Here is a 57671-nt window from a genome sequence, read left to right as displayed (position 1 = left end):
TAGAAGTTATGCCCCATTAGATGTTATCAAATTGCATACTCCACAAGATTTAGTTATGACCGTAATCCATCCACAAATTGAGGTGAAAACTTCGGATGCGCGATCTGTTATCAAACAAAATGTAACCTTAAAACAGGCAATTCAGCAATGGGGAAATGTTGGAGGATTGGTATCCGGGCTCTTTACAGAGGATTATGATCTTATCGGTCGTAGTTTAGAAGATGTTATTGTAGAACCTATGCGCTCTATTCTGATTCCTGAATTTAAAAATGTAAAAAACGCTGCTATTGCCCAAGGTGCTTTAGGGTGTGGAATTTCAGGATCTGGACCTTCTATCTTCGCATTGAGTAAAGGCATGGAGACAGCAAAAAACGTAGCAGAAGCAATCAGAAAAGTATATACTAAAACTGGACTTGATTTTGATATTCACGTTTCTAAAATCAATAGTAAAGGAATAAAAATAATTGATTAACATGAAGGAAATTAAAAAAATAGCAACCGGTTCTCCTTGGGAAGACATTGTAGGATATTCGAGAGCTTTAAAAATTGGTAGTACTATCGAAGTTTCTGGTACTACGGCTCCAGGAGCTAATGAATATGAACAAACTGTAGCTATTATTGAATCTGTGAAAAAAGTTTTAAATCAACTAGATGCCAATCTTAGTCATGTGATTCGTACCAGAATATATTGCACAGATATCTCTAAATGGGAAGAAATTGGTAAAGCTCACGGAGAATACTTTAAGGAAATAAAACCAGTAACTGCAATGGTAGAAGTTTCAAAATTAATAGATCCAAATATCCTGGTAGAAATAGAGTTTTCTGCTATAGTTCCAAAATAATAAATCAGAATACAAATGCAATACTATAGCTTACATAATAAAGCTCCTAAAGTTTCTTTTTCTGAAGCTGTCATCAAAGGTTTAGCCCCAGATAAAGGATTATATTTCCCGGAAAGTATAACTTCCCTTCCTAAATCTTTCTTTGACAACATAGAAAATCTGGATACTATAGAAATTGGTTTTCAAACAATAAAACAATTTGTGGGCGATGAGATTCCTGAGACCGAGTTAAGAGATATTCTTACCGATGTTTTAAGTTTTGATTTTCCTGTAATCGACATTACAAAGAATATTGGAACCCTAGAACTTTTTCACGGTCCTACTATGGCTTTTAAAGATGTTGGAGCTCGGTTTATGGCTCGATGTTTAGGTTATTTCAATCGAAACAATGATGATAAAGTTACTGTGCTTGTTGCTACTTCTGGAGATACTGGAGGTGCAGTCGCACAAGGTTTTTTAGGGGTAAAAGGTGTAGATGTTGTAATTCTATATCCTTCCGGAAAAGTTAGCGATATTCAGGAACGACAGCTTACCACACTAGGTCAAAACATTACTGCTCTAGAAATAGATGGCGTGTTCGATGATTGTCAGGATATGGTAAAAAAGGCTTTCCTGGATGAAAGTATTACGAATCATATGCAATTAACATCAGCTAACTCTATTAATATTGCAAGATGGTTACCTCAATTATTTTACTTTGTTTTTGCGTATAAACAACTAAAAAGCAAAGGAAAAGAAATTGTTTTTTCAGTTCCTAGTGGAAATTTCGGGAATATTTGTGCGGGTATTGTTGCACACAAACTAGGACTTCCTGTAAAACATTTCGTAGCTGCTACTAATGTAAATGATACTGTAGTTCGATATATGAAAACAGCGAATTATGAGCCAAAACCATCAAAAGCAACTATATCAAATGCTATGGATGTTGGAAATCCAAGTAATTTTATTAGAATTCAACAATTGTTTGATAATAAATTCGAATCTTTAAAGGATAATTTTTCTGCATATAGTTTTGATGATGCTGCTACTAGAGATGCTATGAAAGAAATATATAATCAAAATAAATATATTGCAGATCCACACGGAGCTGTTGGTTATTTAGGATTAAAAGAGTATGACCTAAAGGATAATGAATATGGTGTTTTTCTAGAAACCGCACATCCAGTTAAGTTCCTGGATATTGTCGAGACAACCTTAGATATCAAAATCCCAATACCTGCACAGATTCAAAAAGTAATGAATAAGCCAAAGGTACGTATTAAGACCAATGATTATAAAAAATTAAAGGAGTTCTTACTTAAATAAAAGAACTCCTTTAAAAAATGTATTTATACTATTTTATTTAGAAAGAGATTTCATCACTTTATAAACAATATCTGAAGTAGAGGCTAGATATTTAAAATTTACTGTTGTATACTTATCAGCGGCCTGATGAACATATGGTGAATTATCTCCATTCATTAATTCTGCTGTAATGGTGATGGTTTCATATCCTAATGTAGAGAAAACCCTCGTTTCCGGAGTTGAAACTCTTCTTTTAAACACTGGAACACCTGATTCTAATCGGTATGCAGATTCTAAACTAATATTAGAAGCTAATAACTCTATAGCTCTATCTTCATCATTATCCCATCCTACATAATCCACTCTATGCATAGAGTTTATATTATATTTATCATCCTGTAATTTTTTAACAAACATTCTACAACCAATCATATTAGTTTCTTGTTGATCAAAAAACACAATCATAAAATTAATACTTCTATTCGCTAATTTGGTTAATTTCTCAGCAACATAAATAGTTAAGGCCATTCCGGTTGCATTATGAACCGCTCCAGGACTACCTTCAGCTGTATCGTAATGAGCACCTAACACGATAAACTCATCACTTCCGTTAGTTGCAGGAATCTCTGCATAAACATTCGCTCCACTATATTGATTTCCTTTTTTGTCCTGTACGTTGTACGTATTACGTTTAGGTTTAAGACCCATTTCTTTAAGGGAATTAAATAAGTAATCTGCTGTGGTTTTACGTTCAGACTTACTGGCGCGACTTGATAGCTTTTTTTTTCCCTTAATTGGGATGTGTCCGGTAAGTTTACCAACAATCTCTTTCTGTATATTAATTATCTCAGCCTCAGTTTGATCATCTAATGATTGAGCAATTGAAATCTGAATGCAAAAAATAAAGAGTAATAATGTTTTAAACTTATATAATTTCATTTTTAAATTTTTGTATTCTTAATTTTCCTTCTTTCCTTTCACAAATTTATAAAAAACAATAAATAGTTTTACAATTAGTATTTTTAATGCTTAAAATAATTATTTCAATATGACTTTTTCAAAAACCATACCATTTTTTATTATCATCTTACTGGTATGTATACAATGCAAAAAAGAAGATCCATCAATCAATCTCTTATCCGCTCCTGATAATTGGAGAAAAGAAACGATAAAATTTCCGTTATCCTTCGCGCCATCTTTAAGCTATAAAGGTACTGAATATGTTCGATTTGCTCCAGGATGGGGTAAACAAGATTCTAAGGAGTATTTTTCTTATGCTTTTCTTTGGTATCTTGATGAAGACCCAAAATTATCAACTAGCACTTTAGAATCAGAATTAGAAATCTATTTTAACGGTTTAGTACAAGCAGTTTCTGAACCAAATTCTCCATCTTTAGATAATATTCCAAAAGCCAAAGCTTTTTTCGAACAGATTGATAATAAATCCTATGCTGGTAAGGTATTAACCTATGATCCATTTACCACTAAAAAAGAAGTAAATCTAAATATTATAGCTACATATACACCTTGTAAAAACAAGGATAAGCATATGGTTGTTTTTAGAATCTCGCCGCAACAAATTGATCATGCTGTCTGGAATAAGTTAAATAAATTAAGTATAAATATGAATTGCGAATTAAAAAATTAGTTGACACTAAATAAAGAAAACACTATTCGTGTAAATCAAAAAATATGAAGGGCAAATACCCTTCATATTGACCTTATTTGTAGATACCGGCTTCCATTAACGTTACCATTAACACTAACTTTATGTTTTTAGCACCATCTATATTGGTCCATTTTTCTGATAAAGAATGAGCGTCTCTACCTTTTCCTCCTCTACTTAAGGTAGTAGCCGGAATACCTTTAGCGATTGGAATGTTACTATTAGTTGAACCTGTTTTTAATTTTGGTTTTATTCCTAAGAAAGTACTAGCAGCAAGTGCTCTTTGAATTAAGGAAGTATGAATTGGCAATTGACCTGATGGACGATCTCCAATTGGTACCAAATCCATTGATATTTTATCCTTAACTCCTGAAGCGTTATAAGATCTTACTGCTTCTCGCATGCTAATTTTAAAAATAGTATCTATTTTTATTAAACGTTTTGGGTCTAGTGAACGCATATCTACTTCCATCCAAGATTCAAAAGGCACTGAATTTACTGAGGTTCCTCCTCCTATTCTTCCTATATTGAAAGATGTCTTTAGTCCATCTTTATCTGTATATTTTGTTGCTTCTTTAACAAACAAAGATATTGCTTCACCCATTGCATGATGTGGATTAGCTAAGCCAAATGATCCCCAAGAGTGTCCTCCTTTACCTTTGAAAACAGCTTTATATCTTTTTGACCCTAATGCACCATTAATAATCCTGCCACTACTACCTCCATCAATTGATATCCAGGAACCAATTTTAATATCCGAAGCATCACTAAATAAATGCTTTACACCTCTAAGATCACCTAATCCTTCTTCCCCGACTGTTCCTACAAAAACGACATTTTCTTGTGTTTCTACTTCTGCTTTATTCATTGCTTTTAACACTGTAAGAACCATTGCCATCCCTCTTGTATTATCTCCTATTCCCGGGGCTACATAAGTATTCCCTTCTCTTTTTACAGTTACATTAGTTTCTTCCTGAAAAACAGTATCCATATGAGCATCCAAAACGATAGTTTTATTTCCTTTTTTCCCTTTACGTAATGCTAGCACATTTCCCTCTGTATCTATCCAGGCACTATCCACACCGATAGTTTCTAGCATTTCTCTAAACTTCTTTGCCCTTTTCGTTTCTTTAAATGGTGGTGCAGGAATTTCGGTAAGCAAAATCATATCTGCTATGGTTTGTTCTTCAAAATCATCAATCGCATCCATCGCCAACTGAACCGATTTATTCTTACTTAACTTATCAGCTTCTTTTACGTATTGTTTTAAAGGAATATTCTCATTTTGAGCATGAACGCTTATGTGAAAAGTTATAACTACTGCTATCGAATTTATTAAGTATTTCATTATCATTTGTGTACAATTATTATTTTATGAAAGGATTTAATTTTTATTTGCTTAACTTCCTATTACTAAATAATCAGAGTTATCCTTAGTAATCTTATACATTTTATTTTTTGACATAACAGCTTCTATTTCCACTTATTTCACATTAAAAACATACTTTTTATTATTGGTTGTATTATAAATTTCTAAATAACCACCCCATCTATTAGTAACTGTTTCAATTGTTGAAACTATTAACTTTCAACTTGTTGAAATCTTAGCTTTTGAAATAAGAATACAAGAAATAATATAATTTATTGACAATAGAAAATGAGCCCGATTGATATATCGAGTGCAATACAGGCTCATTTATAGAATACAAAGGCTAACTCTAAATAAATATGCATACTATTTAAAAAAAGTATTTAATCTAATTCCTAAAAATGTTTCTTCTACCTACTTCTGAAGTATACATCCCGTTACTCGAATGACCAACGCCAGGAACAATTTCTATTTTCTGGTTTTGTTCTATTACAGTGCCATAGAAATCAATTAGGTGACCAAAATAATTGATCGCTCTTTCGAATCTATCCCTACCTTGTAATACTGCATTACAAGAATCATCGAACCCTTCAAAGTTAGGATCATTATCATTTTGACCAATTAAATAGGTTACCTTTCGTTGTGCGAGTCTATCCCGTATTACATCTTCTCCTCCAATATTTCTTAAATAAGATGGTAAATCATCAAGACCATATCTATATTCATTATATTCAGGACAATTACTAGTAGGAACTGCATAAATACTCTCTGTACCAAGAACTTTTCTTTTATCATCCATATATACATAAGATCCTGGGTTATTTGTGACAAACTGAATATCAATCCCTTGAGCAATCAATTCATCGGGATACGGAGAACTTGCAGAATATCTATTAACGAATTGCGCTCCTGCAGAATGTCCTGTCAATACAATAGTTTCTAGATTAGGATATTCTGAGATATTTTCTAAAATAGCATCCATAACGGTATAAGATGATGCTCGCTCAGGTCTAGGATTTGTATCTTCGTCCCTTGAAGTAAATCCTATTCGCCATCCTATAGAACTCCAGTATAAATGTTCTTCGTCTAATGCGAAGTTATTAATATCTTCCTCTTCTAAAAATTGAGGTGCAATTATTAAAAATGAATCTAATTGGTCGCTTTCTAATCTAGCAGCTTCCAAAATATTTTCATATTGCCCTCTTGCATTTCTTCCTGAACCATGTAAAGCGATTATAGCTCTTTTTATATTTTCATCACTAGTGTCTGTTATATCTTCACTATCTGAGAAATAGGGTATTTTTAGAGAAGTATTCTCTACTGTGATTGAAAATTTTTTATCTCCAATAAAATCTAAAGGGTCATTAGGATCAATTTCTACTGGTGTTACAGCCGGATTTAAACTAATCGTAATCGAACTCCTCATATTAGAGGCATCACCTATAGTAAGACCCTCCGTAGGTTGTAAATTAAACATTACAAATCTATTTTGTAATGCATCTTGATTATTAATTACTCTCTGTAGTAAATTTACACGAGCAATTGCAGTCCCCCTTTTAATTGTCAAAAAATCAGATTGTGGTAATAAAAAATCTTCTCCTTCTATAGCAGCATTTTCACTAGGAAAACTAACTGTATAAGGTATCATTATGTCTTGATTTCTTTTAGGGCCTTGATACCGCAGCTCTACTACTATAGGCTGAGAAGAAGAACGATCTATTTCAATAGTTTCAAAATTAAAAAAAGCATTTCCACCCTCTTCAATAACAGCATTATTACTATCATCACTACTACAACTAATTAACAGCAGTAGTAGTATCATCATACTATTATATTTAAATTTTATCATTATATTTTTGTTTTAAATTCACATCAAAACTTAATTTTGATGTTATAATAATTTTTTATCAAAAGATAAAAGGCTCAATATTCTTTAAAACAGGTACTGAGTCTTTATACAATATTAGTTGGTCATATATGTAATTATCAATTGTGCTCCTTCCTGTGGATTGTCAATGTCATAAGTTTCTGCTTCACGTCCAACATTATTTTCAGTAGCTCCTGCAGATACTCCAGATGCTTGAAAAATAAAATTCATACTATTACCATTAGCCCAATCTCCGCGTGTAATAATTTCATTTATAATTGCAGAAATATCTACAGTTGTTCTATCAGCAATAGGTGTTTCCGTTCCTACCCATTCTGGAATATTCCATACGGAATTAGCTGTAGTTAATGATCTAGCGGATAGATTTCCTATATCTTCTGTATAAGGAGATGCGTTACCGATGTTCTCACCAAAAATGGTCATTTCTGTTGGATTAGCACCTTCTGTTTGATCTGCTACAAATACAATTTTAGCTTCTTGTATTATTACTCCCATTGGAATAACTATATTATTAAAACGCAGACCTATTTTCTGTAAGCCGACATCAGGAGTACTAAACGTATCAAACTCTCCCAGTTCTAGATCTCCACTATCTAATAACATTCGTCCATCTTCGGCTTCCTCAACATCATCATTAATATCATTAATAGGGATCGCTATAGTCACTACACTATTATCAACTATAAAGTCATTTGTACTGATAGCTATTTGACCGTTAACTTCTACCATAATAAGTCCAGTCTCAGATCCATCCGGTACTGATGTTGTTATGCTGGTAGCTGTACTTTGTGTTACAACTGCGGATACACCATTGAAACTAACAATATTATCTTCTGGAGTTGTACTAAAATTAGCTCCCGATATAATTACTTCAATTCCTGGAGTTCCAACCTCTGGAGTAAATGCTTCGATTGATGGTACTGTTATAAAATCATTTTCGCTTGTAGCTAATAAATTCTCAATTTCTACTGCTATCTTACCAGTACTTGCATCTAGAGGTACACTAACGATCAGTTCTGTTGTAGTTGCAGATATTACAGTAGCTAATACTCCATTAAAACTTACATTATTAATATTAGGATCTGTATTAAAATTTGTTCCAAGAATAGTAATCTCGTCATTAGCAATTCCTCTTTCTGGATTAAAAGAAATAATTTCTGGGGCTATATTGAATACTTCAATCATGCCTATCAATCCCATAACTTCTACAGTTAATGGCCCAGTTGTTGCTCCTTCTGGAACGATAACTATTATTTCATTATTAGAGATAGATACAATTTCTGAAACTGTCCCATTAAACGCAACAATATTATCCGAAATAGTTTCTCCAAAATTTTCCCCACGTATGATTACAGTTTCACCAACTGCTGCACCGATTACACTAACTTCAGTTATTTGTGGTGCGTCTACAATACTAAAAACAGGGCCCTCCACATCTATTATCTTTCCTACAGAAATTGGACCTGTAATTGCTCCTTCTGGGACGGTAACTATTAATTCTGTTTTAGTCGCTGATGAAACAGAGGCACGTATACCATTAAAGCTTACCCTATTATTTGATGGGACCGGACTAAAGTTAACACCTATGATAGTTACTGTAGATCCTATATCACCGAATGATGGTTCAATACTATTAATAACCTGATTTTCTTGCGGTTCTGGAATAATTCTAAAATCATCATCACAAGAAATTATTGCTAACGATAGCATCATCGTTATCAAAATCAATATGGATGATATTTTTGAAAATATAAATTGTTTTCTCATTTTTTTTAATTTAAGTATTCGTACTATTAATCAAAAAGTTCTATCCCGGTATATACACCAGCATTTGATCAAAATAGATGTCTTCGGAACCTCCATCTACGGCTACTTCAATAGTTAGTGTATACGCCGAAATATTAGTAAGAAAACCAGAGTCTATTAAATTCCATCTATCCAATCCATTATTTATAAATAAACCATCTACATCTAATAATACTAAAGTTTCTGAACTTCCATCTGGTCTTTCTATAAGAGCTGTAATACGGAGAAAATCATCATCTTCTCGATTATTACCTCCAATAGGAAAATATTGAATTTGAATACCTGTTGTAAGGTTCTGAGTTACATCAATTGGCACTCTATCAAACTCTATTCTAACGGTTCCATCGGTATCTTCTATTTGATATGCTTGATTTCCATCCAAAAACGAACCTCCGGTTGGTCCTCCATCATTACTTACGCCGATTTGTTCGGATGTAAATCCTGGACTGCTTACTGTGGTATTAGGATTAGAGAAAAAAGATCTAAAACCAATTTCATCGTCTACACCCGCACCAGTTGCAGTATGCATTACATGCCTTTCACCCGGATTATTTATCAATTCTCCTACAGCTACGGCATCGTCTCTCGTATAGCGATCATCCGTACCAAATGGTTCTTCAAAAGAAGTACCTCTTAATTTCTGTGGAGGTGGTATAAACAGAGATAAATTAAAAAAGATAGCTTGGTTAAAAGCAGAATTATCAAACAATTCTGGTCCTGAATCTCCTCCTTCATTAGTGTTGTCGTCACTATTGAAAACTGTTGGAGCTCCATTAAAAACTCCATTGGTAGTGGTAATTGTTGCTACAAACCTTAGCGGAATTGCAATATCAAGTTCTTCTCTTGTTAAATTTAATGCATTTAATATGTCAATTCCTGAAAAGCTTAAAGTATTCGGAAAAGAAGTGATTGTTATAAACTTGTCAACCGTTATATCTCCATAACTCATACTTAAATCGTAAGAAATAATATTAGCATTAGGGTCTTCTACTCCCTCAGTAAATTCAATAGTTTCAAACTCTAAAAGATTTAATCTGAATGATTCTGGTATTTCTTCCCATACAACCAATCCTCCTCTTATAAAATTATCCTCCAAAACATCCGTAGTATCGTCACAAGAGATAACTAGGATCAACAGAAGTATATATATATATTTCATAATATTTTTAAATTATTAGTTAATAAAACCTGCAGGGTTTGTATCCCAAAACACCTGATTAATAATAGGTCTTTGATTTATCTGAGTATTATTAATTACTGCATCACTGGGATAAGAAAATAATCTTGGAAATGGTGAATTAGCATCAAAAACAGGAGCGCTAAAAACCGATGGAAAACCTGTTCTTCTGTATCCATTATAGGATTCTGTAGAGTTTCCATAGGAAGCTAAATAGTATTCAGTTAATATGATATCTAATTTGCGATTATCGTCTGCCGCAGCGAATTCGCTCATTACCTCAGTCACATAATCATCTACATTACTTTGGTTAGACGCGAAAGGCGAACTTGTAGCAATTCCCCCCGAAAAATTTAGAACTTTATTCATGGATTTTCTAATTCCCGATTCTAGTAATACAGCTGCATCATCATTAGTTCCTAAACTTATTGCTGCTTCTGCTCTTAAGAAATCCACAAATGAGGAAAGTAATATTGGTAAGATTCCGGCTCCAGACTGATTCTGAGTATCTATGGCAAAGTTTGGTGCACTTGGATTATCTTCATCAAACGCACCTCCTACAGGATACAATCCATATGTAGCTCTAAAGATAGCATCCGCTCCTCTAGATCTTGTATCCCCATGATCTCTTCCATAATAGGCATTTCCTAAAAAACAAAAATCAAAATTCGCTTCTCCTACGCATCCTAACAAAGTATCGGAAGGATTAGCACCGTTTTGTCGATATACATAGTATCTGATTCTAGGGTCCGAAATGGTTTTGTCATTTAATAATAGATTAAGAAATGAATTTCCTAAAAATTGATCAAACCCTCCTGGAGTATATCCTGCATTAAAATCTGGATGTCGACTATTAGGATCTACTTGATTAGTTCCATATTGAAATTGAAAATCTTCTGATGGGTTAATAAAATCATCCTCTGCTAACAACAAATTTATTTTATCGATATCACCAATATTTACCAACATTTTGAATTGTAACGATTTTGATAAACGTATCCAAGCTCGTTTTCGATCTTCGATATTTGATATAGTTCCATAGAACAAATCATTTAGTGGTAAAACAGTTGCATTCTGTATGTCGACAATTGCGTTATCCAACCGGTCTAAAACAGCATTATAGATTGATTGATCGTCATCAACAGCTGGATTCAAAACAAGTTCATCAGTTCGTATTGCTTCAGAGAATGGGATATCGCCAAGATAATCTACCATGGTTACAGTAGCGTACGAAGCTAAAATGTTATACATTCCTCTATGAAATAATAAATCATCATCATTGGCTGCTAAATTTTCAATAATTGTTGCATCCTGTAAAAATGCATAATAATTAGTGTATTCACCGTTTAAAGAATTATCGCTTGCTACATCACCATAGGTTTCATTAAGCACTGTATACCTCATTACTTCATCCGTGGTCCTATTCAGGTCTTGTAATAAATCTGCAGTTTCTTTTTGGACATTATTTAAAATAAAATTTGGATCTGCTTGATCTGGTGTTAATAGGTTTGGATTTTCCTGAAGATTTTCTCCAAAATCGCCTAATTCACAAGATGCTAATAGTACAAAGCACAATCCGTATATTATGTTTTTCATCATGTTATGTTTTATCATTAAAAATTAATGCCTACTGAGAAAGAATATCTTTTTGTAGTAGGAGTTGTAAAACCTCTAGTTTCTGGATCGAAATTGAGACCACTAGGAAATCCTGGGGCATAGAAAAATAAATTTCTACCACTTAATCTGAAATCCATACTATCAAAAGGAAGGTTTTGAATAGCTTTTTTATCTAGCTTATAAGATAAAGCTACTTCTCTAATCCTAAATACTGAAGCATCGAATACAGCATTCTCATTAGGATCATAAAAGTTATTAAACACTGCATTATTCCCTGTAACTTGTATTGTGTTGGGTATCGTATTTCCATTAACATCTAGTAATGGTTCTCCTGACCCTGAAGATATATCCCCTAAAACTCCTGGAATTACAAAACTACCTTCTCTATTTCTAGTATCTGTAGTAACTCCTCTTTCTAGTAAGGTTTCAAGAAATGCTTCTCTACGTTCTCCTCCATGAGTGTACTCAAATTGAGTAGATAAAACAAAATTTTTGTAACTAAACGTATGAATTGATGTTGCTCTAAAATCTGGAGTTACATTTCCTATCACTTCATCTTGTAAGCCTACGTCATCACTTGCTATTATGATTCCTGTCGCTGGGTTTATGAGTGCATTTCCGTCTGAATCTCGAACAACATAACTACCTAAAAAAGAACCTAATTCTTCTCCAATAATAAGATCTAAATTTCCATCTTCTCCCTCTAATCGATTAGCTCCGTTTGCTAGCTCTACAACGGTAGTTTTAAAAGTGGTAAAAATATTTCTAATATTCCATTTAAAATTAGAATTCTTAAAAAATTGAACACCTAGATCAATTTCTAAGCCTTCTGTATCTAATCTACCTGCATTAATGAAAGTGCTGTCAAAACCAGTGCCAGGTGCTATATTGGTTTCAAAAATTTGATTTTCAGAAACTCTAGAAAATACTGAGGCTTGTAAACTTACAGTATTCCTGAAAAAATTACCTTCTACTCCTATTTCAAATTCTTTGTGTAGCTCTGGTTTCAGGTCAGGATTTGCTAAAGTTCCAAAGAAAGAATTGGTTACAATCAAATCATTATCAAAATCACTAAATTCCCTTGGATCAGACGATAAACTATTTCTAGTATTGAATGGTTCAGGAAAACCTGCAGATGTCGCATATGCTCCTCTTAATTTTAGATAATTAACAAAACCACTCTTCATATTAAATGCGGAGGTTGGAATAAATGATATCGAAACACCCGGATAAAATAAATTTTGATTATCCTTTTCTACAGTGGATCCTTGATCTAATCTACCTGATAAACCAAGATATAAGTAACTGTTGTAATCAAATTGAAACTGACCAAATACACCTAAAAGATTTTCTTTGATTTCATCATAATCCCCTTGTCCAGGTGTTCGAAAATTATTAGGTCGTAAAACCCCAAAGACAATTTGATCGGTATAATCAGAATCTAAAGATCTAAACGTTTCGTATCTAGAATTAATTCCGATCTGAGAGTCAAAGCCAATATTATCAGATAATTTATAATTTGATTCGAAAATCAATGTATTATCCACATCAAATTCTGTATTTGCAGTATATTCTAATTCGCCTAAAGTAGCTACAGCTCCTAATCCACCTCTATTTCTAAAATCATTAGTATCTGCTGATTCAAATTGAAACCCTCCTCTATATTTTAAATTATGATTTTTATTAAGTTTATAGCTTAAGTTAATTGTTGTGTTTATTCTTTGTACAACCCTTTCTCTACCTGTATTATTAAGTGTCCATAATGGGTTTAGGCGATCGCTTCTATAATACACGTTGGCTCCTGTAATAGGATCTTGAAATGGTAAATTTTGTATATCTAAACTTCTAGGAATAACATATAAACTTTCCAGAATATCTTGCTGTGCTGCATCATCAGAATCTTCAGATGTATATGAATCTCGTACTCTTGTACTATATGATATAGAAGTTGATAATCTTAATCTATCTGTTAATTGTGAAGTGCCTCCAATACTAATGTTAAACCTTTTGAATTCATTATTACCTAAAATACCTTCTTCTGATGTATATCCCATAGAAAAATTTAAAGAAGTATTCTCACCAGTAGCATCCAGATTTAAAGAGGTTATTTGACCAATACCAGTTCTAAAGAAATCATTTACATTATTACGAGCGGCTACATAGGGTACTTCTTGATTTGCAAATTCGGGGAAACTTGGGTTTCCTGAAAGTGGATGCGGTACGAAATCAATATCTGTAAAACGTGCTCCATTACTACCTACATTACCTATAGTTCCCGCATCAGTAACTAAATTATTACCTACACCATACGTGTTTTGGAAATCAGGTAAATTAGCAACCATATTGGTATATGTGGTTTGAACAACCGTAGCTTTAAAGCTTTTTTCTCCTATGGATGCGCTTCCTGATTTGGTTTCTATAATCACGACACCATTACGACCTTGACTTCCATATAGCACTGCAGCATTTAATCCTTTTAAAACGGTTATACCTTTGATTGAATTAGGATCTATGTCTAATAAATTTCCTGAAAAAGGAACATTATCAATAACTATCAAAGCATTATTTCCTTGCGTCAATGATAAGCTTCCTCGTATAGTTATCTCTGTTGATGCTCCGCTACTTCCGCTACTGGGTGTTATTTGAACACCCGATATTTTCCCCTGTAAAGTTCTAGAAATATCAACTTCTGGTCTACTATCAGTTTCTTCTGTATCGATTTGAGCAATTGCAAAACCCAAAGCTTTCCTTGACTTTTTAATCCCCTGTGCAGTAACTACAATCTCTTCTAAACTATTAACATCTTCTATCATAGTTACATCTATTGTCTTAGAAGAATCTACTCTAATTTCTTGCGTTTGAAAGCCAACATAAGAAAAAACCAATACATCTCCTGTATTTGCAGCTACTTGATATTTACCATCAAAATCTGTAAGTGCTCCTTTGTTTGTGCCTTTTACAATTATATTTACTCCTGGTAATGGCTGATTATCTTCTGAGATAACTGTTCCTATTATTGAAGATTGTTGTATAATTGGAGATCTTATACGATTGGATTTTCGTGTCTTTTCTTTTTCATAAGTTTCTTCTAAATTATCTAAGAGTTTTCTAATTTCTAGAATAGATGCTTTTGAGTTTTTAGGAAATAATACGATACTTTTTTTATAGATTTTAAAATCAATATCAGTTCCACGAAACAGTTTTTTCAACACAGTCCTGATTTTCTCATTTGCTACTGTAACCGACACTTTTTTAGAAACATCGATTAAACTGTTATTATAAAAGAAGTTGAACTCACTTTTAAATTCTATTTCGTCAAGTGCCATTTTTAATTTGACCTCATTTACAGAAATAGAAATATTTTGAGAATAAGAACTGAATGAAAACATCTTCGAAATAGCAATACATAGCAAGAGCGAATAGATTTTCATAATTCTTATAAGGTCTTTCCCGGATAGGAAACTACCGGATAGATTTTTTTTCATAATTTTGTTTGATTTTAATTATTCAAATTTTGTGAGACTAATTAAATGATCTTGAAAGAGGATGTTGCCGCATCCTCTTTTTTAATCATATTTTCTACTATTGTAATTCTAACATGATTTTATTATTTATTTGTTTATAACTAATTGAAGATGAGATCTTAAGAATTTCTAATACTTCTTCTAAAGTAAGGTTATCGAATTCTCCCGTATATTTATATTGCAATAGATTATCTGATCTTATTAAAAACTCTTTATTGTATTTTCTACTCAAATCTAAGACTACCTGTTTTAAAGGAGTTTGATTAAAAACTAACTTACCTTGTTTCCAGGCTATTATATTTTTAGAATTCACACTATCCACCTTTATACTACTTTTTAGCTTGTCATACACGGCTCTTTGAGAAGGTTCTAATACTACAGGAGTGGTATATTCTTGTTTCAAAACCTCAACTTTTCCTGTAACTAAAGTAGTTTCTACTTTTTCTTCATCGGGATATGACTTTATGTTAAAAGAAGTACCTAAAACTTTTATTTTTATATTTTCTGTTTCGACAATAAATGGTTTTGTTGTATTCCTTTTAACGTCGAAAAAAGCTTCTCCAATTAAGGTTACCTTTCTAATATTATCTTTAAATTTTTTAGGATATGTCAGATAGCTTTCTGCATTTAAAATAACCTTAGAACCATCAGGTAAATTTATTGTTTTTTGATCTCCAGAGAGCGTTGCAATACTCTTTATATCACTACTAAAAAAATCCACGGTGGATACAATTAAGTTATTAGTTAAAGATGCTCTAAAGGTATATCCCGCTATACACAAAACCAGAAAAGAAGCCGCTACTGCAACATATTTATACTTTATCCTTCTTTTATTTTTTCTAATATAAAATTTCTGGTAAGCTAGATTTTTATTTATACCCTCTTCATTATTTAAAGTGGTCGATATATATTGAGCTTTAAGTTTATTATATTTTTTCTGGTTGGCAGTACTCTCTTTAATCCACTTTAGTATAGACATTCTATCTTCAGGATGAGTCTCTCCTTTTATAAATTTTATAAGTTCGTTTTCTTTCATTAATTATCGCCTTATACTTATAAAGACGTATAAAAAAGAAAGTACCCCTAGTGAATTATTATAAAAATTAGAAAAAAGATAAAAATTCTTTAAGATGAACTCTCATATGTCTAATTGCCTTAGACATGTGATTTTCTACAGTTTTTAATGAAATATCAAGTTCATCTGATATTTCTCTGTTTTTTTTACCCTCGACCCTACTTTTAATGAAAACATTTTTGCATTTCTCTGGAAGTAACTGAATTGCAACTTGAATTTTTTCGGCTAATTCCTTCTCTATTAAGGAAGAAGCATCTACATCACTAAGAGCTTCGTGATTAATATATGATTCTAATTGTAGTATTTTATTAGAACTATTTAATTTATATTTTTTTGATCTTAAGTAATCTAAACAAAGATTTTTTGTCATTTTAAATAAATAACCATTTACATTGCTGTTGATATCTTTTCTTTTATTCCAAGTTTTCAAAAATACATCTTGTACTATTTCTTCGGCGTCTTCTATATTAGAAATATATCCTTTGGTTATATTTAATAATTTGGTATAGTAAAGCTCAAAAAGAATCTTGAAAGAATCTTCATTGCCTTCATTTAGATTCTTAATGAAAAAGCTATTCTGTATTTTTTTTTCGTTTTCCAATTACAAAAAATTCATTCTAAAGATAAAAATTTTCTTCTTTAAATCACCACAAGAATTAAAAACCTAACTAAACAACTGATTATATGCGTATTAATCTTAAATCACAAAGAACTTACAGTAAATAATTTGTGAATTTTCAAAATTTCAAAAAGTTAGTATTAACTTTAAAATCGAACAACTATTTTTAAAATAGTATGAAATAATCATTATGCAAAAAATTTATGCCTTATTAGTTTTCATTGTAATAAGTGGATGTGTAACGGATAAGAAAACGAATACTGCTACTAAGAATACAGTAATCCTAGAAACTCCTATTCCCAAACTAGAAGTAAAAGATACTAGCATTAACGGTAAGGAAATTAAAAATCAAGAGATCAAAGATTCTGTTGTGGGTATCAATGAAGTAAATGAGATACAAGAGGTAATTAAAGTTACTGAAAATAGCGATGAGAAAATAACTCCTATAAAAGATCCTGTTAAGGAAAATATTGAGGCAAAAGAAATAGAAAAAATCAGACCAGATCATTCTGATTGGAATCTATTATCTAAAAAATATGTTTCTGCATCTGGAAAAGTAAACTACACCGGTTTTAAAGCTAACATTTCCAAAATAGAAAATTATTTATTACATCTCCAGAATACTGCCCCAAAAAAGGACTGGAATAAAAATGAAAAATTAGCATATTGGTTTAACTTGTATAATGCTTCGACAATCCAATTAGTTGCGAGTGCATATCCCTTAAAAAGTATCAAGAATATTAATCACGGAAAACCATGGGATAAGAAATTTATAAAGTCTGGGAGTAAGATATACTCCTTAAATGAAATAGAAAATACGATTGTTCGTCCTAATTTTAATGAACCAAGATTACACGTTGCTTTTAATTGTGCAGCAGTATCGTGTCCTAAGTTGTTAAATGAAGCCTTTACTTCTACTAAGCTTAATAGTCAATTAAACAAGTTATCTAAAACCTGGATCAATGACCCAACCAAAAATAAGATTACTGAAAATAGTATAGAAATCAGTAAAATATTTGAATGGTATGCTGTTGATTTTAAGAAAGGTGTTATTCCTTTTATTAATCAATACGCTGCGATAAAAGTTAGTGATTCGTTAGAGGTTAAGTATTTAGAATATGATTGGAATCTGAACGATTAATTTGATTTATAAGGATTAGCATTCTTAGACCAAGTTAACATAGTACTATCTTGTACTTTCATAGTATTAGCTGGTACATTCTGATAGTAAGGACTCCCTTTATCAAAACCTCTAGAAAAAAATTGTACTTCTCCATTACTCATAATATGAATCGTACTATAACCAAAAAAGGCAGCTGGTCCTTTGCTTCCACCATTTCCTGCAATGATCTGATAAGTACCTGCGCCGTTTGGTTGCATACGCTGGTAATCATGAACATGAGCAGATAGCATAGCTACAACTTCATTTTTGTGAAGTTCCGACCAAAGCGCTGGACCTTCAGGAAACCCCTTATGTCCGGTTTCTGGTTTACCGTCCACATAATAAGGCTTATGCCCTAAAACAAAAATATGGTCTATATCTGGATTCTTTTTGTATTGCTTAATTTGTTCAACAATCCATTGTATAGGTATTAGGCCTTCAAATCCATAAGGATTTTCCTTAGTTGGTGGATTATAAGTATCTGTATTCATTACTACAAAACCTACATTATTACGAGCAAAAGAAAAAGTCATCTGATTCACTAAACTATCCTTCCCCGTGATATGGTTCCGATCAGCTGGCATATATGGTTTCATGTATTTCATCCAAACAGGAGTAGAACCCGCTAGAGGGTATTCTTTATCATCATTGGTATTATAAAATAACATTTCATGATTTCCAGGAACAGCAACAAGCTCTATTCCAGAACCACTAATGGTACTAAAGGCTTTGTCTTCATATAATTTTACCCAAGCCTTTAATTGTGCATCTAAATTGATCGTATCTGATTCTGCAAGTACTAAATCGCCTAAAAAGAAAAACAAAGAGGGTTTTTGTTCCAGACTGGTCACATCTTCAAATATCCTTTTTAATACCGAAAGATTAGCGGTAGAAGCATTGGTAGCACTATCGTTATGCCAATCTCCGTATTGGACTCTATTACAACCTACAAAAGAAAAACTGAATAGTACAGAATCTTTTACAGCTTCAACATTTTCTAAAGTAATTGGCTTTTCTTTGGTACGTTTATCACAGCTATTAAAAGTAATAATAACGACTAGTAATGCTAAAACAACACATATTTTGGATTTTATCATCTTATAAAGGTTTTAAGTAGTATAAAACTAATAAGATTAGGGGATTCATCTATGCGTAAAAACACGTGATTTTTTTGTATAAAGAAATTAAGACAAATAATCTTTATATTAATCTGGAGAGTTAATATTTTTTAAAAATCTATATGTCTTAAAAACTATATCACCTCTCCTGCAGTCTTTACCTTTTTACCGGCGATATTACCTAAACCATCATAACTGGCGTATTTGTATAAGTCGTGTAATGTAGGATAATTAAACACCGTAGAAATAAGGTGATCCAGGGTTTTGTTCTCTTGCACTAATTGCATACCAAAGTGGATCAATTCTGTGGCAAAATGTCCCATAATATGAACACCCTTTATCACTTTTGATTTTTTATCGAAGATTAATTTTAAATATCCGTTATCATTATCTCCCATAATTTTCCCTCTCGCAGTGTCCCTAAAATAGCTGTATCCCACTCCATAATCAATATTACTGGCTTTAGCTTGTTCTTCTGTGATACCAACCATTGAAACTTCAGGAACTGTATAAATACCATACGGAAATACATCTGCCATAGATTCTAAATCTGCAGTATCAAACATATTGGTAACCGCCAGGCGCCCTTGCTCCATACTAGTGCTAGCTAAAGCTGGAAAACCGATTACATCTCCAACAGCATAAATGTTAGGAATATTTGTCTGAAACTTATCATTTACCAAAACCGTTTCTCGTTTTCCTGTTTCTAATCCGATCCCGTCACAATTTAATCCCTTAATATTTCCACTTCTTCCTGCGGCGAATAAGAACATTTCTACATTAAGGTACTCTCCAGACCTTAATTTTAACCTTAGTGGTTGCATTTCATCATCAGCAATCTCAAATTCTACAACAGAATTATTAAATAAGATTTTGATTTCATTCTTTCGCATTTGTTCTACAAGAGCTTCGGATATTTCTGAATCCAGAAAGCCTAAAATTTTATCGTGATCATTAACAATAAAAGTCTTCACTCCCATAGCACCAAAAATAGTAGCGTATTCGCAGCCTATAACTCCGGCTCCTAATACACAAATAGATTTAGGAAAGCGTTTAATATTTAGAATTGAGTCAGAATCTAAAACACGTTTATTATCAAACGGTATATTTTCTGGATGATACGGATAGGAACCTGTAGCTATAAGAATAAACTTCCCTTCGATAATCTGCTCTAGTTCTCCGGATATCTTCACATGTGTAGTATCTATAAAACTTGCAAAACCTTCAAAAACTTCTATTCCGTGTTTCCTAAGATTATGTGCTACTGTTTTATGCATATGATTGGTCACAATATTTTTACGGTATAAAAAATCGTGTACTCCTGTTTCCCTTCCTATTTGTTTATCCACACCAAATATTCCTTTCTGATATATTCCGGATAGATATAAAGCAGTCTCTTTTAATGTTTTGGATGGTAATGTACCTGTCTGTACTCCTGCACCACCGTAGCTACGTTCTTTTTCTATAATAGCCACTTTGTATCCAAAATATGCTGCTTTTGCTGCAGCTTTTTCACCGGCAGGGCCTGAGCCAATGACAATAAGATCAAATTTCTTTTTCATTCACTATTATTTGGTAATCATATGTGTTATTTCATCCCAAGAGGATGTTTTTTTATCTAAGTAATTTTCGCATCTCTCAAAAAAGATTTCAACAGCTCTATCTTCTGGGTATTTACTATATAAGTCAGAAAATATCACAGCAGCTTCTCGAATCTTTTTATTTTCAATAAATTTCACTCCTTTATTATATGTTTTAAGATAGTTCAATTTTGTTTTTTCTCCAGGACCTAGAAACTCATAAACGGATAATGTTTTAGTTTTTCCTTTTACTTGCACAGTATCCAGAAATCTATAGTGAAATGATTCTTTGTTTTTAAGTTTTGATAAGGTATGTTCTGTTCCTATAACTTTTGCATCATAATATTTGGTAAGACCTTCTACTCGCGAAGCTGTATTTACGGCATCAGAAATCACGGTAGTTTCTAACCTATGATCATGGCCAATCGTTCCTAAAATTAGCTTACCAGTATGAATCCCAGTTCCTATCTGGATAGGTAGTGCTATATTTTTCTGAAGTCTTTGATTATATTCTTCTATAAAGTCTTCAAACTCAAAAACGGTTTGTATCGCTGCATCCGGATTATCCGGGAACAATGCCATTACAGAATCTCCAATAAACTTATCTATAAACCCTCCATTTCGCTTGATAATAGGAACAATTCCACTTAGATATTCATTAAGGAAATCAAAGTTTTCCTGCGGACTTAACAATTCAGAAATTTTAGTAAACTCTCTGATATCCGAGAAAACTACTGTCATTTCTCGTTCTACCTGATCTCCTAACTGTACATCCTCTATACTTTTTCTACCTAGGTTCTGTAGAAATTCTTCTGGCACAAAACGGCTATTCGCTTTACTCAGTCGAAGTAATCTTTTATTAGCGGTTGCTAACTCTTCTGTACGTTCATCAACCTTTTGCTTAAAAAACTTTAGTCTAGAAATAACCTCATCTTTAAGAAAGGAAAAATTGCGAGTCAGGCTTCCTATTTCATCGTCTGTACGAATCAATGGGTGTTCAGTTTCTAATGTAAAGTTACTATCTACAAATCGCGTAATATGTTTTGTGAGTTCTGTCAGTGGTTTTGTGATTTTTCTAGAGATAAGCGCACTAATCCATATGCTCACGATCAATAACAGAAAAGAAATGACCGCAAAATAAATAGTAAGTTGTTTAAATTCTGCTTTTGCCCATTCCTCAGTAAACAAAACAAGATTGCTAAAATCCTCTTCACAAATTGTTATCTTCTGATCCAGTTTCTGTTTTAAACCAGAATTGTCGCGTATTCCAATACGTTGATCTAGTTTTACTAATTGAATAAACTTATTGCGATATCCATCCAAATAATATAAGATTGTCTTTTTCCGAGTCTTAGATATTCTTCTATTACTTACAGTTTGTTGCCGAAGTTTAGTTACTAATTCATTTAGTTTGGTTACATATACAGATTCGTTACGCATGATATAATCTTTCTCATATCTTCTTAGAAAAAGAATATCTTCTGTTGCGATTTCATCAATCTGTTCTAGCCAATGTGCATCTTTTCTCATGGAACCTTCCAGGTTGAAGTTTTTATATCCTCTTGCCTGAATTTGTTCAATAAGTTCTAGAAAAACAGCATCAATTTCTGCGATATCAGATTTAATAAATTCGATCCCTCCTACTAATGCTGATTCTTCTTCAAAATCAACTTGCATCAGATAAGATCTCGTGCTGTCTAATAAAGTAAGATATTGATCTAGGTATTGATTATCTCCAGTTTTAAAAAATTGAGGATCTCTGCTAGCGTGACTAAAAAAATCCTGCTGTGCTTTTGCACTTTTTAAAAGCATCACGTAAGATTTCTCAATAGCTTCTGTTCGTTTTAATACCGTCTCTCGCTTTTGGAGATATGTAATAGAAAGCATGATAATCACAAAGCTAAAGCTGATGAAAACCAGAAACCAAAACAACAATCGATGACGAAAAGTACGAAACATCCGATAGTATTAAACTTTGATATATTACTAATGCATACTAGTGCATATCCATCTCATAAAAGAGTAAATAGCTCACAATTTGGTTCAAAACTATTGTTATTACAATATACTTAAGTTTGCGCTCTTTTTGTATGTTTTTAGCTACAATTATTAAAACTTTATATAAACAATTAGGTTATAACTTACTGAATTGATATCTTTTAGGTATGATCTTTAGCTGGATTCTCATAGCGCACTGGATAGGAGATTTTGCATTTCAAACCTCTAAAATGGCTATGGGAAAGAGCGAAGAAATGAAATGGTTATTCGTTCATGTTATAGTTTACACTATTACATTAGCGATGTTTAGTATTTTCTTATTCCCCATTAAAATTGCTATTGCTTACGTTTTAATAAACAGCTTTTTACATGGTTTCACCGATTTCTTTACTAGCAAACTCACAATGCGCTATCGAGAAAACCCACGAATCTTTTTTCCACTCCTCGGTTTGGATCAAATGATTCACAGCATTACATTATACCTCACTTATATTCATTTAGAGACGATACTACTCTTTTAATTACTCAATACCTTCGAAAAAAGTTAATTGTTACATTAAGTTTTATTGCATCTCTGTTTAGTATTTCCATTAACAAAAGTATTGATTGAATTAATCAAAGAATTAAATATCACCGAACTTTGAGAAACAACAAAAAATAATATTATGAAATTAGAAAACAGTGTTATTATTATTACAGGTGCTTCCAGTGGAATAGGTGAGTCGACAGCACTTAAACTTGCAAAACACGGGGCTAAAGTAGTGCTCACAGCAAGAAGAGAAGAACGCCTAGAAAAACTGAAAAAGAAAATTGAAGATAAAGGTGGTGAAGCTTTAGTGGTCGCTGGCGATGTTACCAAAAAAGACAACTTCGATGCCATTGTAAAAAAGACACTTGATACCTTTAAAACCGTGAATGTTATTGTAAACAACGCCGGATTGATGCCTTTATCATACGTCGAAAAATTTAAGACAGATGAATGGAATACCATGGTGGATGTTAATATAAAAGGAGTTCTTAACGGTGTTTCTGCTGTTTTACCAACTCTAATAAAGAATAAAGGTGGGCATATTATCAATATTTCTTCTACCGCTGCTTATAAATACTTTCCAGGTGGTGCAGTGTATTGTGCTACAAAAGCCGCTGTAAAAATGTTTTCAGAAGGATTACGACAAGAACTAACTCCTAAATATGGTATCCGTGTAACTTCTATAGAGCCTGGTGCTGTTTCTACCGAATTAACCGAAACAATTACAGACGAGGATATCTTAGAAAAGTTTTCTGATCTGAAAAACATGACAACTTTAGAGTCTGAAGATATTGCTGAAGCTATTATATACGCTTTGACACAACCTGATAGGGTTAATATAAATGATGTTCATGTAATGCCGAGTGAGCAACAATAAAACAAAATGTTTAAAACGAAACGGCTAATTATAAAATTTTAAATATCATGAACACAGAAATAGACCAAAAAATTATCACAACTATAAATCCTGCTACAGGAGAAGAAATTGGGCATTATGAATATATGTCTGATAAAACAGTAAAAGAAAAAATACAGAATTGTCATAATGCTTTTCTAGAATGGAAAACGTTTTCTCTGTCAGAAAGATCAGAAAAAATTAAGTCCATTGGCTCGAGTCTAAAAAAATATAAATCTGAGCTTGCCCATCTAATGACAGAGGAAATGGGTAAATTATTGAAACAAAGTGAGCAAGAAGTAGACTTATGCATTTCTATATGCGAATATGCTGCAGACAACGGTCCTAAAGATCTTGCACCTGAAGAAAGAACACTATCTGGAGGAGGACGAGGAATCGTTACATACTCACCAATTGGAGTAATCTACGGAATCCAACCTTGGAATTATCCGTCCTATCAAGTTGTACGCTATGCAGTTGCAAGCCTTATGGCTGGAAATGGAGTACTTCTAAAACATGCAGCCAACGTTACCGGAAGTGCTAAACTGCTAGAAAAAATATTTTTGGATGCCGATTTACCTAAAGACCTTTTCAGTGTCTTAGTTATAAATCACGATCAGTCGGATACTATTATTAAAAACAAACTAATAAGAGGCATTACTTTAACAGGTAGTCCTAAAGCTGGTGAAATAATCGCAGAAAAGGCAGGAACTCAACTAAAAAAGACTGTATTAGAGTTGGGTAGTAATGATGCGTATCTAGTTCTAGAAGATGCTGATATGGACATGGCAGTAAAAATGTGTGTGAGAGGACGCATCTACAATAATGGAGAAACTTGTATTGCTGCCAAACGTTTTATTGTTGTGGATAAAATTTATGATAAATTTAAAGATGCCTTTGTAGAAGCTATGAGTAATATTAAAGTTGGAGATCCTACTTCATCTGAAAATAAAATGGGACCTATAGCTAGAGAAGATCTTAGAGAAACACTTCATGAACAAGTCCAAGAAAGTGTTAAAAATGGTGCAAAAATATTATGCGGTGGAGAAATTCCCAAAGGTAAAGGTTTTTATTACCCTGCTACTGTTTTGGGGTCTGTATCACCCGGGCAACCTGCTTATGACGATGAACTTTTCGGTCCTGTAGCTTCATTGATCAAAGCTAAGGATGAAGAAGATGCGATGCGAATTGCAAATGATAGTGAGTTTGGACTTGGTGGAGGTATTTTTACAAAAGATATAGATAAAGCTATTCGTCTTGCTCAGAATCACTTTGATACCGGTATGATATTTATTAATTCTTTCGGATTGGCAGAACCTGGAATGCCATTCGGAGGTGTTAAAAGATCAGGTTATGGCAGAGAGCACGGTGGATTTGGTGTAAAAGAGTTCGTGAATATTAAATCTATTGTGATTGCATCGAAATAATCACAACTTTCTTTAAGTTTCAAAACCGAATTCTAAAAAAAGAATTCGGTTTTTATTTTTATCCAATTCATAGTCAATATTACTTAGTATTCATATAATAACTTAACGCTTTGGACGGACAAGCATCTATTTGACTTTTCAATGCCTCTGTTGCTGCCATTTCTGGTTGAATCCACGGTTTTTCGTTAGGTTGATAAACTTCTGGTAGTGTTTTTACGCAAACTCCAGCATGAATACATTTTCCGGGTTTCCATACGATTGTGAGCTCTCCATTTGTATATTCTTTTCTTATATCGTTTGTTTCCATATCTAACGTTTTAATAGTTAATTCTAAAGATACATAATTCTTCTAGTATTATACCTTGTAATCTTCACCTAACAAACTATCCAAATATCTTATTCTTAAAGTTTTTGCGCACAGCAGCTGATGCTGTTACGACACCAGCAAATAGAGCTCCTCCAACACCCGCGGTGACAATATCCTGACCCGTTAGGTACAAACCTTTAATTGGAGTTCTGGGTTGTAAAAACTTCTGACGAAAACGATCTGGAGTATGATCGATTCCATAAATTTCTCCCTTCTCATAGTTTACAAAATGTTGTGTACTCAGCGGTGTAGAAAGTTCATAATGATCTACGTGTCCATCTAAATGAGGAAGTTGTTTAAAAAGTTCTTTCATCAATCGCTGTGCTATCTTTTCTTTCCAAGCTTCGTAGGCTTCACCTCGTTTCATCCAACGGGTATCTTTCCATTGTGAAACCGTTTCATAAGGAACAAGTGTAATAATATCGATTGTACTTCTACCAGGATATCTATTAGACCAATCAGGGTCTTTGGCCGATGGAAAAGAAACATATACCACAGGAAATGGAGCTTCTTCATCTTTTAGATAGCGATCCACGCAGGTATCATGATCACCGTCTTCTGGATAGATCCAAAAATTAGTCTTAGGCAGTTTTAATTCTTCAGGAGAATTTTTAAATCCCATATATAAGCAAGCGTGGGAAACGGATGGTTTCAGTTTTTGTAACTTTTCCTGTAATTTATGTTTAATACCTATAGCTTTAGGAATTAATCTATCGAACGTATTAAACACTCCTGCTCCACTGATTATCGTATCGGCATAAAATTCTTTGCCATCAATCATTTTCACCCCTTTCGCTATATCATTCTCGATAATCACTTCCTCTACAGTTGCATTTATTAATATCGTACCATCAGCAGCTGCGATGACGGGATCAATCGTATCCACTATTCTAGAAGACCCTCCAATAGGAAAGTTACCTCCACCAAAATAATGTCTGGCTACAGAAGCGTGCATTGCAAAACTACTCTGTTTTGGCGGTAAGCCATAATCCCCATATTGCGCGGATAGCACTTTAATTAACTCTTCATTTTTGGTAAGTCCGCTGATTACTTGATGCGTAGTTTGATCTGAATATTTTAAATACGGTCTTTTTAAGAATCCACCAATCAGAAAACGAAGAAAATTAGGTAATGCTTTTTCTTTATAAAAAGAACCCATTACTTTATTAGCTTTAAAAACCAAGTTTATATAGCTATCAATAGCCTTCTCTTCTTCAGGGAAATAACTAACTATCTTATTTCTAAAATTCTCAACACCCTTTACAAAATCATACGATTTATCACCAATAATAATGCGATCATATACCTCACCCATATCGGCCCATTCTAACTTACTATCAGACACATAGTCAAACAGTTTTCGTATAGGACTGTTCTCTTGTTGTACACCTCCTATATAATGAATTCCAACATCCCATTCATATCCTTTACGCTTAAACACATGTGTAAAACCACCAGCCGTATAATGACTTTCTAGGATAAGCACTTTCTGCCCTTCTTTAGCTAAAATAGCTCCTACAGTAAGACTTCCCATTCCAGATCCTATGATAATTGTATCATAACTTTCTTCTAATTTCGGACGTTGTTTATAGGATTGAATCATTTTGTTTTAATTGGTTAGTGTAGTTTCTCAAATCTAAGAAGATTATGATTGTAATTTAACCCGAAGAAAAGTTATTTTCACTAATCTTTACATAAAGATAGTGCTATAGAAAATATAACTACAATATAACGATATCCATCTAGTATATATCCTTACTTTTGTGCTGTTCTTTTCTAAATAACCAAATTAGTCAATATTGGGTATTTAGTTAAGATAGTCGCAAGTAAAATAATTACAAACTCAACATCATTTTAAAAATGGCTATTCTAATTTTTATGCTTGTATTATGGTATACAGGTTTATTTTTCCAAAGTTTCTTTCTACATCGATATGCAGCACATCAGACGTTCACTATGTCTAATTTTACTGAGAAAGCATGTTTTTTTCTTACGTGGGTATGTCAGGGATCAAATTACTTGAGTGCTTATGGTTATGGTGTAATGCACCGCATGCATCATGCCTTCGTAGATACAGAAAAGGATCCGCATTCTCCTAAATATGATAGTAATATGTTTAGTATGATGTGGCGTACCAAAAATATATATCAGGATATAAATAATAATAGAATCTCGCTGGATACAAAATTCACCAAAAATGCTCCGCAATGGAAATCTTTTGATGCTTTTGCTAGCTCTAATTTTTCTAGAATTGCTTGGGGCTTAGGATATACTATATTCTTTTATTTTTTTGCTTCGGTTTGGTGGCACTGGTTATTTCTACCTGTAGCTTTCTTTATGGCACCTATACACGGGGTCATTATTAATTGGTTTGGTCACATCATTGGATACACCAATTTCAAAGTTGATAACACTTCTAAAAATCTATTACCAATTGATTTCCTGATGATGGGAGAAGGTTATCATAATAATCATCATAAGCATAGCGGCAGAGCTAATTTTGGTGGTGTACGATGGCACGAAATTGACCCTACTTATTATATCATGTTACTGTTAGATAAACTTCGTATCATTAAGTTAAAAAAGAGTGCAGTTATTACAAAATAATTATAGGTAATAGTTATATCATTTATACATTTTAATTTCCTGTAATAAAACAAAAATATCGAGCATATTATGCTCGATATTTTTGTTTTATATTAATCTGATGTTTTTCTATACATCATTACAAACTACTAAACTCTATAAAATCATACTCTGGTGAGTATTCGAAAAGGTGTCTTAGTACAGACGCGTGTCCGTTACCGACAATTACGAGTACTCTATCCTCTTCGTTTTGTTCTATTTGTTGAATTTTTCTAAATATCCTTAGATTTCTGTTATACCACCATATTGATAAAAAATCTGCACCTCTATAATCCTCCAACTTAAAATCACCGACTAGATAAGCTCCATAATTGTTTCTATGTCCTTCTACGGTATTCATATATTTAATATAATCCAGAATCTTCACCTTGGATGGGAATTGGGTAGATTCATTAAATGATTTCTGTACCATCTGAGTATAAGGGTCATCTGACTTAAAATCATATCCTTCTGTCAATTCTTTCATCATTTCGGGATACTTCTTTTCCAGATCAGAACTAAAAGTAGTAGCATCTATCGAATAAATCTTATCATGTTTCAGGTCATTTGCTATACGCATCCCTAGCTGATAACTTTCATTTCTTACATCTCTATGTTTTCCTTCTCTGTATTCCTTATATTCTTTGTCCATCCCCCAATCTTCTTTTGCTTCTATAGCAACTTTGGTAGGTTTAAACCGTTTTATATAAGCTACTAATTCTTCGACTTCCGATTTTTTAGGTTCTTTTAGCACATCAATTTTATCATCATCATTTGTTTTGGTATAATCCAAACCTGGGTATGAAAAATGAAAAGTACCTACCATCAATACTTTTGTTTTCTGTTTTGGATAATAACTTGCATAAGGTTTCAGGATTCCTTCGTTTTCCTTTGATACTTTTTGTGCACTCGTTTTGGTTGTAAAAAAGACCGCACTGATACTAGCGAGTAATAATAGACTGTATTTCATTATATATGATTTATTAAATTCTATACAATGGTATTATCTTATCTCACGAATTATGTATGTTTTACACAAACACCTACTATAATTTTATGAACCTTATCTATCACAAAACATAGATATTTGTCGTATCAAAGCTATAGTTCATCCTATAAAAAGAATTGTTCATACTAATTAACTAAAACAGTACCCATTTAAAAGTACTTTTGATATATGAATGTAAAAAAAGAAGTGCTATACAATGTACTAATCATAATAGCAATCATAATCCTTGATGTTATTGGTGATTATATCATTTTTGATAAAGATATTTTTTCATCAAATCTGTCTTTATTCTTATTTAAGATCACATTTACCATATCGTTACTTATTATATATACGATAAACTATATATATAGTGCACCACGTTTTTTATTTAAAAAAAAGTATATCCAATACTTCTTGGCATTCATAGCCATGATTATGTTGTTCGCAGGAATACGGTTTTTACTAGAGGAAATCATTTTATACAATATTATCGGGCAGCATAATTATTTCTTCGGAACTCCAATATCTAAACTTATTGGTACATATCTGTTAGATTCATTATACTATACGTTGCGTGTTTGTTTGGTGAGTGGGGTTGTGTGTTTATTTTTTAGATATAATGAAAATAAAGAAGAGATTCATCATTTACAGATGGAACAAGAAAAAGCTAAACTCTCCGTGTTAAAATCTCAGATAAGTCCACACTTCTTATTCAATACGTTAAACAATTTTTATGAGGAATTGTATGATGACAAACCAGAAACTGCCAGTGACATTATGAAGTTATCTAAATTATTGAGATACGTTACCTATGAAACAAATGAAGATTTTGCTTTCTTAAACAAAGAGATAGCTTTTATAGAAGATTATCTATATTTCTTTAAACGCAGATATGAAGATAATTTTCATGTATCACTACATATTGATGGATTTATCCATAATCAAAAAATACCTTCCCTCATTTTGATACATTTTGTAGAGAATGTTTGTAAACACGGGATTATCAACGACAAGAATCGTCCGGCAAGCATATCTTTAATCGTTAAAGAGAATACGTTAGAATTAAAAACTAAAAATCATATAAATACTTCGGATACGTATACAGAAGCTGGTATTGGAACCAAAAATATTAAGCAAAGACTTGAGGTAATATACAAGGATAATTATATCTTGGAACATCAAAAAGATGATACCCAATTCGAGGCATATCTAAAACTTGAACTCTAAGTTTACAACACTCTAAAATGAAGAATATATTTACGTGTGTAATTATCGATGACGAACCAGCCGCGATTAGGTTATTGGAAAAATATTGTACTAAGGTTTCCTTTTTAGAAGTAAAAAATACATTTACTAATCCTTTGGAAGGTTTAAAATATTTAGAAAACGAACTCATTGATTTAGTTTTTTTAGATATACAAATGCCAGAAATAACTGGGATACAACTATCTAAAATTATTGACAAAAAGACAAAAATCATTTTCACTACTGCGTATCCTCAATTTGCTTTAGACAGTTATGAAGTTGCTGCTATTGACTATCTTCTAAAGCCAATAGAGTTTGAACGTTTTTATACAGCCATATCAAAAATAAAACTAGGTAATACTTCAAAACCCTCAGTCGATACTACTACGACAGATGATTTTTTCTTTTTTAAAACAGATGGAAAAAACAAATATGCTAAGGTGTTTTTAAAAAATATTAAATACGTAGAAAGTCTGAAAAACTATATTGCAATCCATCTGCAGGATCAACAAATTATAACCTATAACACCCTAAAACATTTTAAAGAAACCTTACCTACATCTAGTTTTATACAGATACATAAATCCTATATCATCTCTATGAAACATATCGACAAAATTGATAATGATTCCATCTGGATTGACAAGCAAGAACTTCCTATTGGGAATACCTATAGAAAATCCTTTTTTGACACCATTGGAGATCACCAATTTTGATTAATTTTGATTTCGCAAAAAGATGAACCATCAATAACTCATGCTATCAAAGCCAATTAATCAACTAATTATTTTTCGATAAAATATTCTTATTAAGCTAATGTTTTCCGCGAGCTAATGCTAAAAATCGGATCCTCATAAAATGATCTTCATCAAAAAAGGTCAACAAACAAAATGTTAATCTTTTATATTTCCTTCTTTTTTTAGATTTGACACAATCTACTAAAATATCTTTTCTCTCTTTATCCATAAGGGATACGCATAATTCATATTGATAAACACAAAGTCTAATTATACCGAGATGATTTAAAAAATAAATTAGGTGTTAAACGAGTATTAAATGGGATATTTCCCCCTATTTGTCAGAGTTAAAACTGGATACATTTGTTACAGCAGTTGCCTTAATATTCTTTCTTGCCGGCAGATATGAAAAAATAACCAACTCAATTATTAAATATTAATTATAAAATTAAAACAAATGAAAAATTTAAGTAACCTAAAGATATTCGCATCCTTAGCTATAGGAGTTTTATTCGTAATCTCCTGTGAAACATCTGATGTAAACACAGAAACTGTAGAAACAATCGAAGAAGGATTTAAAAGTAAAACAGGCCGAAGTGGTGAAATACTCAAAGATGTAGAATCCAGTACCAGCCGACCTTTATTGCATATGCATTTTGACGAAAATGTAAGTATGGAACAAGCAAATCTTAAATGGGATCAGGCTGTAAAAGAATATATCAGCAAACAACCTATTCAGGATAAGGCTTTTAGTACAGAATGGTTTTATAGAGTTTGGACATTTACAGGCAATCAGAGTAACAACGATACCGATGGTGATGTAGGAACTTACGTTCGATTTACAACCAGTGCAGGAACCTTCAATCCTCCGTTCAACTGGATGGACAACTTTGGTGATGATCGAGAAGGCGGATGGGATGCATATTTATTTAAAACTTCGTTTCCAGATCGAGCTGTAGAATGGGTCGAAGTAGATGGTGCTACTTTGTTCCTAAAAGGACAAGATGGTTGGTTTGTTACAGATTTCGTAATACAGTTGTGGACCAGTGATCAAACTTTACCCGCAACTGGATTCTCTGGATTTTGGGCAAATCCAAACATATGGTTAGACAGTCCAACTGATAATAGCTGGGATAGCTTTAATAGTGGTAATACAGGTAGCGGTAGAATAAGTTTTTAAGTAACGTTTTCTGATTTAAAAGTGTGTTCTTTATAACGGTCTGCTATTTATTAAGTAGGCCGTTTTTTTAGGATTTACATTAAAAATCTATGTGTTAACCTGCAATCATGTGCTCTACCAGCCTTAATTGCTGTCCATCAAATCTAAAAATCCAGATAGAACTGTACTCACTTTCCGAGTAATAATCGCTTCCATATTTAAATGGCTCTTTCATTATTTCTGAATGTTCCAGATCACCTCTACTAAGCGTAACTTTGTTACCATCTATAAGTAATTCTGTTTTACTTATTAAAAACCCATTATCTGTCGACACACTGTATATAGCGGTATCTTTATACCAATTGACATCTTTAAGATCTATTTTAGAAAAAATACCATTCAATTCTTTAATTGCACCTTCAAGATTCTCTTTATCTGTTAATGCATCATCCATAAAGAGATTAATGGTAATGGTATCATTTTCTTTCAATACTCTTTTTAATTCTTTTAATTCGCTAAACAGTCTTTGCCTTTTCTTCTTAATTCTGCCTTCAGCTGCTTTAAAAAGTGCAATATTTGCGTTTTCTACCGAATTAAGATTTACTTCTGCGGGATTATTATAATCCGGTTGATACCATAGGTATTCCTGAAAGAATTCTAATAGACGTTCGTCTTTAAAAATGTATTGATGTCTTGCAAAAATTTCATTGCGTAATAGCTGTAGATCATACAAACTATTTTTTGCAATGTCTTTTGTCGTATAGGTAATTGTATCACAAGATGAACAATCCTCTAACTGAGCTTGTATATTAATGGAAATTAGTAAAAGAAAAAAGAGTATTATATTTTTCATAAGAGAAGAGATTGGTTAGTTGGTATTACAAATATAAGATTTGTTAGATATCCTTTCTCTATCGAAATTACTTCTCTTTTTTCACGTCAAAACGAGATTAACCATCTCTTATGTTCCTGTAAAACTCTTGAACATAATTATTTTTTTTATACGTTCATTAGGCGTGGATTACTATAGCAGAATATTTGGACCGATGTAATTTAAATTTAAACCCAACTTAGTTATATTAGTGTATTCTCCGTAAGTATTTGATTTTTCTTTAATTTCTAACATAATTTCATCATCCTTATTATAACATTTTAATACTAAGGTATTATCACTTAATTTAACTAACATCTTGGCATAATCTCTCAGGTTATAGGAGTTTTCTTTTATTAAAACTTCACCAGATTTTAGTATTCCTTTATCAAATATCGCTTTATGAAGTACATTTCCTTTATTATCATATCGTACTACCGCACCTTCTAACTTATAATTACTTATGGTGTAATTGTATATCTTAGTTTTCTTATCATTGGCATACTCGATTACTTCCTGTCTATTTTCATCGATATATTTAGTGACTACCATCTTTTTATCAGTAGTTTTTATTTTTTTTGTGATCTTACCTTGTTCATACCAAATTTCCTCATCTCTTCGTATTTCTTTCCCCTGAAAAGGAATATCATCCTTATAAATAAGATTACTTATCACCTCACCTGAAGCATCATAATAAATCGTTTCTCCCTCTAGCTTATCATTTTTATAGTTCTTAACTAAGGATTTATTCCCATTATAATCATAGGTTATAAAAGCTCCTTCCTTCAAATCATTTATATAGAAACCTTCTTCTAAAATCTTCTGAGAATATCTCATTTTTTTATACTCTCCGTTCTTTTTACCTTGTTTAAAGGTATAATATGTTCTTGTTATATAATCATAACCGACTCCTTCGTATGGCTTTTGATCTTTAAATGATAATTTAGCTATTACTTTACCTTCTTTATTATAAAAAATTGCTTCTGTATTAACATCTAAATCTTCTATGAGCACATACGTATCAGATTCTTTGGTTGTACTGTTATATTTCTTTTGGTATTTTTTACTTTTTATTAAATTACCTTTATTAAATTCTTGATATTGATCAAGTATATCTGTGTCATAGAAATATGTAAAAAGTGAACCGTGTTTTTCTTCATAATTATATGTAGATATCTCTTTTCCTTTTCTATCATAAAATACTTCTCTACTTTTTATTCCATTTTTATAAAAACGAACTGAACGTTTGTTTGATACATCGTGATAATAGAAGACTTCTTTTGTTTTGTCATATCCTTTATAAAACCGTTCTTGAATACTTGTCTTATTATCATTTTTATCAAAATATCGAAGCTCTTTTTCGTAGGTTTTCATTCCTCCAACAAATGTAGACTTGCGTATGACTCTTCCTTGACTATCTATAAAAAACCTTGTCCCTTCTTCTTCGCTTAAATAGCTATCTAACTTAGAGGAGATTTCGCCTAGAGTGTCTCCATTCTTCTTGTAAAAAATTGCTTTTTTATTTTCAAATACACTAAAGGGTATAGTAGTGTTCGGATAAAAACTGGTTTCCTTTATCAATTTTCCTTGTTCGTAAACCTTAGATTTAGATTTTTCTAATAAAATTCCTTGAAAAGGCGCATAATTTTTAAAAGTAATTTTAGCTATCTCCTTTCCTTTTTCATCAAAACTTATAATTTCTTTTTTAGATTTATTTTCATAGAAAACTTTGGAACTAGTTTGCTGGTTTTCGTGAAAATTTTCTGCATATACTATATTCCCATTTACGTCAAACTCTTCTATAAAGCTAATTAAATGCATTTTTTCTGGATCAGAATCCGAATAGAATTGAACCCGTTTACCATCTCTAAAATCCCAGTTTTTATTAGGATCTCCAACGCCTACTGTACTTATCAATTTACCCTTTAGATCGTAATACTCTATTTTTGGTTCTGGTTTGTCTAAAAAACGTTCTCTTACCACACCATTAGGATAGTAACCAATCTTTGTTCTTCCTCCTTTGTATTTATAATCTACTATTTTTTTTACACGCAAAGGGTTTTTATAATAATAAACATACATACCTTTATACCTTCCGGTTTCTGGATCAATTAAAGAAGTACCCAAATACTCTCCCTGATTTCCGTAATATCTTATTTCTGATTCTTGTGGATAATTATTTACAATCTTCTTAAAAATCTCGTACCTCGTTCCGCTAAGATCAGTATCATAGACAACTTCTCTGATACTACTATCTTTTATCTCTGTGTACGTTTTAGATCTTACGTTTACAAAATTGGTTTTACCAGAAAAAAAACGTCCATTTTTATATTCGGCTACTAGTTCTTCATCCTCATAAAACGTTATAAACTTACCGTGTAAACGGTTATTTTTATAGGTAAAAGACTGAAGAACTTTTCCATCTTCATTATACCATGTTACTGTACCTTCCCAAAAATCATTGTCTTTTTCAGCAGATGTACCTTGCATTTGTAGCTTGCCATTCTTATAGTAATCTTTTATTAAGTACAGATCACCTTTTTTAGATACCGGAGGTCGGTAAAACGCTGCACCTTCTTTAGAAGTTACCTGCCATTTTTCGTTATACCAAATAGTATCTTTCTGTGCAAAAGCTTTAAAGCCCATAGTACCCAAGATCATATAAACAATACTAACTAATACAATATTCTTCTTACCAATACTCATATTCTAATACCTTATTTTTCTTTCAAATTATTGATGTAAAAGTAAACATCATACTATCAATAACTACCCCTGAAAACAAGGATATTGTAAACCCTGAAAAAAAGAGACCATTATATATTACATAGCAAAACTCCTCCTATTTGGGGAAGGAGGAGCTTTAGGTAGGTTGATTATCTCGATTACGTTGATAAGCAAAAAATATAGTTGAGTTTGGTGTTACTATTTAAAATATCTCAGTAAGATAAGTATGCATATCTCCTCAGGGGCTGAAAATTTATTGGGGGGCAAACATTCAGCACCCTGACGTGGAAATAAACAGGTTGGTTAATCTTAAAATCATATGGGATACTATGATGATATCGAAACTACTTGTTGTTGTTCTTGTTCTTCTAATTCTTTTTTAGTTAGGTCACGTGTAAGCCAACCGCCTCTTCCTGCGGTTGCTATCGCATACGGAGTGATCCAGAATAACGTAAAAGCATAAAATATACTATACGGATATGCCCAAAGGGATTCTGACAAACTATGCTTCTTAGCATAGAAAAATGCTTGAATACTAGAGAACAATAAGATACTTACCAGCGTAGAACTGAAGAACAAAACTGGATATGTAAAAACTAAAAATAGCATTAATAAGGTAGCAGGATATGCCATTGTCATTTTTAACCATTGATTTAACAAAAGAATTCTTGTTCCAGTTTTAGATCCTTCTCTAAAATTACTAAAAGCAAATTTGCTCATCGCAAGATTCTCTCGAATGTTACTTCGTTCCCAACGGATGAACATTTTATATAAATTCTTATAACGTTCTGGACAATTAGTATATACGTATGCTTTTCGTTGGAATAATACTTTATATCCTTGTTTTAAGATCATATTAGTCATTGCACGGTCCTCTCCTATTTTAGAAACCTGCCCCATAAATGTTTGTGTAATCCAAGCTTCTCTACAGTTCATAACAGCTTCTCTACGATATGCAGATAAAGCCCCTGGAGTACATAGCACCGAACCTAATGCACTCTGTGCAGAACGAATGAATTCAAAACTAAAAGCAAAACTTACATTAAGCATTCTTGGAATCAATGCTTTATCACTATTTAATACACGCACATTACCCGCTACTGCTCCACACTCTTCATTAGTCACAAACGGAGAAGCCATAACACGTAGCGTATCTTTTTTTACGATAGAATCGCTATCCACTGTAATAAATACATCTCCCATACCAAGTTTAAAACCTCTGTACAGTGCATGTCTTTTTCCTTTATTCTCTGGCTGTTGATAGATAGAAACACGGTTACCTAATTCGCTTTTTGCTTTTTCCATCCATTGCCAAGTATCATCCTGACTACCATCATCAATAGAAATAATTTGTAATTTTTCAATCGGATAATCACTTTCTGCAAGACTATGAAGCGTTTTATATACTAATTCTCCTTCGTTATATGCTGGAACAATTACTGTACATAAAGGTAATTCTTGATCAGATACTGTGTCGATCGTTTTATAACGTAGATATAAATATAAAATATATGCTAGAAAACTAACTTTAATCAACAATAAGGAAAAACCTATTACCATCAAACTTATTCCCCAAACGGTATTCATCCTTGCTAAATGAATCTCTTCGAAATAGGGTTGTAAAAAATAAAATAATGATGCAGCACCGAACAACAATAAAAATGTTCCTAACAAAATAAAAGAAGAGGAAGCATTACCTATGCTATTCTTTAAACGATGACCAAACGCATTGTTAATTATTGGTGCTTCTGTAATCTCAAAAGATTTTGATATCTCCATAGTATGTTTTTAGTACTTCTCTGGATAACCAAAATTGATACCATTTACAAACACTATTGAATACCAAGGATTTAAGAATAATGCCAAAAAACAAAAGTGTAGATTTTTTACACAACTGTGTATTTTCACCTCACAATTTGGGTGGTTTTATGATTGTTTCGTTACAATCAATTAAGTAAAAAAACTTGAGAAGACACTATAGTGGGCCTCTTATAAATTTTTAAGAAAAAGTACTAAGCTATTCTTTAAGAGAAGTTAATATAAATCCATATTTATTTAAAATTTAGTTTCTTTAGGTTGCTGGGAAAAGAAAGTATGCCTATGAGTGATATATACAGAAAATGTCCTAATTGTGGAACACTAAATTTAAATAGTGATTATTGTAAAGAATGTGGGACCTTAATCAATACCGTCTTAAGAAGGAAACAGGAAAGAAAACAACGATTAGAAAAAAAAGCAATAGCGACTAAATCGCAAAGGCCAAACAAGATTACTTTATTTTTTGAACGCGTAAGGGAACATCCCAATGTATTCATAAGATATACCGCCCGATTTTTTTATTCTATTTGGATAGTGGTATTAGCTATAGGTTCATTTTTGGCATTTATTATAGGATATATCGCTGCATAAATTTAAGTATGATATGAAATTTCATTTTCCGCAAGTATACTGTTATTACTTTCCTGCGTTTTGTTTTATTGCAATCTGTATTTACAGTTTACAAAGAATGAATATTTTTTTACCTGAAATTATTCAAAATTATATGAATGATTTCTTATGCATTCCAATTATTTTATATATCTGCCAGACTGCTGTTCGAAAGTTAAGAAGTGATTCCCACATATTACTATCACTACCATTAATGTTAATAGTAACCTTGGGATATGCGATTTATTTTGAATGGTATTTGCCTCGAAATACGTATCGATATACGGCTGATTGGATGGATGTAGCTCTATATCTTATCGGTATGTACTTTTTTTATAAAATTGAACGTATAAAACTGTTAGATCAAAAAAATTAGTATACCACACTCAATGTTATTAGAAAACCCCATTAACTAATAACCGTTTATGGGGTTTGTTTTATTGGAACTACTGAGTATCGTTCCGTGGCTTTTTAAAAAATTACTGTACGCTTGGCATAGTATTTAGAGCTTCTTCAATACGTTGTTCTCCGTTCAAAATTTCAAACACCTCTCGATTAGCGATATCCGAATGCAAGCTCTGTACTAAAACTTTTGCAACATCACCTCTCGGAATAGCCCCTTCTTTATTCTCCAAACTTTTACTGATAGTAATTTTTCCGGTTGGAACCTCATTATTAAGAGTACCAGGTCTTACAATAGTAAAATCCAACCCACTGTTACCCAGATATTCATCAGCATCTTGTTTTGCCTGAAGATAGTCCTGCAGCTTATTTGATTGTTTTGGTTGATCAGCTCCAATAGAACTAAGCATCACAAACTTTTTTACTCTATGCTTTTTAGAAGCATCTATAATTTTCATAGCACCTTTCCGATCTACCAAATCCAAAGCCTTTCCCTTAGAACCGGCAGCAAAAACAACTTTGTCGATGCCATTCGTAACGTGGTTTATTTCTTCTGCTAAATCTCCAAGTACCGTTTTAATGCCCCGTTTCTCAAATTGAGACTGTTGTTCTTCCTTACGAACCATTGCAATAGGCTCGAAATTTTGATTATTATACAATTCATTAATGACTTTATTTCCTGTGGTGCCTGTTGCACCTACGACTAATATTTTTTCCATATTTTAATATAATCAGACTAGTGCCAAAATACAAGTAAAACAAACCTTTTAACTAGGGTTTAACGGGGAATATTAAATAAATACTACTGCGTTAAAAATAATATCGATTGGGATACTATTTCTCCTTTAAACTTTTTAAGTGAGCATGATGTAATAACTCAGAATACTTGTAATCAACTTCCTATTATTGCAGTTAAAATTGAAACTTCTTTATCCACAAAAGCTAATTCATAAGTACCCTCCTCTACTTCATATTAAATATTATAGTGTATTTTGAAAACAAGTCTTAATTTCTTAACATTTATGTTAAAAAGAAATAAATGTATATAAGAGTAGAATTATTAGATTTATTTAGAGGTATGTAAGCATACTTAACAATGAATCGAAATCTAAAACAATACATACGATTGTTATGGCAATCCATTCTTTTTTGGACCATAGTTATGGGATTATATTCCATATTCAGGTATTATGGAATTGATGAAGAAGAAGGTTTTACTGTAATCCCTGAATACAGCGGGAATACTGGAACACTTCGTGCGTTAATGGGATTTACCGGTATTGGTGCTATGCTAGGTTTTGTATATGCTAGTATTGACTTTCTTTTTGATAAAAACACCTCCAATAAATTATCGTTAGTATGGGATCTTGCCATTAGAACTTTACTGTATTTCATAACTACCATTCTTATTTTCACTATTGTTATGGATTTGTTTTCTGCAATCTATGATCTCAATCTGGATACAGATCGGGGTTGGTGGAAAGAAAACAAATCATTTTGGGCTACCATTTTATATATCGTTCTGGTTTCTTTTGTTTTTTCTTTTATAAAAATAGCTACCGAAAAATTTGGCAAAGGTGTTTTTATAAAAATGCTACTAGGTAAATATAAAAACCCGCAAGAAGAGAAGCGAATTTTTATGTTTTTGGATCTTAAAGATTCTACTACTATTGCCGAAAATTTGGGGCATTTTAAATACAGTCAATTCATACAAGATTGTTTTTATGATCTTAATAAGGTAGTACCTAAACACGATGCAGAAATATATCAATATGTAGGAGATGAAGCCGTACTAAGCTGGCCATATAAAAAAGGGTTGGCTAATAACAATTGTGTAGACTTGTTTTTTTCTTTTCAGCAAAAGAAACAAAGTAAGGCAGATTACTATCAGGAAAAGTACGGTGTTATTCCTGAGTTTAAAGCAGGGCTGCATGGTGGTGAACTCATGGTTACCGAAGTAGGTGTGATCAAAAAAGAAATAGCATATCACGGCGATGTGATTAATACATCGGCCCGTATTCAAGCAGAATGTAATACCCACAAGGTAAAACTCTTAATTTCCGAAAAACTATTAAAAGATCTACATATAAGTAAACATCTATCTTCTACTTTTTTAGGTAGTGTATTGCTAAAAGGGAAACAAAAAGAAGTAAATATTCATACTATAGAAAAAAAAGCTATCCTTACATAAATACCTGAAAAACAATTTTTTATACCACAACCTATCCTGTTAATTTACTTTTATGTAAGAAAAAAGTAGGGTCTATTACTGTGTATGTGTTTTAGGTACAGAAAATACGAGATCGTTATCGAGTAAGATTTATATCATCACGTAAAAATGTACCAGTTATGAATTATACATTAAAACAATACACACAGCTTCTTAGGCAGTCTGTACTTTTTTGGACCATTGCCATGGTATTATATTCAATATTTAGGTATTATGGAATTGAATCAGAAGAAGGTCTTGCAGTGATTAAAAAGTACAATGGAACATTAGGTGTACTATACTATTTTGTAAAATTAATCAACATCGGAATTTTAATCGGTGTACTATACGCTACTGTCGATTTTGTTTTTGATGTTATTACCAAAAATAGGATCTCTCTTATTTATAATATCATTATCAGAACGCTACTTCATTTTTTAGTGACATTTATTGTATTTACCTTGATTACTGATGTTTTTACGACCCTTACATACACACATTCTAATGTACATAGCGTTTGGTGTTGTTTCAATAAATCATTTTGGGCAGTAATTCTTTATATTGTCTTTGCCTCTTTTGTATTTTCTTTTATAAAGATAGCTAACGAAAAATTCGGAAAAGGAGTTTTTATTAATATCCTTTTAGGGAAATATAAAAATCCACAAGAAGAGAAACGAATCTTTATGTTCCTTGACCTTAAAGATTCTACAACAATCGCAGAAAAATTAGGTCATTTTAAATACAGTCAATTAATACAGGATTGTTTTTATGATCTTAATAAAGTAGTACCAAAACATAATGCAGAAATCTATCAATATGTAGGTGATGAAGTAGTACTAAGCTGGCCATATAAAAAAGGATTAGCTAATAATAATTGTGTAAATCTATTCTTTGCTTTTCAGCAAAGAAAACAGGCTAAGGCAGCATATTACCTAAAAAAATACGGAGTAGTTCCAGAATTCAAAGCAGGATTGCACGGTGGTAAATTGATGGTAACAGAAGTAGGTATTGTAAAAAAAGAAATAGCCTATCACGGAGATGTAATCAATACCTCTGCTCGCATACAAGGGCAGTGTAATACCTATAAAGTACCCTTATTGATCTCAGACAAACTAATACAAGACCTAAAAATCAGTGCTAATTTAACATGTCAGTTTTTAGGAAGTGTATTGCTAAAAGGAAAACAAGAAGAAGTAAATATTCATACAATCGCGAAGGTGTAAAAAGTAAGGATTCTGGGGAGAATCCGAGCAAGTCGAAGCATATCTAGGGCGTTATGCTTCGGCTACGCTCTGGGTTCGGTAATTTCACTATATGATCTCAAATTCAGGGTTCGAGAGCCTCACCCTTCGATTTGTCATTGGAGACTGTACTTCGACAGCTGACCGTCATAGGAGGAAGATCAATATAACACCTTACCCTTCGACTACCACTTCGACACCTGTCCGCCTATGGAGGAGGCTCAGTGTGACATCTCAGGGTTCGGTAATTTCACTATATGATCTCAAATTCAGGGTTCGAGAGCCTCACCCTTCGGTTTATTATTGGAGACTGAGGAACTCGAAGTCTTACCCTTCAGATTACAATAGCCGCCCTCGAGAACCTCAGGAATAACAAGTAAAACAATACTAAAAACCAGGTTTTCGGATATCATTATTTACATAATCAAGGTTTTATTCTAAATACCATTGGAATACTAAACCATACATCCATAGGCAGATTATGAATAATAGCAGGTTTTTGTTTTGGAATAGAAGCTATAAGATTTTTTGCCTGTATTTCTAAAGAATTATGTGTATCCGATCTATAATCGATATCACTAACATTACCGTCTTTTTTAATTTTGAACTTCACAAACACCTTTCCTTCTATTCCCCGTTGATACATTGTCTGTGGATAATTAAACTTACCTTTTACGTGTGCTTGAATTATTCTTTTTAATTTTTTCTTTTCTTCTATAACTCCGGTAAATACATCTTTCTTTCTAGTTTTTATCTCTTCACCTTTTTCATTATAAAACGTTGCTTTTTTTAACCTACCCTTTTCCGAATATAACTCCCGGCTAGCTATGCTACCATTTTTTCTATACCAAATCCATTCTCCGATTTCTTTACCTTCGGCATAGGTTCCTGCTCCCATCACGTTTCCATCACTTCTATACCGTGTGAATGCTCCATGTCGCTTCCCCTTTTCATAAAAAGAAATCGTTCTCAGAAAACCTTTTTTATCATATTCGGTAGCCTTACCATTCAATTTCCCTTCGATATAAGTACCTTCAAATTTAGGCGTACCATCATCATGATAACTTTTATTATGCCCATGTGATTTTCCATTTTTATAATGCCAGGTATATAGTTCTTTACCATTTGCATAATACACAGAAGCCCCTTCTTTTTTATCATCTACGTAACTTACTTTGCATTGCAACTGTCCTTTTTTATAATAAATCCACTCGCCTACTTTTTTATCATCTTTATATTCGCCTTCTTCTTTTATAAATATATCTTTCGTATACTCTTTATAAAAGCCATGTTTTTTCCCATTACCAAAACCTTCATAAGTTGCTTTTAACGACATGGGCTCATTAAAACGGTAATATTCTTTAAACTCATATGCACCTGATGCCAATTTAGTTTTGACCACCACGTAATTAGATAGCGTTGCATAGCCTGGACTTCGATTGTAACGCAGATACGTAGTATCTACAGATGGCTCCTTTTGAGCAATACAAGTTGTGACAATAATTAGAAAGAGTGAAAATATATAATAATTCTTCATCGGATATTAAAAAATTTAAGAGTTGTGCTAAACCACTGCTGCTTTATAAAGTTAATACTATTATAAGTAACATAATTGATTAAAATGTTACCCTATTATACGGTGTTTTTATATAGTTTTTTATCTTTTGAAAAGAATTGGTTGATAGGTAGTTAATGAATATCTCCGCTATCACTTCTTTTCCGATCTATATTCCATTGATACTCGCATTTTCTGCATTGATAGTATTTACGTTGGATACGTTGATGTGGATTAGAAAAATCAGTCCCCAAATCATCAGTTCTTAGATATTTTATAAAATAGAACTTCGCCTTACATCGTGGACATTGAAGCTTAAACAGAAAACGTATCAATATACCCACTAGTGCTAGTGTAAATAGTAGAAATGGCCAGTCAACGTTTCGCATTACTCAAACAAGGTTTTATTCTTAATCTTAGGTAATATATAGTCCATCAGAGCTAAGATCATTAATACAGTAGTAAGAATCCTATAATCTCGTGGAATGATATGGTATAATCTTAGGACTGCTCCTATATATAGTACAATTACCCAGGTCAACTTTAGATAATCTATTCGTTTTTTTATTGGCTTTTTAAGAAAATGTATCAAATAAGAAATAACAATACCGATACATCCACCAACCAGAATAGGATTACCATAAGGCCAATGCATAATCTTAAAAACTCCCCCTACCATCATCAATGCTAATAACCCCATCGCAATACGTGAATAGATGGTTTTAAAAAACGAACCATTTAATAGTAACAGAAACATCCCCGGCACTTCTATCAACCATAATCCCCAAGTTAGTAAAAAATCACTATTGGCAACTGTAGTGAATGAGGATAAAAACAAGCCAGTTACACTCATTAGGACTCCTAGGACAATTAGTATAGTGAGGGTTTGGTTACTAAGCACGTTATTTTAATTCTTCTTTACTAAATATTTATAAGATAAAAAATATTTCGATTCGGAAGGTTTTCTTATTTCGATTCTTTGTCTTTCACTAAATTACCATCAGCATCATAGGTTTCACCGTTATATAAATGATACTTTGCTTCGTTACTATCTAATGGAAGAGAAGCACTGCTGTATGTATCTGGTAATTTTTTGAAAACTTTGTTATTTTTATCGATTAATAATGCTTCTTTATTTTTTACGACATACGCATATCGCTCCTGAAAAGCGTTCGCTTCATTATACAGAAATGGAATCACCACTTTACCTGTGGTATCAATATAACCCCAAGATTTACTTTCTTTATCTTTTACAGCAGCTAAACCATTAGAAAAAGGCTTCACCTGCAAGTATTTCTTAGTATTAATAATCTTTGTTCCTTTTTTATTAATAAAACCTAGATAGTCATAATAGTGAACATTGTTTTTCTTATAGTTATATTTTACCAGTAGTAAGTCGTCTTTTCCAAAAAACTCACCATAATCGTTCCATTGACCTTTTTTGATACTCACACCTTTCAGTGAATAGATATCCTTTACGTCATACGAATTATCTTTTTCTTTGGAAACATAAATCATATCATCCTTTATACTGATGCTATTGAATATTTCTGGTAAGATTCTTCTTCCATTTTTATCATACAGTCCTTCCTTATTATTTAGATCCGTAATAAAAAAACCTTCTTGTGGCCTAATGTAATCATATTTCATAGGGATGACCATGCTACCCGTTTTTGCATTGATAACTCCTTCTGGTCCATTGGTTTCTCGTTCTATATTTACGAGCTTTTCTGAATAGATTTTAACTTCATCTAGCTCATAACTCACCCGCTCCAGCCTCTTAGTTTTGGTGTTTAGCCAATACAATTGATTGTAATCATTATTGTAGAGACCAGAATAATAATAATAATTCATCATTCGTAAGTTCTCATATTCAGGATGAATAGCCCATACTCCTGTTTCATCTACAAGTCCTTGCTTCCGTGTTTCTTTATCAATAGCCAGATAATATCCATTAGTAGCTTTTTGGCTGTGTTGTGCCCTTTTTAATATCAAAGATTTGTTTATTTTTTCAGAAACTCCTGTTTGTATGTAGACTTTCACCATTTTTACAGCTCCAGAAAATTGAAAAGTTTGAAGCCTTAGTTGATCATTTTCAGGCGCCTCCACAACATTTTGCAATAAAAAGTTGCGTAATAGCTCTTTGGAATCTATCTCATTATTTTCGATTTTATCAATTGTTGTTTTTATCGTACCATTAAAGCATTTTAGATAAGCTATCATTTCTTTAGTAGGTCGAGTACTGCCAGAACTACCAGATGATACTAAATAGTTGTTGCTTTCATGGATTCCTTCTACCGCCACTATTTTTTCATGCAAGGTATTTGGATACTGAAGGCTTACCGTATTCCCTGAGATAGTCGCTGCTACTATGGATCCGTCTGGTAGTTCAGTTTTGGTTTCTTTTTGTTCTAACATCACCTCTTTGATAATAGGATATGTATATGAAAACTCAGCCTCAATGCTATCCATAGGTTTTGAGGATGGTATCTGTGTTGCTAAAGACCTATAAGAGTCTTTCTGGAAAGAAGCTGTATCTTTTACCGTTGTTTTATTACTATAATAAATAGTATTCGTTTTAAGTATAGGCATGTTGTTATCATCTTCCCAATAATCTTTAATAAGTTTTACATCCAAATCATAACGGTCAAATGGAATTTGCAGATAAGAATCAGGATATTGAATTTCCTGCTGCAGGTACATCGTATTAAAAAAAGTATCTAATCTTTTTTCTATCGAATCTTTGGGCAATACCTGATAAAACGAATCACTAAATTTTGGTTCCTCATCACTCATTGCTTCTCCCGAGGTCAATGAAAACTCTATATTCGCTTCAGAAAAGTCAATTAAAGTTTCTATACTATTGTACTGATCTTCCAAAAAGGTTTTAGCTTCACCCAAGGTAATCTCCTTGATTGAAGTTAGTAATATATTATCTTCTTTAATCTTAGGGGTATTTTCATGACAGTTTTCGCTTTGATTTTGTTGGCCATTACAAGAAACTATAAGTAAAATACTAATAGATAAGACTATGTTTTTAATCATGCTTTCCTTTTTATAAAATCAAATGATGCTTGGATTCTTAAACATCAAAATTAATGGTTTTTAAAGGAATGAAGATGTATTAAGAGATGGTTTATTACAATTGTGAATATGTAATTGCTCCTTACTAAATATTTCTAATTCACTCTTCTTAATTCGAAACCACCATTTACTACTTCAAGAAGGTTATCAGTACCATAAGCTTCTTGATCTACCACAATCTCCCAATTCCCTTTATATTCTTTAAGATCTTCATCATAAAACCCTATATACTGAATATCGGGATGCTCATACTCTTTCTCCACTACTAACGTACCATGATCATCTCTATAATAAGAATATGGATATTTTAGAACAAAACTAATCATATCATTATCAAAAAAACCTTTTACCGAAGCTGGTTTATCAAATAACTCTTTGGATTCGGAATCTCTAGATATTCCAACAAAAGAACTATTATTCACATCGATCTCCATCATAAAATCTACTTCTCTATATTGATCTAACGTATTATACCCATCTAAATAGGTAAACTGTCCTTTCCATTTTTGTTTTTTATCAACTAATTCCACTTTTCATACACTTTTAAAAATCACACAAAAAATCTCTTGGATATATCTCTATCCAGCAAAATACCATTCTGCATTTACTTTTTGTTCAACCTTCATATCTTTCAATGCTCCATTTTCGAACTTGTATTGTCGTACATACTTATAAGGATATGCTGCCTCTTGATCCGTAAAACACCAGATTTCTATATATTCTGAATCGATGTACGTTACACTTTCTATTTGCTGAACCCGAGCTAATAATTCGAATGTTTTAAGGTCGTATATTTCTAAATCATGAGCACCAGAAAAAATATCATTTAAAACGAATATATACTTGTCACCTATTACTTTATCAATAGTTTTACCAATAGTAATCTGGTCAGGAACTTCTACCAATACACCAGAAGACTTATAAAACAAAAATTGTTTAATAACATCATTGGTAACTCCGATTGTTCCACAACAACCTATAATGTCAATGCGATAATCGGATTCTATCTGTATACTATACAACTCAGAACCTAATTGTCGTGTATCTATATAACGAGCTCTTTTATCAAGAATGCGATAAGCGCTATCTCCATTCATAACAAGTACTCCATTTTGTAAGGAAAATTGATGATCTAAAATAACATCGTAAGTTTTTTCTTTTCGTAAAATCTGTTCTCGTCTTTTCAATTCGTTAATAATCTTGTTTTCTCGATTTGTAAAACGATCAGATACATTATCATGGATACCTACTAGATCATAATGAAGTTCATAAAACTCTTTTAGCCCTTCATTCTTAAATTTATAGTGTTCTTTAGCAAAGAGGTAATTCCGTAACAACCATAGATCCTCAATAGATAAATACGGTGGAATATCTTCTACAGTTGCTATGGAATCCAGTACTTTATCGAACTCATATGGATTGATTTGGGCATAGGAAACACTCATCGTTACAAGCAAGAAAAAAAGTAATATATATACTTTATTTATCATAAATCTTTAACTACGTATCCTTTTTCTTATATTTTCTTTTAAATCTTTTAGTGGATCTAGGGTTTCTAGAACTTGCTCCCAAAAACACTAAAATCCCTATCAGTAAAGCTATTGGTATCATATGTAATAGTATATCTTTTAGTAAGTAACATAATTGATTAGAATGTTACCCTAATATACGGTGTTTTTGTGTAGTTTTTTGGTTTGGGGAGAATCTAGGGACTCACCTTTCAACTACGCTCATCCTTCGGCTACGCTCAGGGTTCGGGAATATCACTACCCGAGGGCTGTACTTCGGCAAGCTCAGCATCCACGTAGTCGAAGTCCGTAGTAATCAGGGTTCGAACATACGAGGGCTGAGGCTCTCGAAGCCCGGCAGCACTTCGACAAGCTCAGTGTGACAACTCTGCATTCACGGAGCCGAAGCCCGTAGTAATCTGGGTTCGAACATACGAGGGCTGAGGCTCTCGAAGCCCGACAAGCTCAGGGTTCGGTTGCGTCCGAAATCCATAGTCATAACCCTTCGAGAGCCTCAGGGTTCGGGAATATGATCATACGAGGGCTGTACTTCGGCAAGCTCAGCATCCACGGAGCCGAAGTCCGTAGTAATCAGGGTTCGAACATCCGAGGGCTGAGGCTCTCGAAGCCCGACAAGCTCAGTGTGAAAGCTCAGCAACCGCGGAGTCGAAGCTCGTAGTAATCAGGGTTCGAACATCCGAGGGCTGAGGCTCTCGAAGCCCGACAAGCTCAGTGTGAAAGCTCAGCAACCGCGGAGTCGAAGTCCGGTGACTTCGAGAGCCTCAGTCACCTGATATCATGATAAAAAATTAACATTTTTTGTTATTTTAGGGGTACTTAAGAAGTAGGTAGCTCCTATTTTTATTGTACCCTCCTCCTCCTTCTACTATAGGCAAGTCCTGTGTTAAACAGAAGTGACACTTCCTTCTGACACAAGAGTCACTTCTGTTTACACCTAGCCATGCTTCTGTTCGAAATACCCTTGCCTTTCATTAGAACTACCCCATACAATGCTTTGGGTTATTGGCACCTACTATGATAAGTACCCTAGGCGAACTACTTATCTTGATGTACCTACTTCTCTAAGTACCCACTCCCTGGTGATGGTAGTAGGTTTTGAGTATTTTTAGATGATTTTTGTTAATACGGAGTTAATTTGAAAAGCGCACACAATATATTACTTATTCATTAGTACAGTTAATAAAAAATTGGTGCTAACTATTTAATTACAACGTAAGAAAACCTGTTATTTTAGGTAAAATTTATAAATTGATTACCGTTTAACCAACAGGATTTTCTATACTTTCGATTTAATAAACAATATATCAATTCTGATCTAAATAGTTATATAGTTATGAATACAAAGCAAATGTCTATCATATTACGAGTAGCAGCCATCTATAATTTGATATGGGGTGCTTGGGTGGTATTGTTCCCTAACCATTTTTTTGAATTAGTAGGTATGGAACTTCCTCTGCATCCAATGATTTGGCAAGGAATGGGGATGGTTATTGGTGTTTATGGTTTGGGGTATTGGTGGGCTGCTCAAGATCCTACTACTCATTGGCCTATCGTTATGGTTGGGTTTTTAGGAAAAATCTTTGGACCACTGGGCTTCTTTATGAACTATGTGCAAGAAAAAGTACCTTTCGAATTTATCTACACGCTTATCACGAACGACTTTATTTGGTGGATTCCTTTCTTTTTAATTTTAAAAAAGGCATATCAAGAGAAAAAAATAAAATGGGTATAAAACAACTATTACTATACCTTTTATCAGCTTTCTTTTTGATTGCAGGGCTCAATCATTTTATACATCCTGCTTTCTACCTTCCATTGATTCCTAAGTATTTGATATATCCTGAGTATATCAATCATATAAGTGGAATAGCAGAAATACTTTTGAGTATTATGTTACTCTTTACTGCTACTCGAAAAACAGCTGCGTACCTAATTATACTCTTATTATTGGCTTTTATTCCTTCTCACATATATTTTATTGTAATAGGAAGTTGTGTAAAAGATGGGCTATGCGTACCCGAATGGGTAGCTTGGTGTAGGCTTATCTTGATTCATCCTATATTGATTTGGTGGGCTTGGTGTGTGAGAAAATAATCATATAAAAAACTAACTTACGCATATTAACACACCCTACCCCCTACTTCGTCAGGCTCAGCACAGGTCGCATGATTTGAATTACGTACTCATAATCAAACACATCTATTTAGTATTCTGGTGTTTCTCGCAAGCCTTTTCTTCACGGAGTTCTTCTGTACCAACTAGAATTCCATTTGCATAAAAAGTATTACCACGATCTAATGTAACGATAGTGTACGTAGATTGCGTTGTATCATTAGTTGTTATGGCGGTAATTTTAAGTGCTTTATCTACACCTAATAACATAGCCCCAACTTGCAATTTACTAATGGAATTATAGGTATAGTCTGCTTTAGTTTTTTGCGGATCATAAGATAGCCACGTTCCTGTAACGGACATCAACGGATGATCTTTAGTACACGTAATGGAGGTTCCATCCTCTAATGAAATTGTAATCAGATTGTCATGTACGGGATTGGCTACTTCTTTTATGATAGCAGCAAACTGTTGCTGCGTCTGTAGGTCATAAGACAGTATTTTATCACCCAATGCTAGTGACTCAATAGGTTTTTGTGTGTGATCTGCCATGGTAATCATGGTTCCTTTTGCAAAACAATGTACATCAATCCCATCAAAATAGATTTCTGAAATCACAGTATCCTCATATTTCTCTCCTGGATACACTTCTAGAATTTCGAATTTCATTTCCCATTGAGGAAGTTTTTTAGCTGCTATATAATCTATATTTCGATCTAAGAAGCCAATGGTATCCACTTTGAAATGTTGTGCAGCGCGCTGATCGGTAAGATTGAGTATCGCATACGGCGTTCCTTTTATGTACATTTTCAGCTTTTTTACCCGACTGTTATTTCGCCAAGCCTTTTCACTTTTTACATGTCCATTCACAACAACTATTTCTGTTATTCTAGGACTTGACTGAGGAAATCCATAGGTTATATATTCTCCAACTCCGTATCCAGCAACACCTTCTACCCAAACATTTTTATAATTGAGATCGTGTACGTTATCTGCTTTATAATTGATTGCTCCCTGCAAATCCAATGTAGAGGAAGCTGTCTTAGTAGTTGGACCACCTCCACAATACCAACTACATCCTTGTCCTTCTATATCCCAATAGTTTACCATCGTCTCATCTACGTTGTCTATTGCTTTTTTCTCTACAGCTGTTAAATCTTTATAATCAACCCCATTTTCCATCTTTTCCCAAATAGCTTCACATGCTTTTAGATTGCGATTAAATGCTGTCTCTCCTGCTACACTAAGATGACTAAGATCTTCTATAGTGGGCGTCAGTGTTTTGATGTCTTGGGCGATGAGTATCGGAGCTGTTATCAGGAATATATATGTGAGTAGTTTGTTCATTGTTTATTTCTTATCTATCAAAGATAGGATAATTAGTATGGTGAGGTTTTGGCGGGATGATATATATCAAATTTCTAATTGATTAATAATCTTCTCCCCAATACTAATATCTAATTTATTATTACTATCTAATACTGAAACAAATCCTAGTTTGCATTGATGCTTAGGATTATCCTTTTCATTTTCAAATTGTTTAAAATCTTCACTTTTTCTGTTTCCTGGATATAGTAGCATCACTTTTTCCGCATCCCAAAAACGAGCATATGCATAAACCTGTCGTAAATCTGATATTGAAACCGTATTATTATCTGGTACTTTCCATTTAGTGTCAATAATATAGTTTTTATTCCCCTTTTTAATTACAATATCTGGTTGTAGATAGTTAGAATTTATAAAAGATTTTGTTTGTTGAGCACTCACCACAATATCAAGGTCATTTTCTCTACAATACTTTTGTAACATAACTAAAACATACTCTTCCCAAAGTTTATTCATATCAAATAATAATGAAATCATCTTTTCTCGTCCACTGGAAATATCTGGTGAATAGTTTAGGATGATTAAACGTGCCAACTCTAAAGCGTATCTATAGGGTTCTGTTTTTCTATTTAATTTAATTTTATCTAATTGGTTACTAGTAACTTGGATCTGTTTAACTTCTGGAAAATCCAGCTTTACTCGTTGACAATAATCGTATAAATAAGTTCCACGACAAAACTGAGTGACAATATCTAATGCTTTACTTAAAACCTGATGTAGTACATGGTCTTTATCATATACTTGATGGGTCGTATAAAAACGTTCTTTATGAATTTGATTACGCTGAATATGACCTGCAAATTCCAATTTCCCTTTTAAGGCTTTTACGTTAGCAGTTTGCTTTCTATATTGCTTGATCAATCCTCTATGAAGTAATTGTTGTAATTCTGAAAGATATAACTCAAAGTATACCTCTAGAAGATTTAGGTGATTTTTGTTTACGTTAGCTGCTCCTGCAGACGATGCTTTGAGTTTACCACAAGCTTGTAACATTTGCAGTAAAACTCCTTTCCATTTGCTATCCTCATCATTTTTATCTGCTTTAGGATGAATTTCTATGGTGAGACCGTCTACCTGAATAACGCCCACATATTGCTTAAATTTAATACCATTAGCGATGATATCAAAGTATGAAAAATCATGATATTCATTAAGCTTCAATAAGGCATCCAAATGTTTCTTTTCAAAACCCTGCTCGCCTGCATACAGACGTTGGTGTTCATAAACGGATATGGTTTTGTTATTTTGCAATATATTCTATTAATAGTCGCACTGAGCTTCCTCCTATGTCGGACAGGTGTCGAAGTGTAATTGGGCTTCGACAAGCTCTGCCTGACAATTTATTTTTCTTTGTTAGAATCATTAGTAATATTTAGAAGTAAATGGATTGCTTCTTCAATATTCTTTTTATTTATTTCTTTAAGTTTATATTTTACGGTATTAAAATCTCTTGAATCTGGATATGTAAACTTAGCAAATGCTGTTTTCTTATCCGTTTCTACATCCACAAACCCTTCTCCTAATACCAACCCTATCTTGCCATAATCTCCATAAAAGTATTCTTGAAGCAGTGGAATCACCTTATCTTTAAATACCAGAACTAAATCATCCAAAGAATTAATATCCATAAAATAAGAGTGACCAATCGTATGGTCTCGATCGATCAATACTTCTATTCGATTGTTAATGGTTTCTAACACTTTAATCAAATCGATATCTTCTACTTTTGATGGCCCTATTACTGCTGGATTAGGCATCATTTCTATAAAAGAAAAACGTCTTCGTAAGGCTGTATCCAAAGCTTCTACAGATCGATCTGCAGTATTCATGGTTCCTATAATGAATAGGTTCTTAGGAACACCAAATGGAGTTTTTGAATACGGTAATTTAATCCGTATTTCTTCCTTGTTGCCTATACGTTTATCTGATTCTAGCAATGTGATTAATTCTCCGAAAATCTGAGATACATTTCCTCTATTGATTTCATCAATAATCAAAACGTAATTTTTATCTATTCCTCCTTTTACTTCTTCATAAGGAGTTAACTTATAATTTTTTAATAAATAATTGAGGATTCCTTTCACATAAGAAGGGTTATACATCCCCTCATCTGGTACATTTTTGTACAATTTTAATAAATTCTGTATCGATGCAGGATACATAGGATTCTCATTCTTTGACTCTTTTGGATTAATTTTAAAAGTCTTACCGCCTGTGTAGAAAACATCAAAAATAATAGAGCCCGTATCCACGGTAATCTTTTCTTTATCCCCCAAATCTTTTTTGAAGTTTATTAATACCTCATCAAAATTAGAATTACTTTTAGTATCTGCTATTTCACACAATTCTTTAAAGATTCCAGGAATGATATCGTAGGATATTTTTCCATCATTCGTTTCCGGCTTTATTCCTTCTACAAAATCCTCATAACTCATACTCTGATGAAAAGTAGTAAAAACAATCTGACCAGCCTGAAACAAACTCTCATATTCCTGATTAATTTTTACTCGTTGTTCTGTTAAGGATAATGAATTATCTATTTTAAAACCAGGGTTGATAATATTAACCGCCAACTCCTTGGTTTTATACGTTTTTCCAGTTCCTGGTGGTCCATATAGGATTTGATTAAGAGTCTTTTCTTTATACATCGTCTCATTTTTAATTATTTCACTCAAACTCAAAATTTCACTTCTCTTAATCTTTAATGCTTTTACCTTTGGGTAAAGTTCAATTAATCTACCTATAACATCGTTGCTTTTAGTAATTAATTCATCCCAATCGGCAATCTCATCGAACCTATAACGTATTACAATATCAGAATTATAAAAATCTCCACGATACTTCTCATAACCCTTTCTTAATACAGGATCATCTTTTAATCCTACGGTATCTATCTTTATATCATAATGGAAATCGTCATCTAAGCCAACTGTTATTGCTAGCCATTTATCATCAAAATCAGTCTTTGTCGGGTATATCTTAGCCCATAAATATCCATCAAATTTACTGGCTTGACTTGTTGGTTTTTTCCATATTTTAACAACTCCATCTTTAAAAGAAGAACCTTTAATAAGATTAGCCCATTCTTCTACTTTCTTGTAAGCTCCTACTAAAATAGCGTATGCTTCTGCAAATTCAGGAATAGTTCTATCACAGGTCTTTCCTTTATATTGATTTAATAATTCAAATTCTCCTTTGGTAAAGAAATCCATTAATCGTTTTTTAAAGTTTTTAGTTACTAATATTTACCATTTTCAGAACGTTTTTTAATCCTTGATCGAGAATTTGTTAACTTTGAATTTATCACTTTTTCATATTCCTGTTGAGTTAGAGGTTTATATTCATTTACAGTAAATTTTTGTAATAACCTTAAAATCCTTTCTAATCTTTCATTAGTATAATCTCCATCATTTTTTATTGGATTTTTAATGCCTTTTAAATACTTATAATAGTTATCCCACCCTTCATTAGAGAATTGAGTATATAATTCTTTATTAAGCGGATCTTTGATTAAAAGATCCAATGTTTCAGGACTAGAAAAAATCTGATCTAAGAAAGGTCTAGGTTGATGCTTATGCTGTTTTGGTGGCTCTCCATCTGATGGAGTGGTGAAATCAAAGAAACCGTCTGCTAAGTACTTACTAAAATTATCTTCCTTTTTAATATCATTCTTAATTAATTCATTTGCATCTTTTGACCGTATTATTTTATGATCTACCGCTATCTTTTCTGTATACATGTGATATCCAGATAATCTTATATCTATTGATGTATTATTTTCTACTATTTTTTGCAGCTTATTGATAAGAATTTCTTTAAGAAATTCATCTTTAAATATTTCATTATCATATTTAATAATACCAGAAGAAGTGTAGAGTTCTTCTCTTTCTAGGCGTTTTTCGTTAATATTAATATCACTTAACAAATTATCAATAGCACCTATTGAATTAGAAAATAAAACCACTTCTTTAAAATCTTTCAAAAAGTCAGTTTGGTCATCTTTATAGACATTTTTCAACACATTTCCGGATAAATCTATTATCTGCTGTCTATCTTCTGATTGTGTGATAATGTTCATGCCATCTATTGTTTTTAGTATATCAATAAATTGATCCTTATCTGTAATTTCCCTTCTAAAAATGAAAAGTTTTAGTTCGTTATATGCATTGTATAATGATTGAAGGGTTAGTCCACTATATTTCGTTAGAATTTTATGTAGGTTATTTGCCTTAAAAGCATTTATAAAATCTGTAATTTTGAATAATGCTCCTGCTAAATTATTTCTAACATAAATATTCGTATAACTTATTTTTGCAATGCAATTTTGATTAGTCTCATAATATGATTTCGATTTTTCTCCAAACAGCTGTATTAAAACTGCATCAATAATTTCTATATCTTCTTCTGAGTATGATGTATTATCCTTGATCTTTTTAAATATTTTTTCTCTAGCATTTTGATCATATACATAAATATCATGTGGACCATATAATCCTAAAATATCAGCACTAAACTCTTTATTTTGGTCAAGTACATTAATCGCTCCTTTACTAAGTATACTATCTAATTCAGAAAATACAAGGTTTTGTAATTCACGGTACTTATAAACGCATAGTTTTAGGAGGATATATTCTTTTATAACAACATTATTTTTATCCTTTAAAAATGTTTCATTAAACTTAAATTCATTTACAAATCGTTTAACATCTCTAAATGTCTTTAAGAAAAGTTGATAGTTAAGATCAATTGTAGGAGTCAAATATTTTCTAATTGATAATAAATTCGGCAAATTGATATCTTGGTCCTGTAACTCTTTATTTTCTTGAGAAAACAGAACTTCGAAACTAGCACCATAACCTATGACATCCTCAGCGTTCTTCTCATTAGTAAATACTTTTCTTATTTGTACTAATAACTCTTCTTTTATTCTTTTTTCGTTAAATGGTAATAGATTAATTTCTACATTAAAAATTTTGTCTATGTAGTTTTCCTTTTCTATTGAATCTGTTACATACTTTCGATGATATCCAGCAATAAAAATTACGTTATTAAAATCCGCTAATGTTCTGATCAACTTAAATGATTGTAATATCTCATTTTCGTCCAATCGATCCAGATCATCAAGCAAAACAATAATCTGTTTATCTATCTTTTTTATGCCAGCATTTATATTATTATGATACTCCTCTAATGTTTCATCTTCATTTAGAATACTTTTACCCGTTGAAGCTATTTTTTGAATCATATCTGGAGTATAAGCTACTATCGTATCTACATATTTACTTATGGTATTAGAAAATTCACCTGAATGTGGGTTTAATTGTTTTTTTAATTCATTGAAAAAATTCTCAATAATAGCTGTATCCCCATCATTTCTCCAGAGTTTATACCAAAAAACAACTGCCTTGGGATTTTCTTCCTTTATTCT

Annotated in this window: 47 protein-coding genes (2 of these 47 only partly in view); 18 read left to right on the top strand and 29 right to left on the bottom strand. The window is 32.5% G+C overall.

The features are described from left to right. The 3 genes in view from D1818_RS01360 to thrC are tightly spaced (at most 15 nt apart) and all read left to right on the top strand, a layout consistent with a single transcriptional unit that may run on beyond the window. A protein-coding gene (locus D1818_RS01360) for a homoserine kinase (RefSeq protein ID WP_118455648.1) crosses the window boundary here: on the top strand, positions 1 to 472 show its 3' portion. The gene continues 452 nt to the left of window position 1, outside the view; only the last 472 of its 924 coding nucleotides appear in the window; its start codon lies off the left edge, out of view; its stop codon occupies positions 470 to 472. Position 473: 1 nt separating this feature from the next. Next, on the top strand, positions 474 to 842 hold the full coding sequence (locus D1818_RS01355; RefSeq protein ID WP_118455646.1) for a RidA family protein: 369 nt from the start codon (positions 474 to 476) through the stop codon (positions 840 to 842). A gap of 15 nt (positions 843 to 857) precedes the next feature. Continuing rightward, positions 858 to 2147 (top strand): threonine synthase, encoded by a 1290-nt coding sequence (gene thrC, locus D1818_RS01350; protein WP_118455644.1) that lies wholly within the window; start codon positions 858 to 860, stop codon positions 2145 to 2147. 33 nt (positions 2148 to 2180) lie between these two features. On the opposite strand, the gene D1818_RS01345 is transcribed toward thrC, so the two are convergent. Continuing rightward, positions 2181 to 3065 carry a M28 family metallopeptidase gene (locus tag D1818_RS01345; RefSeq protein ID WP_118455642.1) on the bottom strand — a complete coding sequence of 295 codons (885 nt, stop codon included), beginning with the start codon at positions 3063 to 3065 and terminating at the stop codon, positions 2181 to 2183. 109 nt (positions 3066 to 3174) lie between these two features. Here D1818_RS01345 and D1818_RS01340 point away from each other — a divergent pair, with 109 nt between their 5' ends. Beyond that, on the top strand, positions 3175 to 3774 hold the full coding sequence (locus tag D1818_RS01340) for a hypothetical protein (RefSeq protein WP_118455640.1): 600 nt from the start codon (positions 3175 to 3177) through the stop codon (positions 3772 to 3774). Between the two features lie 73 nt (positions 3775 to 3847). On the opposite strand, the gene D1818_RS01335 is transcribed toward D1818_RS01340, so the two are convergent. From D1818_RS01335 to D1818_RS01300, 8 genes are all read right to left on the bottom strand, one after another. After that, complete coding sequence (locus tag D1818_RS01335; protein WP_118463415.1) at positions 3848 to 5140, bottom strand: M20/M25/M40 family metallo-hydrolase; 1293 nt, start codon at positions 5138 to 5140, stop codon at positions 3848 to 3850. Between the two features lie 409 nt (positions 5141 to 5549). Further along, positions 5550 to 7010 (bottom strand): hypothetical protein, encoded by a 1461-nt coding sequence (locus D1818_RS01330; RefSeq protein WP_118455638.1) that lies wholly within the window; start codon positions 7008 to 7010, stop codon positions 5550 to 5552. Between the two features lie 114 nt (positions 7011 to 7124). Then, positions 7125 to 8816, bottom strand: coding sequence for an IPT/TIG domain-containing protein (locus D1818_RS01325; protein ID WP_118455636.1), 1692 nt, complete (start codon positions 8814 to 8816; stop codon positions 7125 to 7127). Between the two features lie 40 nt (positions 8817 to 8856). Then, positions 8857 to 10014, bottom strand: a complete 1158-nt coding sequence (locus D1818_RS01320) for a hypothetical protein (protein WP_118455634.1) — start codon at positions 10012 to 10014, stop codon at positions 8857 to 8859. A 15-nt stretch (positions 10015 to 10029) separates the two neighbouring features. Beyond that, on the bottom strand, positions 10030 to 11628 hold the full coding sequence (locus D1818_RS01315) for a SusD/RagB family nutrient-binding outer membrane lipoprotein (RefSeq protein ID WP_158597029.1): 1599 nt from the start codon (positions 11626 to 11628) through the stop codon (positions 10030 to 10032). Between the two features lie 17 nt (positions 11629 to 11645). Further along, a complete protein-coding gene (locus D1818_RS01310; protein ID WP_118455629.1) occupies positions 11646 to 15134 on the bottom strand; it encodes a SusC/RagA family TonB-linked outer membrane protein in 3489 nt (1162 codons plus the stop codon). A gap of 97 nt (positions 15135 to 15231) precedes the next feature. Beyond that, complete coding sequence (locus D1818_RS01305; RefSeq protein WP_118455627.1) at positions 15232 to 16209, bottom strand: FecR family protein; 978 nt, start codon at positions 16207 to 16209, stop codon at positions 15232 to 15234. A gap of 67 nt (positions 16210 to 16276) precedes the next feature. Further along, positions 16277 to 16849 (bottom strand): RNA polymerase sigma-70 factor, encoded by a 573-nt coding sequence (locus D1818_RS01300; RefSeq protein ID WP_118455625.1) that lies wholly within the window; start codon positions 16847 to 16849, stop codon positions 16277 to 16279. 208 nt (positions 16850 to 17057) lie between these two features. Here D1818_RS01300 and D1818_RS01295 point away from each other — a divergent pair, with 208 nt between their 5' ends. Then, the gene (locus tag D1818_RS01295; protein ID WP_118455623.1) at positions 17058 to 18008 is read left to right on the top strand and encodes a DUF547 domain-containing protein; all 951 of its coding nucleotides are present in this window, start codon (positions 17058 to 17060) and stop codon (positions 18006 to 18008) included. Here D1818_RS01295 and D1818_RS01290 read toward each other — a convergent pair. The 3 genes from D1818_RS01290 to D1818_RS01280 all read right to left on the bottom strand — a co-directional run bounded on the left by D1818_RS01290 (position 18005) and on the right by D1818_RS01280 (position 22686). Continuing rightward, positions 18005 to 19126, bottom strand: coding sequence for a metallophosphoesterase (locus D1818_RS01290; RefSeq protein ID WP_118455621.1), 1122 nt, complete (start codon positions 19124 to 19126; stop codon positions 18005 to 18007). The two genes, D1818_RS01295 and D1818_RS01290, sit on opposite strands and share 4 nt — an antisense overlap. Positions 19127 to 19281: 155 nt before the next feature. Beyond that, a complete protein-coding gene (gene sthA, locus D1818_RS01285) occupies positions 19282 to 20709 on the bottom strand; it encodes a Si-specific NAD(P)(+) transhydrogenase (protein WP_118455619.1) in 1428 nt (475 codons plus the stop codon). A gap of 6 nt (positions 20710 to 20715) precedes the next feature. Next, on the bottom strand, positions 20716 to 22686 hold the full coding sequence (locus D1818_RS01280; RefSeq protein WP_118455617.1) for an adenylate/guanylate cyclase domain-containing protein: 1971 nt from the start codon (positions 22684 to 22686) through the stop codon (positions 20716 to 20718). Between the two features lie 206 nt (positions 22687 to 22892). Between D1818_RS01280 and D1818_RS25870 the strand changes: the two genes are divergently transcribed. The 3 genes from D1818_RS25870 (at position 22893) to D1818_RS01265 (ending at position 25576) form a co-directional block, all read left to right on the top strand. Then, positions 22893 to 23246 (top strand): DUF3307 domain-containing protein, encoded by a 354-nt coding sequence (locus tag D1818_RS25870; protein WP_118455615.1) that lies wholly within the window; start codon positions 22893 to 22895, stop codon positions 23244 to 23246. 144 nt (positions 23247 to 23390) lie between these two features. Beyond that, complete coding sequence (locus D1818_RS01270; protein ID WP_118455613.1) at positions 23391 to 24131, top strand: SDR family oxidoreductase; 741 nt, start codon at positions 23391 to 23393, stop codon at positions 24129 to 24131. A 47-nt stretch (positions 24132 to 24178) separates the two neighbouring features. After that, a complete protein-coding gene (locus D1818_RS01265) occupies positions 24179 to 25576 on the top strand; it encodes an NAD-dependent succinate-semialdehyde dehydrogenase (RefSeq protein WP_118455611.1) in 1398 nt (465 codons plus the stop codon). 79 nt (positions 25577 to 25655) lie between these two features. Here D1818_RS01265 and D1818_RS01260 read toward each other — a convergent pair whose 3' ends face one another. Then, entirely contained in the window at positions 25656 to 25883 is a 228-nt protein-coding gene (locus D1818_RS01260; protein ID WP_162897247.1) for a (4Fe-4S)-binding protein, read from the bottom strand. A 76-nt stretch (positions 25884 to 25959) separates the two neighbouring features. After that, on the bottom strand, positions 25960 to 27546 hold the full coding sequence (locus D1818_RS01255; protein ID WP_118455609.1) for an NAD(P)/FAD-dependent oxidoreductase: 1587 nt from the start codon (positions 27544 to 27546) through the stop codon (positions 25960 to 25962). Positions 27547 to 27803: 257 nt separating this feature from the next. Between D1818_RS01255 and D1818_RS01250 the strand changes: the two genes are divergently transcribed. Then, complete coding sequence (locus D1818_RS01250; RefSeq protein ID WP_118455607.1) at positions 27804 to 28550, top strand: acyl-CoA desaturase; 747 nt, start codon at positions 27804 to 27806, stop codon at positions 28548 to 28550. Between the two features lie 118 nt (positions 28551 to 28668). Here the strand turns inward: D1818_RS01250 and D1818_RS01245 are convergent, their stop codons facing one another. Continuing rightward, positions 28669 to 29538, bottom strand: a complete 870-nt coding sequence (locus tag D1818_RS01245) for a DUF5694 domain-containing protein (protein ID WP_240338276.1) — start codon at positions 29536 to 29538, stop codon at positions 28669 to 28671. A 207-nt stretch (positions 29539 to 29745) separates the two neighbouring features. Between D1818_RS01245 and D1818_RS01240 the strand changes: the two genes are divergently transcribed. From D1818_RS01240 to D1818_RS01230, 3 genes are all read left to right on the top strand, one after another. After that, positions 29746 to 30786: a sensor histidine kinase gene (locus tag D1818_RS01240; RefSeq protein WP_118455605.1), complete on the top strand. Its 1041-nt coding sequence runs from the start codon at positions 29746 to 29748 to the stop codon at positions 30784 to 30786. A 17-nt stretch (positions 30787 to 30803) separates the two neighbouring features. After that, a complete protein-coding gene (locus tag D1818_RS01235; RefSeq protein ID WP_118455603.1) occupies positions 30804 to 31520 on the top strand; it encodes a LytTR family DNA-binding domain-containing protein in 717 nt (238 codons plus the stop codon). A gap of 478 nt (positions 31521 to 31998) precedes the next feature. Next, complete coding sequence (locus D1818_RS01230; RefSeq protein ID WP_118455601.1) at positions 31999 to 32721, top strand: hypothetical protein; 723 nt, start codon at positions 31999 to 32001, stop codon at positions 32719 to 32721. Between the two features lie 94 nt (positions 32722 to 32815). On the opposite strand, the gene D1818_RS01225 is transcribed toward D1818_RS01230, so the two are convergent. From D1818_RS01225 to D1818_RS01215, 3 genes are all read right to left on the bottom strand, one after another. Next, positions 32816 to 33553, bottom strand: a complete 738-nt coding sequence (locus tag D1818_RS01225; RefSeq protein ID WP_118455598.1) for a YARHG domain-containing protein — start codon at positions 33551 to 33553, stop codon at positions 32816 to 32818. A 171-nt stretch (positions 33554 to 33724) separates the two neighbouring features. Next, entirely contained in the window at positions 33725 to 36277 is a 2553-nt protein-coding gene (locus D1818_RS01220) for a toxin-antitoxin system YwqK family antitoxin (RefSeq protein ID WP_118455596.1), read from the bottom strand. 348 nt (positions 36278 to 36625) lie between these two features. Beyond that, positions 36626 to 38077 (bottom strand): glycosyltransferase family 2 protein, encoded by a 1452-nt coding sequence (locus D1818_RS01215; protein WP_118455593.1) that lies wholly within the window; start codon positions 38075 to 38077, stop codon positions 36626 to 36628. Positions 38078 to 38398: 321 nt separating this feature from the next. Between D1818_RS01215 and D1818_RS01210 the strand changes: the two genes are divergently transcribed. Next, complete coding sequence (locus tag D1818_RS01210) at positions 38399 to 38707, top strand: hypothetical protein (RefSeq protein WP_147406175.1); 309 nt, start codon at positions 38399 to 38401, stop codon at positions 38705 to 38707. A 97-nt stretch (positions 38708 to 38804) separates the two neighbouring features. Further along, positions 38805 to 39101, top strand: coding sequence for a hypothetical protein (locus tag D1818_RS01205; RefSeq protein ID WP_118455588.1), 297 nt, complete (start codon positions 38805 to 38807; stop codon positions 39099 to 39101). 103 nt (positions 39102 to 39204) lie between these two features. Here D1818_RS01205 and D1818_RS01200 read toward each other — a convergent pair whose 3' ends face one another. Further along, the gene (locus D1818_RS01200) at positions 39205 to 39846 is read right to left on the bottom strand and encodes an SDR family oxidoreductase (RefSeq protein ID WP_118455586.1); all 642 of its coding nucleotides are present in this window, start codon (positions 39844 to 39846) and stop codon (positions 39205 to 39207) included. A gap of 377 nt (positions 39847 to 40223) precedes the next feature. Here D1818_RS01200 and D1818_RS01195 point away from each other — a divergent pair, with 377 nt between their 5' ends. Both D1818_RS01195 and D1818_RS01190 read left to right on the top strand, forming a co-directional pair. Continuing rightward, positions 40224 to 41318: an adenylate/guanylate cyclase domain-containing protein gene (locus D1818_RS01195; RefSeq protein ID WP_118455584.1), complete on the top strand. Its 1095-nt coding sequence runs from the start codon at positions 40224 to 40226 to the stop codon at positions 41316 to 41318. Between the two features lie 158 nt (positions 41319 to 41476). Next, entirely contained in the window at positions 41477 to 42559 is a 1083-nt protein-coding gene (locus D1818_RS01190) for an adenylate/guanylate cyclase domain-containing protein (protein ID WP_118455581.1), read from the top strand. Between the two features lie 442 nt (positions 42560 to 43001). On the opposite strand, the gene D1818_RS01185 is transcribed toward D1818_RS01190, so the two are convergent. From D1818_RS01185 to D1818_RS01160, 6 genes are all read right to left on the bottom strand, one after another. Next, a complete protein-coding gene (locus D1818_RS01185; protein ID WP_118455579.1) occupies positions 43002 to 44114 on the bottom strand; it encodes a toxin-antitoxin system YwqK family antitoxin in 1113 nt (370 codons plus the stop codon). Between the two features lie 152 nt (positions 44115 to 44266). Beyond that, the gene (locus D1818_RS01180) at positions 44267 to 44521 is read right to left on the bottom strand and encodes a hypothetical protein (protein ID WP_118455577.1); all 255 of its coding nucleotides are present in this window, start codon (positions 44519 to 44521) and stop codon (positions 44267 to 44269) included. After that, positions 44521 to 44985 carry a hypothetical protein gene (locus D1818_RS01175; RefSeq protein ID WP_118455575.1) on the bottom strand — a complete coding sequence of 155 codons (465 nt, stop codon included), beginning with the start codon at positions 44983 to 44985 and terminating at the stop codon, positions 44521 to 44523. Before D1818_RS01175 ends, D1818_RS01180 begins: the two co-directional genes overlap by 1 nt. A 113-nt stretch (positions 44986 to 45098) precedes the next feature. Then, a complete protein-coding gene (locus tag D1818_RS01170; RefSeq protein ID WP_118455573.1) occupies positions 45099 to 47177 on the bottom strand; it encodes a WG repeat-containing protein in 2079 nt (692 codons plus the stop codon). Positions 47178 to 47311: 134 nt separating this feature from the next. Beyond that, the gene (locus tag D1818_RS01165; RefSeq protein ID WP_118455570.1) at positions 47312 to 47746 is read right to left on the bottom strand and encodes a hypothetical protein; all 435 of its coding nucleotides are present in this window, start codon (positions 47744 to 47746) and stop codon (positions 47312 to 47314) included. Between the two features lie 48 nt (positions 47747 to 47794). Further along, positions 47795 to 48706 (bottom strand): YARHG domain-containing protein, encoded by a 912-nt coding sequence (locus D1818_RS01160; protein WP_118455568.1) that lies wholly within the window; start codon positions 48704 to 48706, stop codon positions 47795 to 47797. A 1372-nt stretch (positions 48707 to 50078) separates the two neighbouring features. Here D1818_RS01160 and D1818_RS01155 point away from each other — a divergent pair. Continuing rightward, positions 50079 to 50477, top strand: a complete 399-nt coding sequence (locus D1818_RS01155) for an alkyl hydroperoxide reductase (protein WP_233558572.1) — start codon at positions 50079 to 50081, stop codon at positions 50475 to 50477. Next, positions 50468 to 50839, top strand: a complete 372-nt coding sequence (locus tag D1818_RS01150) for a MauE/DoxX family redox-associated membrane protein (RefSeq protein WP_118455566.1) — start codon at positions 50468 to 50470, stop codon at positions 50837 to 50839. Before D1818_RS01155 ends, D1818_RS01150 begins: the two co-directional genes overlap by 10 nt. 105 nt (positions 50840 to 50944) lie before the next feature. Here D1818_RS01150 and D1818_RS01145 read toward each other — a convergent pair whose 3' ends face one another. The 4 genes from D1818_RS01145 to D1818_RS01130 form a co-directional block, all read right to left on the bottom strand. Next, positions 50945 to 52204: a hypothetical protein gene (locus D1818_RS01145; RefSeq protein WP_118455564.1), complete on the bottom strand. Its 1260-nt coding sequence runs from the start codon at positions 52202 to 52204 to the stop codon at positions 50945 to 50947. A 66-nt stretch (positions 52205 to 52270) separates the two neighbouring features. Continuing rightward, positions 52271 to 53494: an McrC family protein gene (locus D1818_RS01140; protein WP_118455562.1), complete on the bottom strand. Its 1224-nt coding sequence runs from the start codon at positions 53492 to 53494 to the stop codon at positions 52271 to 52273. 89 nt (positions 53495 to 53583) lie between these two features. Beyond that, positions 53584 to 55455 carry an McrB family protein gene (locus D1818_RS01135; protein WP_118455559.1) on the bottom strand — a complete coding sequence of 624 codons (1872 nt, stop codon included), beginning with the start codon at positions 55453 to 55455 and terminating at the stop codon, positions 53584 to 53586. Positions 55456 to 55481: 26 nt separating this feature from the next. After that, a protein-coding gene (locus D1818_RS01130) for a P-loop NTPase fold protein (RefSeq protein WP_118455557.1) crosses the window boundary here: on the bottom strand, positions 55482 to 57671 show its 3' portion. It continues 600 nt past the right edge of the window; only the last 2190 of its 2790 coding nucleotides appear in the window; its start codon lies beyond the right edge, outside the window; the stop codon is at positions 55482 to 55484.

The organism is Aquimarina sp. BL5 (assembly GCF_003443675.1).
GTDB lineage: Bacteria > Bacteroidota > Bacteroidia > Flavobacteriales > Flavobacteriaceae > Aquimarina.
Note: the sequence above shows the minus strand (reverse complement) of the source record. Positions and strands in the feature narration are given on the sequence as shown.

Coding starts and splice junctions, on each gene's coding strand:
- D1818_RS01200 (WP_118455586.1), bottom strand. CDS start 39,846: ATGGAAAAAATATTAGTCGTAGGTGCAACAGGCACCACAGGAAATAAA.
- D1818_RS01330 (WP_118455638.1), bottom strand. CDS start 7,010: ATGATAAAATTTAAATATAATAGTATGATGATACTACTACTGCTGTTA.
- D1818_RS01320 (WP_118455634.1), bottom strand. CDS start 10,014: ATGAAATATATATATATACTTCTGTTGATCCTAGTTATCTCTTGTGAC.
- D1818_RS01355 (WP_118455646.1), top strand. CDS start 474: ATGAAGGAAATTAAAAAAATAGCAACCGGTTCTCCTTGGGAAGACATT.
- D1818_RS01260 (WP_162897247.1), bottom strand. CDS start 25,883: ATGGAAACAAACGATATAAGAAAAGAATATACAAATGGAGAGCTCACA.
- D1818_RS01190 (WP_118455581.1), top strand. CDS start 41,477: ATGAATTATACATTAAAACAATACACACAGCTTCTTAGGCAGTCTGTA.
- D1818_RS01150 (WP_118455566.1), top strand. CDS start 50,468: ATGGGTATAAAACAACTATTACTATACCTTTTATCAGCTTTCTTTTTG.
- D1818_RS01335 (WP_118463415.1), bottom strand. CDS start 5,140: ATGAAATACTTAATAAATTCGATAGCAGTAGTTATAACTTTTCACATA.
- D1818_RS01215 (WP_118455593.1), bottom strand. CDS start 38,077: ATGGAGATATCAAAATCTTTTGAGATTACAGAAGCACCAATAATTAAC.
- D1818_RS01250 (WP_118455607.1), top strand. CDS start 27,804: ATGGCTATTCTAATTTTTATGCTTGTATTATGGTATACAGGTTTATTT.
- D1818_RS01265 (WP_118455611.1), top strand. CDS start 24,179: ATGAACACAGAAATAGACCAAAAAATTATCACAACTATAAATCCTGCT.
- D1818_RS01325 (WP_118455636.1), bottom strand. CDS start 8,816: ATGAGAAAACAATTTATATTTTCAAAAATATCATCCATATTGATTTTG.
- D1818_RS01220 (WP_118455596.1), bottom strand. CDS start 36,277: ATGAGTATTGGTAAGAAGAATATTGTATTAGTTAGTATTGTTTATATG.
- D1818_RS01145 (WP_118455564.1), bottom strand. CDS start 52,204: ATGAACAAACTACTCACATATATATTCCTGATAACAGCTCCGATACTC.
- D1818_RS01240 (WP_118455605.1), top strand. CDS start 29,746: ATGAATGTAAAAAAAGAAGTGCTATACAATGTACTAATCATAATAGCA.
- D1818_RS01155 (WP_233558572.1), top strand. CDS start 50,079: ATGAATACAAAGCAAATGTCTATCATATTACGAGTAGCAGCCATCTAT.
- D1818_RS01205 (WP_118455588.1), top strand. CDS start 38,805: ATGAATATTTTTTTACCTGAAATTATTCAAAATTATATGAATGATTTC.
- D1818_RS01210 (WP_147406175.1), top strand. CDS start 38,399: ATGAGTGATATATACAGAAAATGTCCTAATTGTGGAACACTAAATTTA.
- D1818_RS01160 (WP_118455568.1), bottom strand. CDS start 48,706: ATGATAAATAAAGTATATATATTACTTTTTTTCTTGCTTGTAACGATG.
- D1818_RS01305 (WP_118455627.1), bottom strand. CDS start 16,209: ATGAAAGAAAACGAACTTATAAAATTTATAAAAGGAGAGACTCATCCT.
- D1818_RS01135 (WP_118455559.1), bottom strand. CDS start 55,455: ATGGATTTCTTTACCAAAGGAGAATTTGAATTATTAAATCAATATAAA.
- D1818_RS01225 (WP_118455598.1), bottom strand. CDS start 33,553: ATGAAAAATATAATACTCTTTTTTCTTTTACTAATTTCCATTAATATA.
- D1818_RS01180 (WP_118455577.1), bottom strand. CDS start 44,521: ATGCGAAACGTTGACTGGCCATTTCTACTATTTACACTAGCACTAGTG.
- D1818_RS01235 (WP_118455603.1), top strand. CDS start 30,804: ATGAAGAATATATTTACGTGTGTAATTATCGATGACGAACCAGCCGCG.
- D1818_RS01230 (WP_118455601.1), top strand. CDS start 31,999: ATGAAAAATTTAAGTAACCTAAAGATATTCGCATCCTTAGCTATAGGA.
- D1818_RS01310 (WP_118455629.1), bottom strand. CDS start 15,134: ATGAAAAAAAATCTATCCGGTAGTTTCCTATCCGGGAAAGACCTTATA.
- D1818_RS01345 (WP_118455642.1), bottom strand. CDS start 3,065: ATGAAATTATATAAGTTTAAAACATTATTACTCTTTATTTTTTGCATT.
- D1818_RS25870 (WP_118455615.1), top strand. CDS start 22,893: ATGATCTTTAGCTGGATTCTCATAGCGCACTGGATAGGAGATTTTGCA.
- D1818_RS01170 (WP_118455573.1), bottom strand. CDS start 47,177: ATGATTAAAAACATAGTCTTATCTATTAGTATTTTACTTATAGTTTCT.
- thrC (WP_118455644.1), top strand. CDS start 858: ATGCAATACTATAGCTTACATAATAAAGCTCCTAAAGTTTCTTTTTCT.
- sthA (WP_118455619.1), bottom strand. CDS start 20,709: ATGAAAAAGAAATTTGATCTTATTGTCATTGGCTCAGGCCCTGCCGGT.
- D1818_RS01255 (WP_118455609.1), bottom strand. CDS start 27,546: ATGATTCAATCCTATAAACAACGTCCGAAATTAGAAGAAAGTTATGAT.
- D1818_RS01315 (WP_158597029.1), bottom strand. CDS start 11,628: ATGAAAAACATAATATACGGATTGTGCTTTGTACTATTAGCATCTTGT.
- D1818_RS01295 (WP_118455623.1), top strand. CDS start 17,058: ATGCAAAAAATTTATGCCTTATTAGTTTTCATTGTAATAAGTGGATGT.
- D1818_RS01185 (WP_118455579.1), bottom strand. CDS start 44,114: ATGAAGAATTATTATATATTTTCACTCTTTCTAATTATTGTCACAACT.
- D1818_RS01175 (WP_118455575.1), bottom strand. CDS start 44,985: ATGAGTGTAACTGGCTTGTTTTTATCCTCATTCACTACAGTTGCCAAT.
- D1818_RS01195 (WP_118455584.1), top strand. CDS start 40,224: ATGAATCGAAATCTAAAACAATACATACGATTGTTATGGCAATCCATT.
- D1818_RS01290 (WP_118455621.1), bottom strand. CDS start 19,126: ATGATAAAATCCAAAATATGTGTTGTTTTAGCATTACTAGTCGTTATT.
- D1818_RS01270 (WP_118455613.1), top strand. CDS start 23,391: ATGAAATTAGAAAACAGTGTTATTATTATTACAGGTGCTTCCAGTGGA.
- D1818_RS01280 (WP_118455617.1), bottom strand. CDS start 22,686: ATGTTTCGTACTTTTCGTCATCGATTGTTGTTTTGGTTTCTGGTTTTC.
- D1818_RS01245 (WP_240338276.1), bottom strand. CDS start 29,538: ATGAAATACAGTCTATTATTACTCGCTAGTATCAGTGCGGTCTTTTTT.
- D1818_RS01340 (WP_118455640.1), top strand. CDS start 3,175: ATGACTTTTTCAAAAACCATACCATTTTTTATTATCATCTTACTGGTA.